The organism is Euzebyella saccharophila, assembly GCF_014855495.1.
Lineage (GTDB): Bacteria > Bacteroidota > Bacteroidia > Flavobacteriales > Flavobacteriaceae > Euzebyella > Euzebyella saccharophila.
Window position 1 is genome coordinate 1 of the sequence record NZ_JACYFJ010000004.1, and the last position, 57671, is coordinate 57671.

Genomic DNA, 57671 nt, shown 5'->3' on the forward strand with positions numbered 1-57671 from the left:
CCGAAGGAAAAAAACGAAAAAAAACAACTTTCAATGAGCGTCCAAAACAACAACCTTCGTTGTTTTTCGGGCTGCAAATGTAACACCATTTCCCATCCCCGCAACTATTTTTTCAAGGTTTTTTTTAATTATTTTTAGATTATAAAAAAACATCGGCCTAAACACCTAAAAACAAATACTTTAAGAGTGCTACATTAGAAAAGGGCATCTAATATAATTCTAAAAATTTATCTACGCAAGTACCTTTTAAACTAAATCGTAAAATTTCTCCTACACACGAACTGTGTCCTATCAATTTTGATGAAACAATAATTTGAATACATCAATATTGTATGCCTAATCAGGGAATAGTATCTTTGCACGCATTTATTAAACTAAACATGATTAAAATAACCCTTCCGGACGGAAACGTAAAAGAGTATGAAAGCGGTAGCTCTCCTTATGATGTGGCACAAAGTATAAGCTCTGGGCTGGCACGCAATGTAATTTCTGCAAAATTTAATGATACCGTGGTTGAGACAACCACTCCATTAACGGAAGACGGCTCCCTTACCTTATATACATGGAACGATACCGAGGGAAAAAAAGCCTTTTGGCATTCTTCCTCACACATTCTTGCCCAAGCTTTGGAAGAGCTGTACCCTGGAATTAAGTTGACAATTGGTCCTGCTATTGAAAATGGTTTTTATTATGATGTGGATTTTGGAGAACACAGCGTTTCCGAAAAAGACTTCCCAACCATTGAAAAGAAAGCCTTAGAGATAGCCCGCGGAAAACACGACTTTAAAATGCGTTCCGTTACCAAGAACGAAGCTCTTACCTATTATAAGGAAGAAGGAAATGAGTTTAAGGTAGAGCTGATAGAGAATCTGGAAGATGGGACAATTACTTTTTGCGACCACGACACTTTTACAGATTTATGTAGAGGTGGCCATATACCCAACACCGGAATCGTAAAAGCCTTTAAAATCTTAAATGTTGCCGGAGCCTATTGGAGAGGTGACGAGAACAAACCGCAGCTTACTCGTGTTTATGGTATATCCTTTCCTAAACAAAAAGAGCTTACGGAATACTTGGCTATGATTGAAGAGGCCAAGAAGAGAGATCACCGAAAGTTGGGAAAGGAACTGGAACTTTTCACCTTTTCCCAAAAAGTTGGTCAAGGTCTACCCCTATGGCTACCAAAAGGTGCCGCACTAAGGGAACGGTTGGAGCAATTTTTAAAGAAAGCCCAGAAGAAAGCCGGTTATGAAATGGTAGTATCACCACATATTGGCCAAAAAGAATTATATGTTACAAGTGGTCATTATGAAAAATATGGAGCAGATAGTTTTCAGCCCATACATACACCAAAACAGGACGAAGAGTTTTTATTGAAACCAATGAACTGTCCGCACCATTGTGAGATTTATAACGTAAAGCCTTATAGCTACAGGGAACTACCTAAAAGATATGCCGAATTCGGCACGGTATACAGATACGAACAGAGCGGTGAGTTACACGGCCTTACCAGGGTAAGAGGTTTTACCCAAGATGACGCTCATATTTTTTGTACCCCAGACCAGCTAGACGAAGAGTTTAAAAATGTTATTGACCTTTCTTTATATGTATTGACTTCCTTAGGTTTTGAGAACTTTACAGCCCAGGTTTCCGTAAGGGATATGGATAATTTGGATAAGTACATAGGCACGGCCGAAAATTGGGAGAAAGCTGAAAATGCCATCATCAATGCCGCAAAAGAAAAAGGTCTCAACTTTATTGTTGAACAGGGTGAAGCCGCCTTTTACGGCCCAAAACTGGACTTTATGGTAAAGGATGCCTTAGGCAGGCAATGGCAGTTGGGTACCATACAGGTAGATTACAACCTTCCGGAACGTTTTGACCTTACCTATAAGGGTAGCGATAACGAACTACATAGACCGGTCATGATTCACCGCGCACCCTTTGGCAGTATGGAAAGATTTATTGCTTTACTTCTAGAGCATACTGGAGGGAACTTCCCTCTTTGGCTGATTCCTGAACAGGCTATTGTACTGCCCGTGAGCGAGAAACATGAAAAATATGCGGAAAAAGTTTTAAATTCCTTAGAAAATAACGAAATTCGCGCGCTCATTGATGACAGGAACGAAACTGTTGGAAAGAAAATACGGGAAGCAGAAATGAACAAATTACCGTTCATGCTTATCGTAGGGGAAAATGAAGAACAAGCAAATACCATTTCCGTAAGAAAGCACGGAGGTGAAGATTTAGGTTCCATTTCCGTTGAAAGTTTCGTAGACTTGGTATCTAAAGAAATAAATAGTACCTTAAAGTCGTTTTAGAAAATTTAAGTTTAATTAAAATTATTAAGTCATAGCAATAAGAAAAAGATTTAGGCCTCAACCAAGACGGGAGAATAAAAATCCCCATAATATCAATGAAAAAATCAAGGCTCCTGAAGTCCGGTTGGTTGGCGACAATGTAGAAGTAGGTATTTACCCCATAAGAAAAGCCCGTGAAATTGCGGAAGATATGGGATTGGATTTGGTAGAGATTTCACCAAAGGCAGAACCGCCGGTGTGTAAAATCATGGAGTATAAAAAGTTTCTTTACGAACAAAAGAAACGCGAAAAGGCCATGAAAGCCAAAGCTTCAAAGGTTGTAGTTAAAGAAATTAGATTTGGTCCCAACACGGATGATCACGATTACGAGTTTAAAAAGAAGCATGCTGAGAAGTTTTTAAAGGACGGTGCCAAATTAAAGGCATATGTATTCTTTAAAGGAAGATCTATTGTTTACAAAGACCAAGGTGAAATTTTACTTCTAAGGTTGGCCCAAGAGTTGGAAGAATTGGGTAAAGTGGAACAAATGCCAAAACTTGAAGGGAAGCGAATGACCATGTTCATTGCCCCTAAGACAAAAAAATGAGACCGGTTTCAATTACCGGTATTTAAAATAAACTGAACGCTGCCCATACTGTTTGGGCAGCGTTTAGCATGAAAAGTGAGATAATAATTAAATAGGAAAAAATGCCTAAGCAAAAAACAAAATCCAGTGCTAAAAAGCGGTTTAAGCTTACCGGTACTGGTAAAATCAAAAGAAAGCACGCTTTTAAGAGCCACATTCTTACGAAGAAGTCTAAAAAGCGTAAGCTTAAATTAACTCACAGCACTCTTGTCCATAAATCTGACGAGGGTAGTGTGAAGGAACAATTGTGTTTAAAATAATTGTTCTAAAAAGGTAATTTATTAACCATGGAGTTGGGCTATTGAAGAGTTAAGAGTTAATCGTTTTAAATCATACTCAGACTATTTTTTAAGACCATTAACAGATTAACCGCCTGCTACAAAAAAAATTAAAATTATGCCAAGATCAGTAAATGCAGTTGCTTCTAGAGCCAGAAGAAAAAAGGTAATGAAGCAAGCCAAAGGTTACTTTGGAAGACGTAAAAACGTTTGGACAGTAGCCAAAAATGCGGTAGAAAAAGCAATGCTTTATGCTTACCGCGATAGAAGAAACAAGAAAAGAACCTTCCGTGCTCTTTGGATTACCAGAATTAATGCTGGTGCCAGATTACACGGTATGTCTTACTCACAATTTATGGGTAAGGTTAAAGCTAATGGAATTGAATTGAACCGTAAGGTATTGGCAGATTTGGCCATGAACCATCCGGAGGCATTCAAAGCTATAGTTGAAAAGGTAAAATAATTGTAGAAAATTTATCTCACTTTTAAAATCCGGTTCTAACGAGCCGGATTTTTTTATATCCCAAAAGCACTTAATACCAAGTTTCTGGACCAAGCTCCATTACGGTGCTCACAAAGATAGATACCTTGCCACACACCTAAATTTAACCTACCCTTATAAATAGGAATCTGAACTGAAGCTCCCATTAAAGAACTTTTGATATGTGCGGGCATGTCATCTGGCCCTTCATAGGTATGGATATAATAAGGCGCATCTTCCGGTACCATCTGGTTCATGTGACTTTCAAAATCCGTTCTAACAGTTGGATCCGCATTTTCATTTATGGTAAGACTGGCAGAAGTATGCTTTATAAAAACCTGAAGCATGCCTTTTTCAATCTCCCTAATTTCAGGAAAGCCCTCAAGAACTTCCTTGGTTACCAAGTGAAAACCTCTTTCGCGCGCCTTTAAGGCTATTTGTTTTTGATAAAATTTCATGAGCGTTTGCTTCCGTATGTCAAATAAATGTAAAACTTGCTAAAACTAAGCTATTATCCAATCATAACAAATACCTTTGCCGTTTTCAAAATTGAAACTTATGGATTTGTCTGCAATAAAGATGGTGGTAACCGATATGGACGGTACCCTACTCAACTCCAATCATGAGGTAAGCAATGAATTTTTTGAGCTTTTTGAACAACTTAAAGAAAGAGGAATCATCTTTGTTGCCGCAAGCGGAAGACAATATCATAGTATTATAGACAAGCTAGAGCCCATAAAAAATGACATCATAGTCATTGCAGAAAATGGTGGGTTCGCCAAACAAAAGGACGAAGTTCTGGTCTCCACTCCCCTTTCCCAAGAATCCAAAAAAGAAGTTTTAAAAATTCTTGAATCCGTAGAAAATATACATCCCGTCCTATGTGGAAGCCAAAAGGCCTATATTAGAAACGATTCTACCGAGTTTGAGGATAAATTAAAAGAATATTATACGGAATATGAACTACTTGAAAATTTATCTGATTTTAATGGTGAAATACTTAAAATAGCCATTTACCACCATGTTAATTCTGAAAAATATATCTATCCCTCAGTATCCCATTTAGAAGGCAAGTTAAAAGTAAAAGTTTCCGGCGAAAACTGGGTGGATGTTTCCAGCCCCAACGCGCACAAAGGTTTCGCTTTAAAAAAGGTTCAAGAGATGAACAATGTAAAACCACATGAGACCATGGTTTTTGGTGATTATAATAATGACCTGGAAATGTTGGCCTTGGCCGATTTTAGTTTCGCTATGGAAAATGCGCATCCCAATGTGCTCCAAGCTGCCAATTACAAAACTGCCAACAACGATAACTTAGGCGTAGAACGTATTCTACAGAAACTTTTGTCACAATAATACCAGCTCCATACTTTTGAACTAAGTTCCATTGAAGTCAATTAGTTGATTTCCCTTGGTAAGAAACCGTAGTATTTTTTGAATGCTGCGGTAAAATGTTGAGGATTTTTATATCCTACTTTTTGAGAAATATGAGCAATGGTCGTGTCCTTTTGTGAAAGCATTTGATAGGCCCTTTCCATCCTTAAAGAAGTTAGGTGCTTAAAGAGTGTAGTTCCATAAGCCTGCTTAAAATCATGTTTCAACTTAGACGTATTAACCCCTGCAAATTGTGCGAGCTGTGGGATGGTTATGGATTTGGACATGTTTCTCTGCAAAAATATATGCACTTTCTCCATTAATGCATCTTCAATTTTAGGGGGTCTGGCAGGAACTATACCCAAAGAAATACATTTTGGCTTTTTCACAAAAAGAGCTTCAACTAGCTCAATAACCTTTGCCTCTAAATAGGATTTTCTAAGGGCTCCTTGCAATGAACAGGTTTTTATGTTATTTATTAATTCACAAAGATAGTTTGTCAATGGTTGGTTATGTTGCCAAAAAGGTAGACAATCGTCGTCTTTATCATCCTTTAAAAAACCAATTAGTTTACTGTTTAAATTACCGATTACAGACAGAAGAAACTCCTTTTTAAAGTGAAGTTCAAAAGAATGAATGATGGTACTACGCAATCTATAAGACCTTTTACCTTTCTCTACTTTCAAAAAATTAAAATAGCCTTCCCCTAAAAATTGTTTGCTATTACCATCTTTTCCCAAGCTTACCTGAGTACCAACCAACTGAAAATGCAACTTAACCATTTCGCTACTAATATTTAGGCCAAGTTTTGAATTCTTTTCCTGTTTCAGTTGAGTCTCAAATATGCTACATCCATTAAGCTCTTGAAGGCGCCACTCACCTTTTATGCCCCACATATTCAACTCTTCTTCTTGAACAAGAAAATCTTCCTCAGAGTATGCAGAAGTCATAAGATTTATCCATGGTGCTTCAATTTTAGCGGTCATATATTGGTTTAATGAACAATACTTCCGATTGCGTTATACAAACTTCCTTTCTCGTTACTGTTCGCAAATATGTCGCATATATTTTTGCAATCCAAATTATATTTAATCATTCTAAATAAAAACAGTAGTGAGGTTTTGGATTTTCGCCTTTATTTTATTTTCGGTATCTAATATTGGTTTGGCCCAAAATACCTCATCGATAACCGGTACTGTCCTGTCAGAAAATGGTGAACTATTGTTTGGCGCTACAATTGTACTGAAAGAAAACCGGAAAGGAGCTCAATCAGATACTGCTGGAAAATATACGCTCCGCAACATTCCAAATGGCAGTTACACCCTTACTGCATCTTATATAGGTTTTAAGACCCTGTCCAAGTCCATAGAAGTTGGTGAAGGCCAAAAAATAGAAATCAACTTTGTCCTTACCGAAAACACTGAGGAACTAGAGGAGGTAACGGTACAAGGTAAATCTGAAAAAACAGCACTAGAAACCAAGGGGTTTTCCGTAAGCTCCATTGAGACCGAGGAAGCCGGTCTAAGAAGTATACAGACCAATGAGCTACTTAATGCTACCGTAGGAGTTAAAATAAGGCAAAATGGTGGACTAGGTTCGAATGTTCAATACAGTTTAAACGGACTTTCCGGTAGGGCTGTAAGCATATTTATAGACGGTATTCCCATTTCCGTCTATGGTTCTTCCTTTAGCTTAAATAGTATACCTCCTTCCATGATCAAGAACATTGAGGTGTACAAGGGAGTAGTACCAGGACATTTATCTACTGATGCCGTAGGTGGGGCCATTAACGTGGTACTGCGCCAAGAAGCCCGCAATAACTTAAACGCCTCTGTTTCCTATGGATCCTTCAACACCTTGCAAACCTTTTTAAATGGAGCATACCGATTGAATAATTCCGGATTTACGGTAAAGGCATCGGCCTTTCATAATTACTCTGATAATAATTATAAAATTTCCGGAGGCAAAATCGTGGATATTGCCCCAAATGGGGTTGAAACACCTATAACAGCCAGAAGATTTAACGACGCCTACCGATCAACCGGGGGCATGGTACAACTAGGATATACCAATGTAAGCTGGGCCGATCAATTTATGTTGGGCGTAACCGCCTCGGATGAATATAACGAAGTGCAACACGGTACCTTTGTAACCGTTATGCCCTACAAGGGCCGCTTTTTAGAGTCGGACGCTATTCTGGGCAACCTGTCCTATCGAAAAAAAGATTTGTTTACCAGGGGCCTTGAATTAAATATTAACGGAGTATACGGTAAACGCAGCCGTGTGGTAAACGATACCGTAGCCGATGCCTATACCTGGACCGGTAACAGATTGATTAGGTTTGATGGCGAGTACCATAGCTATCCGTGGGGCTCACAAAATGAGGGCGGCCCAACCCTATTGCATATAGACCGCAAAGTATCTTCCATACGATCAGGCCTCTCATACGCCGTCAATCCAAACCACAAGTTGTTGTTCAACCACGTATATAGTGGAGTGGATAGAGATGATAGGGACGAGATGGTATCCCTATTGGAAAACACCTTCCAATCTACAAGTGATCTTTACAAGAACATATTTTCGTTGAGCTATGAACTAAATGCTTTTAAGAATAAGTTTAAATTAAACGCTTTTGGCAAACATTACCTTCAAAAAGTATTAAACAATCAACCTGTATTTAACGACGACAATGAGGTTGTAGAGGAAGTGTACGAAAGCAATATCGACTTTACAGGTTTTGGTTTTGCCTCTTCTTACATCCTTATCCCTGAAGTCACCTTATTGTTATCGGCCGAAAGAGCCATTCGTCTACCCAGTGAAAACGAGGTTTTTGGGGATGCGGGAGAAAATTTGCTGCCCAACCTCACCATAGAACCAGAAACCAGTGACAATATTAATGTGGGTGTGCGTTTAGGAAAATTCAATTTTAAAAAACATGGGCTTACACTTAGTACCAATCTATTTGCACGCAATATTGAGAATAGAATAGGGTTACCGGCCAATGCCGAAGCCTTAAGGGAAAGTGACGAATTTGTACAGTTTGCCAATTTAGAGAATACCGCAGAATCCAAAGGAATTGAGTTTGAATTGTTCTATTCCTATAACAATAACCTTGGCTTTAATTTTAACATGACTAAAATGTCCTTGACCACGGTCAACCAAGGTTTTGAGACCGATGTGCCCAATGTTCCTTTGTTTTTTATGAATGGTGGATTGCGCTATGGCCTTGATAACGTTATCCAAACAAAATCCCTTCTCAACCTTTTTTACAATGTGTACTATACGGATGAGTTTGCCTATAAATTTTCTCAAGGCACAAATACAGTTGGAGGTAGGTCAATCCCAGAACAACTATCACATGATTTTGGACTTAGTTACACTTTTCCAAAGAAAGATTTTATTGTAAGTCTGGATGTGAAAAACATTTTTGACCAAGCAATTTATGATAATCTGTCCGTACCAAAACCGGGCAGGGCCTTTTACGTAAAACTGAATTATATAATCAATAATCTTTAAATATCTAAATAGAACATAATATGAAACGACCCAATTTAAATCTGAAATCATTTGCCATGGCCCTACTGGCTGCTGGCTTTATGACTGCTTGTAGTAGTGATGACAGCGCCCCTACTCCAGAGCCTGAACAGGAAGAGCAGGAGCAAGAAGAAGAACAAGAGGAAGAAGAGCAGGAAACGAGATGGATTACCATAGCTGGCGCCAAAATGGATGAAACACCAGGTAATGGTAATGGTGGTACTTTAATCTATTCCGTAACCAGTACAGAAGCAAAAGATCCTACTGTGCAGATTGACCCCTTTAACAATGGTTTCGAAGCTCCTTCCAATAGAACTGCCAGATTACAGGCATCAGAAGACGGAAGCACCATTTTCAACATCAGCTATGCCGGAGATACGGGTGGCAACTACACCAAGTACACTGTAAACGGAGGCAATGATTTTGAACCCACGGGTTCGGAAATCAGTATCGCTCCTTACGTAGGGTCTGCTCCACGTTGGATAAAATTATTTGACGGGGACCAAACTGGTTGCGCCGTAAGAATGGATACGGAACATATTGTTGATGATAATGGTACTCCAGATGAAGTTACGGACGATACCTATGTTCGCACACAACAAACGGTTGGTGTAGTGACATTAGATTTGGTTAATTCTGCCATTAAATCATTTGAAAGTTTTGAACTATCAATAGGTGAAGAGCTAGAATCTCAAGGGTATTACATTGGGAGAATTGACATGCCAACTTTAAACGCTGCTGGAGACAAATTATACATTGGTGCTCGTTTGAATAAAGTGGACCCTGCAACTTTGGAAAGGGACGAAGAAAACAACCCAGATTTTGAGAGCGATAGCGATTATGAAATTTTAGGTTCTAAAACCATCGTATTGGATTACCCATCACTTTCAAATCCTACAGTCATAAGTTCTAGTGTAGGTCATGGTAACACCAATGGGTACCGTAGCATTAATTCTTTTGAGTATGATGGTGCCGTATACCAAGCCAACCAGGGAGATCCAGAGGGGTCACATATTCTTAAAATAGGTGCGGACAACCAATATGACGATTCCTATGATTTTAATCTAGACGATGCTTTAGGAGTAACCGGAGCCTATGTTTTGGCATGGAGACCAGCAGCCAACGGAAAAGCTGTATTAGCTTATCGTCACGATGGTTCTGCTGAAGGAATTTCTGGAAGAGGGGAAAGTTTCTTTGCCCTAGTAGACCTAAATACTCAAACCGCTACCAGAATTGATGATATTCCATATGAGGTAGACATGGAAATGTTCCAATACCAAGGATATGCGGTTGATGGTAACGAAATTTACCTTACCGCTTCCGCCACTGGAAAAGACGGTCATATTTATATTGTAGACACAGAAACTGGCGAAGTAACCCAAGGTGCCCAATTGATCAATGCTGAAGGCAGTCACTTTATTGGAGCTTGGTAGAAATCAGTTCTTTTAATATTTAGGATTTCCATGGGCACTTCCCATGGAAATTCTTTTTTAATTAATCTAAATAAGCGATATTTACGCTTTGATTTTTGATATTCTTGGATGACATCTATTAACCTTTTTCAAAACCTATAGAAATGAAAACGAACCTAATCAAATACTCACTATTTGTATTGGTAATTGCCTTAGTACCTCTACAACTTTTGGCTCAAAGACATTCGGAACGCTCCAAAAACACTTTTCTAAATAGGGACTATTGGGAAGGGCAACCCACTATTTCCGATATTGAAGCGAATATAAAAGCAGGCCATTCTATTACTGAAGCGAATGGAGGTGGTTTTGATGCTACTACCTTTGCTATTTTTGGGAATAATCCGGTAAGCACCATTAAATATTTGGTAGAAAACGGAAATGACGTGAACAAAACCACCCACGATTCTAGAACCTACATTTTTTGGGCAGCCTCTAGAGGAAACCTAGAAGTGGTCGAATATCTAATAGAAAACGGGGCTAAAATGGATGTGAAGGATAGCCATGGATATGGGCCGTTATCCTTTACTGCTGCTACAGGACAGCAGGACACGAAAGTCTATGATTTATTGATGGAAGGTGGCGCCGATCTTACAAAAGAAAAGGATCACCATAGCAAAAATGCCCTATTAGTAGCTATCGGAAGGGCCAAAGATTTAAAATTGGTAGACTATTTTGTTTCCAAAGGTCTTGATATTAACAGTACGGACGACCATGGAAATGGGGTATTTCACTATGCTTCACAGGGAGGAAATATTGCAATTTTAAAGGAACTTAAAGACCGAGGTGTTTCAATCACCATGAATCCCGAAACCAGTGAAAATGCCATATTTTTTGCTAGTAAAAGCAGGGAAGCAAATATAGCCCTCTTTGAATATCTGGAAAGTCTTGGGCTTAAAGTCAACACCACTACCAAAGATGGGGAAACACCTTTACATAATTTGGCTAGTTCTTCGGATGATACCTCATTATTGGATTACTTCATCAAAAAAGGTGTAGACCCAAATACCGTAAGCAAAGAAGGTAATACCGCATTGACCAAAGCGGCTCAACGAAACAAACTTGCCGTCGTAAAATATTTTGCGGAGAAATCGAACAACATTAATCACTCTAATAAGGAAGGTAAAACGGCTCTTACCATTGCCGTACAGAACAATACCATAGATGTTGTTTCCTATCTGATCGAAAAGGGAGCAGATGTTAATGTGCTTGATGAAAAAGGCAATACTTTGGCATTTTATTTATTTGAAACAAGAGGTATGCCGCGTGATTTTGCCAAAAAAGTGGACGCTCTAAGCAAGGCTGGTTTTGACTTTAAAAAACTACAAGGTGATGATAGTTCTATCTGGCATTTGGCCGTAGCCAAAAACAATTTAGAGCTTCTAAAAAAAATAAAGGATTTTGGTGCGGATATCAACGCAAAGGACAAGGATGGTAATGCGCCCATCCACTACGCAGCAATGAAGACTACCAATGCTGATATTTTAAAATTCTTATTGGATAACGGGGCGGATGCAGCATCTACCACTGAATTTGGTGAAACCGCATACGATTTGGCCAGTGAAAATGAACTACTTGCCAAAAACAAGGTGAATATCGATTTTTTGAATTAGAATAATGAAGAACTTTATTTTTAAATCAACCACGGGATTATTTTTGATAGGGCTTTTATTAAGTATATCAGCCTTTATGACACCTCCCAATATTAGTTATAAGTGTATGATTCAAATGACCAACTACAGCGGTGAAAAGGCCTACGTAGTGGTTTCTTTAATCAACCCAGAAGGCAATTACGAAAAAACCTTATATGTACAGGGTGATGATGCAGAATGGTTTCCAGACTTAAAACAATGGTGGGATTTTAGCAACGGATCTAATGAGAATATAGATGGTTTGACCGGAGCCACCATTGGTAACGGCGAAAGAAATATTATCTCCCTTACTTTTGATGAATCCCAACTGGATGCGGGCTACAAAGTACGTTTTGAATCTGCCGTAGAAGACCAAGATTACCATGAGGTAGATGCTGAAATCAAACTCAACTCCGCCACTATTAAGAACAAAGTGGATGGTACGGGATACATCAGGTACATTAGAATGGTGCCCAACAGATAAGTAAATTATGATGGTGTCGGTATGGAGATATAGTCATTTACTTTTTGCCATTATTTCTTCCGCTTTTCTTTTAATGGCCTCCATTACAGGAGTCATTCTAGCGGTTGAACCTATTTCCAATAAAGTACAGCCCTATCGTATTTCCGGGGCAGACGAACTTTCTTTGGCAGAAGTGTTGACTACCTTAGACGATACCTATGAAGAAATTTTGGCCGTTACTCGAGACCGCAATGGTTTTATCAAGGTATCGGCCATTATTGACGGTGCCAACGCCGAATTCTACGTCAATCCCTTTAACGGGGAAAAATTGGCCGACCCCATAGAAAAACAAGCAATTTATCAGTTTGCTACCAATCTACACCGGTCCCTTTTTCTAAAGTCTACCGGTAGAATTCTAATTGGTCTTAGTTCCTTTTTCCTCATTTTAATTGCCATATCAGGAATTGTACTAATTGCGAAAAGACAAGGGGGATACCGCCATTTTTTTTCACCAATAGTCCGTGAAAATTTTTCGCAATACCACCATGTTGTCTATTCAAGATTTGCACTTGTTCCTATTTTTATTTTGGCCTTGACAGGTGTCTATCTTTCCCTGTTAAGATTTAACATCATCCCGGAAACTCCAATTTCCATGGAGGTGGATTATGACAATATTAAAGAGGAACCTGCCCTACCCCACGCGGAATTTGAATTGTTTAAAAATACCCAGTTAGGAGATATTCGTGATTTGGAATATCCTTTTTCTGAATTTGTGGAGGATTACTACATTATTAGATATAGGGACAAGGAAGTATTTCTCAATCAGGTTACCGGCGATATTTTGGCGGAAGAAAAATTTCCTATGGTGCAGATTATATCTTCTTGGGCCACGGTGCTCCATACGGCAGAAGGAAGCATTCTTTGGGCCATCTTTGTAGGCTTAGGTAGTCTGGCCATTCCTTTTTTGATTATTACCGGCTTTGTCATTTATTTTAAGCGACCTAAAACCAAAATAAGAAACGAGTTTTCTAAAAACCAAGCGGAAATTGTAATCTTAGTTGGTACCGAAGGAGGTACTACACTTCAATTTGCTGAACAATTTCAGAAAAAATTACTGGAAAGAAAAGTTCCTTGTTTTCTAGGGATGATGAACGAATACAATCGATTCAAAAGTATGCAGCAGCTGATTCTTATCACCGCCACCTATGGTCAAGGGGAAGCTCCAGCATCTGCCGAAAAATTCTTGTCCCTACTGCAAAAGAAACCGCAAAATCAAAATTTTAAATTTACTACGGTCGGTTTTGGGTCAACGGCTTATCCTCATTTTTGCCAATTTGCACATGAGGCGCATCAACACCTATCACAATTAGACAACGGCACAGCTTTCATGGAGGTCTTTACGGTGAATGACCAATCCTTCGAGGCTTTTCAAAATTGGTGTACGGAATGGAGCCAATTGCAGGGAATGGACTTGCGATTGGAGAAACCAAAAACTATGGGCAATACCTTGCCGTCTTCCACCTTCAAAGTATTGAATAAAAGTGAGCTGCCAACGGACGAAACCTTTTTGCTCAACTTAAAAAACTTGAACGGAGCAAAGCCCATTTCCGGAGATTTACTATCCGTTGTTCCTAAGGAAGGTGAAAGGGAGCGGTTGTACTCCCTTGGAAAACTATCGGATAATTCTTTGGTGGTCAGTATTCGCCGGCATCCGAATGGATTGTGCTCCAATTACTTGCATCAATTAGAAGATGGTGAAAAGTTGACCGCTACGGTTATTCCCAACAGAAATTTCCACTTTCCCAAGAATTCCAAAAAGACCATTCTTATTGCCACGGGAACGGGCATAGGACCTTTTTTAGGTATGATCGAAGAAAATACCAACAAGAAAGAATTGCATTTATACTGGGGCGCCAGAACGCCTCAATCTTTAAACTTGTACAAAGAATTTATTCAAAAATCTATGCAAGGAGGAAAATTGAGTCATTTTAAAACAGCCTATTCCCGAGAAAAGGAGGAAAAAGTATATGTGCAGCACCTCATTAAAAAGGACCGGGATTTGTTCGCACAGGTTCTTAAAAAACGTGGAGCCATAATGATCTGTGGTTCCATTGCCATGCAAAAGGAAGTCCTCTATGAACTTCAAGACATCTGCAGCCAAGAATTAGGAAGGGATTTAAGTTACTTTCAAAATAAAAAGCAGATAAAAATGGATTGTTATTAATCAGGTCTTCTGCTTTTTCTTTCTTGCTGCCGGAAACAATACATTATTTAAAATAAGCCTGTAACCCGGAGAGTTGGGGTGCAGTTCCAATTCTGTTTTTGGGTCGCCTACCCTATGTTGGTAATCTTCGGGATCGTGCCCACCATAAAAAGTAAAAAAGCCTTTACCCTTAATACCATGTACGTACCTTGCCTCGCCATTAATTTTATTTTCCCCAAGAACCAAAACCGTGGGTTTTACTTCTTCACGGGTAAAGGCCGTAGTCTGCCCCATAAACCCCTTGACCAAGGCCGTATGGTTTTGACATAGCATGGTAGGTACCGGGTCCCATTTCGCAGAAAAATCCATAAGCGAAAAATAATCCGATTCCTTAGGAACATTTCCCCTTTTACTGGTCATATCAATGGAAGAGAACTCGTATTTTAATGGGCTTCTTTCCAACGTAAAATTGCTAAAGGCAAAGGTTTTCTTATAATCCAATTGACTTTGATAATTTGGTGTAGAAGGGTCTCCATCGAACATAGGCTCGCAAATATCGACCCCTTCTGATGCGAGGGCTATATCAAAACTATCGGTGGCCGAACACATGGCAAACATAAATCCACCTCCAATAACATAATTTCTAATTTTTTGCGCCACGGCATTCTTTTGGTCAGAAACCTTGGAATATCCCAACTTGGCGGCCAAAGCCTCCGCCTCCTTTTTTTGTTCAATATACCAAGGCGCTGTGCGGTAAGCTCCATAAAATTTCCCATACTGGCCCGTAAAGTCCTCATGATGTAAATGCAACCAGTCATAGATGGCCAATTTATCATCCAAGACTTCTTCATCATATACGGTTACGTAGGGAATTTCAGCAAAGGTCAACACCATGGTAACGGCATCATCCCAAGGTTGGTTTCCTTTTGGGGAATACACCGCAATTTTAGGAGCCTTTTCCAATATTACCGCTTCCTGATTTTGTGAAGGACTGCTTATACCCTCTAAAATACCTTGCGCCTGACCATCAGAAAGAATTTCAAAAGATACTCCCCTGATCTGGCATTCCTTTCTAATGGTTTCTCCATCCGGAAGCAAAAAAGAGCCTCCCCTATAATTTAATAACCACTGTACTTTTTGTTGTTTTTGAAGCACCCAATAAGTGATGCCATAGGCCTTTAGATGATTTTCCTGCCCATCTGCATCCATTGGAATTAAAATGGAAGAAGCACCCGACTCAAGAGTGTAAAAAAAGAAAAAGATAAAGATGAATATGGGCCTTATCATGCACTAAACGCTCATTATGATTTACCCAAATATACCACAAAAGGGGCAGCTGCCCCTTTTGTTATCTGTTAAAGACTACTAATGAACCGTAGGATTTCTAAAAAGGAACATCATCATCACTTGGCATGGAACCTCCATCGTTCATGGAACTACCAAAGGCCTGATCGGCGCTTGGATAATTTTTAGTTGCAAATGGATTTTCTTCCTCGTCGTTCATTTTTGACTGGAATTCAAAAGGAGAATCAAAATCATCTAGATTATCGAACTTACCTAATTGACCGATGAATTTCAACCGAATATTCTCCAAACCACCATTACGGTGCTTGGCTACAATAAATTCGCCTTGACCTTGGGTAGGGCTTCTTTCCTCATCATCCCATTCATCAATTTTATAGTATTCCGGTCTATAGATAAAGGATACAATATCCGCATCTTGCTCAATTGCCCCGGATTCCCTCAAATCTGAAAGCACGGGTCTCTTACTACCGCCACGGGTTTCAACCGCCCTGGACAACTGTGAAAGTGCAATTACCGGTACGTTCAATTCCTTGGCCAAGGCCTTCAGGTTACGGGAAATGGTGGAAATTTCTTGTTCACGGTTACCTCCCTTTTGGCTACCTCCCGCGGTCATTAACTGCAAATAATCAATGATAATCATTCGAATACCATGCTGGGAAGCCAATCGCCTTGCCTTGGCACGTAAGTCAAAAATGGAAAGGGAAGGCGTGTCATCTATAAATAAAGGCGCCTTCTCCAACGCTTTTACCTTAACGTTCAATTGCTCCCATTCATGCTTTTCCAATTTTCCGGTACGCAGTTTTTCCGAAGATAATCCGGTTTCCGATGAAATTAAACGGGTAATCAACTGTACAGAGGACATCTCCAAAGAGAAAAAGGCCACCGGCGTATCAAAACTAACAGCAATATTTCTTGCCATAGAAAGGGTAAGCGCAGTTTTACCCATACCCGGTCTAGCGGCCACAATAATCAAATCACTGGGCTGCCATCCAGAAGTTAATTTATCTAACTTATCAAATCCGGAAGGAATACCACTTAAGCCTTCCTTATTGGAAATTTCCTCAATCTTTTTCTTGGCTTGGATTACCAAGTTTTGCGCCGTTTCTGCAGAACGCTTTAAATTTCCTTGGGTAACATCATAGAGTTTGGCCTCCGCATTGTCCAAAAGGTCAAAAACATCGGTACCTTCATCGTAAGCCTCCTCAATAATCTCGTTAGAAATTTTAATAAGACTTCGTTGTATGTACTTCTGAAGAATAATTCTTGCATGAAACTCAATATGTGCCGACGAGGCCACTTTTTGGGTCAATTTAATGAGGTAAAAATCCCCTCCTATAGACTCAAGCTTGCCATCTCGCTTCAATTGGGACGAAACGGTTAATAAATCTATAGGTTCTGAGCTTTCAAAGAGCTTAAAGATAGCTTCGTAAATAAATCTATGTGCATCTTTATAAAAAACATCTGGATGTAGAATATCAATAACTTCGTCCACACCTTTTTTGTCAATCATCATAGCACCAAGCACAACCTCCTCTAAATCAACTGATTGAGGTGGTATTTTCCCTCTTTCCAAACTAATGAGGGTTGATTTGTCTACCTTTCGGCCCACTACCGGGTTAATTTTTTCCATGACTACGAAAATATACAATTATGTGTACCAACCCTGGAACTATAATTCACAGGTAATCCACAATTAGGTGTTAATAAGTTACGATTTTGTGTTGATAACAAAAAAAATCTGGAGTTATGATTCTCCAGATTTTTCTGAGCTTGATAAAATGGTATTTTATCCATTAAAAACTCCCATATCTGCATATTTATCCATACGGGTTTGCACCAATTCCTTTGGGGATAACTTTTCCAGTGCCTTGTAATGTGAAAGAATTTTGTTTTTTACGGTCGTAAAGGTTTTGCCCCTATTGGAATGTGCGCCTCCCGCCGGTTCACGTACTATTTCATCGATCAGCTTAAGCTTTTTCATATCCGTAGCGGTAAGTTTCAAAGCTTCTGCAGCCTGCTCCTTGTATTCCCAACTTCTCCAAAGTATGGAAGAACAGGATTCTGGAGAAATAACGGAATACCAAGTATTTTCCAACATTAATACCTTATCTCCTACTCCAATGCCCAATGCACCACCTGATGCACCTTCACCAATAATAAAAACGATGATAGGTACTTGTAAACGGGTCATTTCCAAGATATTTCTAGCAATGGCTTCTCCTTGGCCCCTTTCCTCTGCCTCTATACCGGCATAGGCCCCTGGAGTATCTACGAATGTAACAACAGGAATACCAAATTTTTCGGCAGATTTCATCAACCTCAACGCTTTTCTGTATCCTTCGGGGTTGGCCATACCAAAATTTCGATATTGTCTGGTTTTGGTATTGTATCCTTTTTGTTGACCGATGAACATAAAGGTCTGGTCACCAATTTTACCCAAACCTCCGATCATGGCCTTATCGTCCTTGACATTTCTATCTCCATGAAGTTCAAGAAAAGTATCGCCACAGATGGCTTTAATGTAATCAAGAGTGTAGGGTCTATTAGGGTGTCTTGACAATTGTACTCGCTGCCAAGCCGTTAGGTTTTTATAAATATCCTTTCTGGTGTCTGCCAGTTTCTTTTCTATCTGCTTACAGGTTTCACTAACATCTACGTCGCTCTCCTCACCAATGACCATGCATTTATCTAGCTGTTCTTCCAGTTCCTTGATCGGGAGTTCAAAATCGAGATATTCCATATAGGTAGTTATAGGTTTAATTTGATGGGCAAATATATAACATATATCGCTTATTCTACTGCCGGTTTTCCAATCCTTCTCCTGTTTTTAAGGATTCCATTGGCTACAACGGTACTAATTATAATCAAACCGCCTACGTAGAACATAGGTTGCATTTTTTCGCTTTCCCCAAAAATAGCAAATGCCAACAATATGCCATAAATCGGTTCCATGTTAACGGTAAGCATTACGGTATAAGGGCTAATGAATTTTAACAATTTCACCGATGCGATAAAGGCATAGGCCGTACAAACAGAAGCCAAGAGAAATAAAAAGAAAAGATCATTTATGGAAATTTGAAAGTAATTGGCATCGAACTTTCCGGTAAACGCTAAATAGGGGGTCAATACTAAAGTTCCGCTGGTCAATTCATAAAATGATATGACCGATGGCCTCTCTTTTTGTATCAGCTTGCCGTTCAGCATAGAAAAAATGGTAGAAAGCAGAGCGGAAATTAGTGCCAAACCAATTCCTAACAAATTAGTGGTGTCCACCTGAAATATAAGATAGAGCCCCAACATTACAATAACACCAAAAACAATTTCATACCCAATAACCTTTCTCCCATACCAGAACGGCTCTATTATAGCAGCAAAAAAAGCTCCGGTAGACATTGTTGCCAGAGCCACGGAAACATTGGAAGCTTTGATCGCACCAAAGAAGGTTACCCAGTGCAAGGCTATAACTATACCGGTAAAAACCAAGGAAACCAACATTTTTGCGGTTACCCTAAGTCTATATTTCTTAAAGACGATAAACGCCAATACCAATATGGAAGCCAATAGCATCCGGTACCAGACCAGGTCCAAAGCATCTAAGCTTATCAACTTTCCCAAAACAGCTGTAAACCCCCAAATGAATACAATGAGGTGTAAATGAAGATAGTTTTTTAGCTTGGGCTCCATATTATCCCAATAAAATGAGGTTGAATACTATCGTTTTGCCTTTTGAAGTAATATTATGGCCAATACTCCAAAAAGAATATTGGGCAATAGGACGGCCAAAAGAGGCGAAAAACCGGACTGTTCCGCTAATGTACCAAAAACCTTATCAAAGAATACAAAAATGAAAGCTACAATAATTCCAAATGCCAAGTTTACCCCCATCCCGCCTCTACGCTTTACGGAAGATACCGCTACGGCAATAATGGTGAGAATAAATGCGGTAATAGGTAGCGCCCATCTTTTGTATTTGACCAGCACATAAGCATTAATGTTTGAAGCTCCTTTTGCCCTTTGATCCTCTATAAACTTATTAAGTTCAAAAATATCCTTTGTTTCAGCTACGTAGGATACAGGCGTTAAGTCCCCTATCTGAAAGGTGAATAACGTATCTAAACGGCGCTTGGTTTCTACTATAGACGTGTCCTTTAGTAGTTTTCTTTTTTTGTAGGTTGTTAAACGGTAGAGGCTATCCTTTTCTATCCACCGGATGTTGGCAGCAGAAATTTTAAATTCCAGTTGGTTTTCCTCATCAAACCTTTCAAAGGTAAAATTGTAGCCAATCTGTCTAGCAGGGTCAAAACTACTCACGTAAATAAAATCGCTCTTATTAAGTTGGGTGAAAATATTGTTGGTAACCCTATCCTGCTTGCCCTTTTTAAGGTACTTGTATTTAAACTCATTGAACCCTTTACTGGCCGAGGGTACCACGAACATCCCCATTATAAACATAATGACCGCAATAATGGAAGCACCTATGATATAGGGCCTTAAGAAACGGGTATAGGAAACCCCTGAGCTTAATATGGCAACTATCTCCGTATTTCCGGCCAATTTGGAGGTGAAAAATATAATGGAAAGAAATAAAAATATGGGAAATAATAAACTACCAATATAAATGGTGAAATTTCCAAAATAGATAATAATTTCATCCAAAGGCGCTTCATTGGCCTGCATTTTACCTATTTGCTCGGCCAAGTGTGCCATAATTCCAATAGGAATAAATAGCAAAATCATCACCGCAAAAGTGACTAAATAACGCTTTAGAATGTATTTATCTAATATGGTTAGCACTACAATCTTTTATCCATTTGTTTGACCATACGATTTTTCCAATCCGCAAAATCTCCGGCTAGAATATGCTTTCTTGCCTCACGTACCAACCAAAGATAGAAACCTAAATTATGAATGGTAGCAATCTGTTTTCCTAAATATTCCTTAGCTACAAAGAGATGCCTTAAGTACGCTTTGGAATACTCTAAATCCACGAAAGTAATTCCCATATCATCGATAGGGGAGAAATCATCTTCCCACTTTTTATTTTTGATATTTATGGTTCCGTGGGCCGTAAACAGCATTCCGTTTCTGGCGTTTCTTGTGGGCATCACACAATCGAACATATCCACCCCTAACGCAATATTTTCAAGGATATTAATGGGTGTTCCTACCCCCATAAGGTATCTGGGCTTATCTTCCGGCAAGATGTTGCAGACCACTTCAGACATAGCGTACATTTCCTCAGCTGGTTCCCCAACACTCAATCCACCAATAGCATTTCCTTCTGCCCCTACGCCCGCAATGTATTCCGCAGATTGTTTTCTTAAATCCAGATAGGTAGATCCTTGAACAATGGGAAAAAAGCTTTGAGAGTAATCATACTCAAATGGAGTTTTCTCCAAATGGGCTATACAGCGTTCCAACCACCGGTGCGTCATATGCATGGAACGTTGTGCATATTTATAATCACAAGGATAGGGCGTACACTCATCAAATGCCATAATGATATCTGCTCCAATAACCCGTTGTATTTCCATTACATTCTCGGGGGTGAACAAATGGGTTGATCCATCTATATGCGATTTAAACTTAACACCTTCCTCCTTGATCTTTCGATTTCCAGAAAGGGAATACACCTGGTAACCCCCACTATCGGTTAAGATATTACGGTCCCAGCCCATGAACTTATGGAGCCCACCGGCCTTTTTTAAAATATCGGTTTTAGGCCGTAGAAAAAGATGGTAGGTGTTACCTAGAATAATATCCGGGTTAATATCCTCCTTTAATTCTCTTTGATGCACACTTTTTACGGAGGCTACCGTTCCTACCGGCATAAAAATAGGGGTCTCTATCTTTCCATGGTCCGTTTTCATGGTTCCTGCCCTAGCCTTACTCTGTGGGTCTGTATGGTGTAATGTAAACTTCAAACTACAAATTATGGGCGCAAAGATAAACATCTAGGCTGCATAAAAGACTTAAGGAAAAAATAAAGTTGGGGTATCATTCAAGGGGTTACCGCAAATCCTGTAGTTATTTAAAAAATTACTGATGCTTAATGGGTTGGATGATACAATTTAAAAAACAAAAGTTGAAAAACTAACAAAAATAATATTGGCCCAATTTGTAATAGCAAAAGATTGCATTTACCTTTGGAAACTACTATAAATGAACATTTACAAATGGCAAAACTAGAAGAATTACAGGATATTGTGATACAGACCAGAAGGGACATCCTGCGAATGGTACATAATGTAAATTCCGGACACCCAGGAGGTTCTTTGGGATGTACAGAATTTTTGGTAGCTCTTTACAATGAAGTTATGGAGCTTAAGGATGGATTTGATATGGATGGAAAGGGCGAAGACCTTTTCTTTTTGTCCAACGGACATATCTCCCCAGTCTTTTACAGCGTATTGGCGAGAAAGGGATACTTTCCGGTAGAGGAATTGGGAACCTTTAGATTGATCGATTCCAGGTTACAGGGCCACCCAACAACCCACGAAGGATTGCCCGGTGTACGCGTGGCATCTGGATCTTTGGGTCAGGGAATGTCCGTAGCTATAGGCGCGGCATTGGCCAAAAAACTTAACGGGGACCAACATTTGGTATTCAGTCTTCATGGGGACGGAGAATTGCAGGAAGGTCAAAATTGGGAAGCCATTATGTACGCTGCCGGTAAAAAGGTAGATAACCTAATCGCTACCGTAGACAGGAATGGTCAACAAATTGACGGGCCTACCAATGAGGTACTGCCTTTAGGGGATTTAAAGCAAAAGTTTGAAGCTTTTGGTTGGGATGTTGTTGAAGTTGCCAAAGGAAATGATCTTGAAGCGGTAATTGCCGGTCTAAACGAAGCGAAAAGCAGAACTGGAAAAGGAAAGCCGGTTTGTATCATGTTAGATACCGTAATGGGCCATGGCGTAGATTTTATGATGTATACCCATGCATGGCACGGTAAAGCTCCCAATGACGAACAATTGGAGACCGCTTTATCCCAGAACCCGGTAACCCTAGGGGATTACTAATTATTTTCCGCAAGCGGAAGAATGCCAGTAAATTTAGAAATCAAGAGTTAAAAAATTAGTTTCCCGGTGATGGGAAATTTTCCGAAACAATATGAAAAAATATATAGATCAAGGAAAGAACGATACAAGAAGTGGGTATGGTGCTGCCATGACCGAATTGGGTAGAACCAACCCGAATGTAGTGGCCCTTTGTGCCGATTTGGTGGGCTCCCTTAAAATCCAGCCGTTTATTGATGAAAATCCAGAGCGATTTTTTCAAGTAGGTATAGCCGAAGCCAACATGATGGGTATTGCAGCGGGGTTGACCATTGGAGGTAAAATACCTTTTGCCAGTTCTTTTGCCAATTTTGCCACTGGGCGTGTGTACGATCAAATTCGTCAATCCATTGCCTATTCCGATAAGAACGTAAAAATATGTGCTTCCCACGCCGGTATTACTTTGGGTGAAGATGGTGCAACGCACCAAATTTTGGAAGACATCGGTCTTATGAAAATGCTACCGGGCATGACGGTTATCAATCCATGTGATTACAACCAGACGAAGGCCGCTACATTGGCAATTGCCGATTATGAAGGACCTGTTTACCTTCGTTTTGGGAGACCAAAAGTGGCTAATTTTACCCCGGAAGACCAGAAATTTGAAATCGGTAAAGCATTAATGCTCAACGAAGGTACAGATGTAACCATTGTGGCCACAGGACATTTGGTTTGGGAAGCCCTAATCGCTGCAGAGAAACTGGAGGAACAAGGTATTTCCGCAGAGGTTATTAACATACACACAATCAAGCCCTTGGACGAAGAGGCGGTGTTAAAGTCCGTTAAAAAAACCGGATGTATCGTCACTTGTGAAGAGCATAATTATTTGGGCGGATTGGGTGAAAGTATCTCCGGACTACTTGCTAATCAGCATCCTACACCTCAAGAATTCATCGCCACCAAAGATACTTTTGGCGAAAGCGGTACTCCAGAACAACTTATGGAGAAATACGGACTTAACAATAAAGCCATTGTAGAGGCCGTTTTAAAGGTGATGAAAAAAAGTAGCCTAATGGTATCGTTTTTGATACGGGGTTACTGTATTTAAAACGAGAACTATGAAAAAAACACTGCTTACTGCGGTCATGGTCCTAATGGGCCTGACCGCTTTTTCACAAAATGATTCCGGAATTGGTATCAAGGCCGGACTGAACTACAGTGCCAATGGAGACTACTTTGAGTCTATTGGAGATGCCGCTAGAGAGCCGGACCGTAATGTAGGCTACCACGTTGGTCTTTATGGAAAAGTTGGAGTGGCCAGAATTTATGTTCGCCCAGAACTTATTTACACCAAGACAAAATCTGACTACCAAGGAGACAAATTTGATGTCAGCAAATTGGACGCTCCCATTCTACTGGGCGTAAAAGTCATTGGGCCGCTACATGTTTTTGCAGGACCTGCCTTTCAATATATCTTGGATACCGAGTTTGATGGTATTGCCATTAACGATATTGAAAATGACTTTAGTGTTGGTGCCAATTTGGGCGCCGGACTCAATTTTGGAAAATTGGGTATTGATATTAGATATGAAAGAGGCTTTAATGACAATGAAGCCACTTTTATCAATGACAACATTACCACTGTAGGCCCTAGTAGAATTGACGCTAGGCCTGATCAACTGATTGTAAGCTTATCATTGAAGCTTTAAAGAGTATTGCTATAAAAAATAAAAGCCCCAAAATATTAAATTTTGGGGCTTTTTTCTTTTCTAGTATTATTAAAAATCAACTATCACTGTCCAGATAATCTGGGGTGCCATCCCCATCTGAATCAGGATAGGTAATGTTTCCGTCCGCATCAATTTCTATTTCCTCACGAGTGGGTATTCCATCATTATCATCATCGGAATCTGCATGATTACATATACAACTTCCGGTAGATGTTATATCGCCATCGGTGTTATCATTGTTTAAATTTCTATCTCCATTTAAATCTTCCAAAAGCGAAGGAATGCCATCTCCATCATAATCCGTATCCTCCACATAGGAGCCTAATTCCAATCTAAAAATTAAAGGAGAATAAGAAGGTATGGATCCAGCGGCACCATTATAAAAACCCAAAGCTGAGGGCATAATGACCATTCCAATACCCGTGTTCTTTATTTCAAATGTTCCATCCTCTTCCTCGACAATCTCACCACCAACTTTCAATTCTGAAACGCCCAAACCATAGCCTCGAACCGTGCTTGGCATGTATTGCCATAAAAAACTACTAGAACTGTCAAATTCAGTTCCATCCAGCAAGGACCCTTGATATTTAATAAAAACCGAATCCGCCACGGTTGGCATTCCACCAACTCCTTCCCTAGCCTCCAAATAATAATACGTATGAGAAAGACTAGCTTCGTCCTCGGCAATTCCATCCACTTGAACAGTCTTAGAAGACACCTGATCCTTTAACGGAATTATGCCTGTGGTATCCCCTTCAGGAATTTCCTTTAAAACAATCTTATAATCAAAATCAGCGGGCGGGTTCTCAAACTCGGCATAGTTGTAATAATGGGTATTCAAATATTCCTGAATTTCATCCTCATCTTCGCCAAGCACTTCATCCAATGGCCTGGGAGGTTCTACCGTAATAGTATTGTCATCATCATTGTTACAAGACCAAAAAACGGCCACAGCGGATACAAGAATAATAAATCGGTTCTTAATCATCAATCTGTCTTTAAGGGCGGCAAGATACAATTTTCCCCTATTTTTGTGCTGGCACTTAACAAAGATTTTTGCTTATGCGTATTGACAAGTACCTTTGGTGTATTCGTTATTTTAAAACTAGGAACATAGCTTCTACAGCCGTTAAAAAAGGACAAGTAAAAGTAAACGGACAAGCAGTGAAACCTTCAAGAGAAGTGTATCCGATGGATAAATTGATTGTCCGAAAAAACCAAATCGATTACCAATTAACGGTATTGGACATTCCACCAAATCGCGTTGGTGCCAAATTAGTGGATATCTACCGAAAAGATACCACCCCGCAGGAAGCCTTTGCCCACAGTGAACTTTTAAAACAGAGTAAGGATTATTATAGGAAAAAGGGCACTGGAAGACCTACTAAAAAAGACCGCAGGGATATTGATGAATATTTAGACGATTCCGATGATTTCTTTACGGATTCCAACAATGATGAAGCTTTTAATAAATAGCGTTCTTTGAAGCTTCTTGCTTATATTTGAACCGTAAAGCTTGGCAAATGGATAATAAGATTCTCACCCATCAACAAATACAGCATACCATTCAACGTATTGCCTATCAAATTTATGAAACCAACGTTTCTGAAGAGGAAATTATCATAGCCGGTATTGATGGAGGAGGACTCAATTTTGCCAAGAAGATTCAAAAGATACTACTAAAGATAACGGATGCTAAAATTACCCTTTGTACCGTTTTTATGGATAAATCGGACCCATTAAAAAGTGGGGTGACCACTTCGTTACCGGAGGCGGATTATAGCAACAAGGCGGTTGTCTTGGTCGATGATGTTTTAAATTCCGGTACCACTTTAATTTACGGCGTTCACCATTTCTTAAAAACACCGCTTAAACGACTTAAAACGGCCGTTCTGGTGAACAGAAACCATAAAAAATACCCTGTAAAAGCGGATTTTAAGGGTATTTCACTTTCTACCTCCCTACAGGAGCACGTACATGTCAAATTTGAGTCAAAGAACTATGTGGTCTATTTAGACTAACTTGTCTTCAATTTCCCGGGCTAACTCTAAAGGTGATTTACCATCGCAAGCTATAATGTGATGGGCTTGGTTGTAATAGTTGTTGCGCTCAAAAAGATGTTTCCCTATAAATTCAGGCAACTCCTCATCTTCAATGTTCTTGATCAAGGGTCTGTGCGCCTTTTCCTTTAATAATCGTTCTACCAATCCGGGAATGGAGACTTTGAGATAAAAAACGTTTTTGGAATGTTCCAGCGCCAATTTCATGTTGTTGCCATAGCAAGGGGTACCGCCACCTAGGGATAAAATGGTCTTCTCGTCACTTTCCAACTGCTCTAAAAGTACTTCTGTTTCTTTTTTTCTAAAGTAGATTTCCCCCTTTTGAGAAAAAATTTCTGAAATTTTTAAATTTTCTTTTGCTTCAATTTTATCATCTAAATCTACCGAAGGTATGTTCATTTTTTTTGCAAGTTCTTTACCCACAGTAGATTTGCCGCTTCCCATATATCCTAAAAGGAGTACTTTCATAATTTGGAATAAATTTAAAATTCAATAAAAAGCAAAAATATCATAATTATCCCTTGATTAATTAAGAATAGGTCTTATATTTGCACCCGCTTTAAGGCACTAAGCCAACAAAAAAAGCAATGACTTGGTAGCTCAGTTGGTAGAGCATCTCCCTTTTAAGGAGAGGGTCCTGGGTTCGAGCCCCAGCCAAGTCACCACCACAAAACCCTTTCTTTTTAGAAAGGGTTTTTTCTTTTCCAGTAGTTTCTTTTTGAACTTATAAAACAACCTTCCGGAGTTAACAGATGTTTTCTATAGAACAGCTGAACGACTAAAACCCTTTTATGAACATAACACAGATAGAAGGTCCCATAAAGTAAAGGAATCAGGCCTACATCTATCCGTATGTTGGCGTTTGGGTATTTGCTGTGGCCTTAGCAGACATTGAGAATTCTTTTGAGAGGCCGATAGAACCACTTTATACCGTACGCTGAAAACTTTTGAAGAGAATTCAATCGTATACCAAATTGACGATGGCACGGGTTTTAATACATATGGATTGTGCATGGAGGACTGTAATTACAACTTATGCACTAAACATTTTGCCTAACTCGAAGTTGCTATGATAAGGCTTACCAAAATTCGACCAAAATAGCGATGCAAAATCGAAACCGCGGATGATAGTGTTAAAACTCAGTATGTCAATTGTAATTTAGTAAAAGTGGTTCGACTACAACGTATGAAATGGAGTTAACGCATTTACCTCAATCCATTTTCTTTCAGAAGTTGCAACACTATTTCAGGCTCATCGGTTTGTATGATATTGGCCCCAAATTCAATTGCCTGTTCCAACGCTTTTTGGCCATTTCCTGAGGCAATGTCCTTATCTAAATCACCCAAAGAATTGATCCAAATTCTAGCTCGGTTTCTTTTGATGACATCTACCACTTCTTGGGAATAAAATTTATGATCGATATGGACCACGGGAGGTGCAAATCGTGTAAGCGCCGAATCTACCATCTGTAAATCATATGCTCGAGGCATTAGTTGGGCCGCTGGGTGTAACTCTTTCACCCTATCCAACTGAACATAATCATTATCAAAATAAAAGACTTCCCCCAATGTACGAGTCGCTTTTAAATCTTTGACAATACCTTCTACATTGTCGGTTTTCATATCAATATCGACCATAATATTGCCCTTTATTACTTTTAAAAATTCTCTGAAAGTGGGTACCGTCTCCTGACTTAGGTTTCCATCAGGGTCTTTTAAACGTAGGCTTCGGATTTCAGCAAGAGTTAAATCCGCCACTTTTCCCGAACCATTGGTCGTTCTGTCAACACTGGAATCATGCATTAAAACTAAATGCCCGTCCTTCGTGGAACGTACATCTACTTCTACGATATCGACTCCTAGTTCAATACATTTTATTGTAGATACAATAGAATTTTCAAAATTACCTTTGTGAGCCCCTCTATGAGCCGCAACCAATACCGTTTTAGAAGATGCATCATGAAACTCCGTTTGTATGCTCCATAATGAATTTACATCATAGGTACTCTTGCAAGCCAAGAAAAAAATCATGGCCAAGAAAACGAAGTACCGGGTCAAGGTTTGGGACATGCTTTTTTTGGTTTAGGATGGATTTTTAGTTTTTTACCTTAGGCGCGCTAATGGCTTCCACATAGCGACCTGCCCAATACGGTAATAAGTAAATATACGGTGCATACTCTCTATTTCCGCCTCCTTTTCCATTGTTACGATAGGCTCCATTGTGAAAATGAAGAGGTCTTTCATCAGGGGGAAGCACTTCGGAATAGGTCTGGCCTCGAAAATTAGGTTCGATAGTGGTCAAATCTTTTCTGTGACTGTTATCAACGGACCAATCAATCAAATCCATTGGAAACTCACGAAGCCACCAAGCGGACTCTTCAAAATCAATATTCGTACCACCGGAAAGTGCGAATAAATAATTCCACAACGGGTTTTTCTCCGAACGCTCAATTTCCCAATGGCTTTTTACCGTTTCAAAGTGCTTTGCTTTCTGTTCCTCATCAAAAGAATAATTTACAAACGCCGGAATGGTCAAAAAGTACATCTCATCGTCAGAATGGTTCCAGCCACTACTTAAATCTTCCCCTTCTACATAACCTATAATCGTGGCCGGGCGATTGGCATTTTCATCGTAACCGTGCTTTTTGATCAGTTTGCGAGCCGCTTTTTTATATTTTTCATCTTTTGTAAAATGATAGGACGTTTGTAAAAAGGCGAGTATCAGTGTTGAGTTTAAGCGTCTATCACCTACGTTTATCGGAAATTTATTCACGTACTTGGGGTTCCATCTTCCCCAAGCTGTAGGCTCTCCGTTCCAATCTACCAAATACCAATCATTCTCCATAATATGGTCCGTTTGAATTTTTATCTGGTGAATAGCCCGATCTCTCCACTCTTTATCAGGGGCCAATTCTGCAAATAAGGCATACACAAAGAAATGACCGCAAGACTCATCACTACTGGTAGTAGATTTCCAACGCCATTTTTCATCCTCCGTCAAACGCCAAATGCGTCCGTTTTCCTCTACATGCTTTTGATACCAATCTTTAGAAAATCCGTTGGCGTGCAATCCTACCTCATATCCATCACGCTCGTACGATCTCGCTGGAAAACCATGCATCGGGGTGATGTCGGTCAGCCTTTCCATAGCGGCAAAAGCATCATAAGCATTCAACTTCGCGTCTTCACTTTTGGTAACCGCATAACGAAAAAGTTCACCCGCTAAATACATCGAAGTCCATAAACCATCATTATCACTATCCTTATAATAACCCGTAGCTAAATTACCAGGCTTTCTCAATGATAAGTTGGCCGTTAGGCCATATCGTAAATGTCTCTCTCTCTGAATTTTCTGAAAATAGGCCGCCTTTTCCGCGAGTGTCATCGGTTTGAACTCTATTTGAGAAAGTCCCTTCCGGGTTAAAACTAAAACGCTATTGTCTGGTCCTTCCGCAATATCGACCACCTCATCATCTACCAACCATCTTTTAGAGGCATAATAATCAAATTTACCGTCTGACCTAAGCTTAAAGGCCCCTTTTGAAGAACCGCACCATAATTCTCCCTTGACATTTTTAAGCACTGTAATTTGATGATGGGGTAAGTTGGTTAAAACTTCTTCTTGTTTTAGTGGGTTTCCCGAAAGTTTCAAAACACCATTGCTAGTTCCGACCACCAATTGTGTTCCGTCAAACACCATTGCCTGCATAGCTGCACCACTAAAAATCTTATCGATACCTGGGTTTGCTAAAGAGACCTGATAAATAGCCGTTTCCGTCAATAAAAGAAAACGATTGTGCTCGGCGTCAAAAAGCAATTGCTTGACTGCCGGGTCATTTAAAGGATGTTCCCAAAACAATTGTTTATTCTTAAAAATTTTTAACTGAGTCTGGGAAGCAACTAAAACTGTTAGGTCATCAGATATCGAAACTTGAAGCGGAGATGCCATTCCGTGATTAAAGTAAAAAGTACCACCAGCGAAATTGCTAAAAACCTCTTTATCCGTTACATAAAAGTGTTGCCCATTGGAGACATCTACATCTAAAATCTTCATATCCATTAAGGGTCGGTACCGTTGGTCTAGCACCAATTCTTTTTCAAGTGGCAAAAACAACCTTGAACTACCAAGTACCTGAATCAAGCCATTTCTATCACATTGCACCTCTCGCAGGGTTTCATTTTTTAAAGAATCGACCAGTAAATATTTTACTGCATAATCTTGTAGAAATGGCTGGTCTTTATAGGTTTGGGAAGTTGCAAAATGTGCCATTAACAGCGTTGAAAGCAAAAAGAGTTTTTTCATGGTTTTGAATCTAGTTTGATGGAGGTTAAAAATACTGGTATACCCTATTATTTGCTTCTCTATTTTTGATTAAAACAAATGGAATATTGCCCTACAAAAAAACTCCTCGTTATAACATCTTGTCACCCATGAATTAAAGATTATAACCTCATTCGAATGCCAAAACCCAAACTGCGAGAGCGGTAATTTTTTACCATTTTTTGAATGGCGGAATTCATGTGTTAAGTTTCCATGTAAGAGTGTTAAAAATCTATAGGATGTAACCTTCTTATTTACTTATATTTAGCCTTCATAATCATTTTAAACAATGCAACTAACCCGTTCTCTTGTGCTACTGGGGGCCATTCTGTTATTACTCTATATCGCCAAAACAAGGTCCGCCCATACCATTATAGAAAACTCACCCAAGTTTGAGCGTTTACCGTACAAGCACCTTGGCTTGAAGGTAGATTTAGGGGTAGGACTTTGGGCGAGTCCGTTACCGATGGATTATGACAATGACGGTGATATGGATTTGTTGGTTTCCTGCAACGATGTCCCTTTCAATGGCCTCTTCTTTTTTGAGAACAGCAGCGGAGATGCATTTCCTATTTTTGAACCTCCAGTAAAGGTGAGCGAACCGATAAGACATATTCAGGTTTCCTACGTAGATGGTGAACCTCGGTTTTTAGAGCCGGGTAAAGAATTCACGAATTTTAAAAAGGAATTTACCCAGCAACCGGACTCCCTTTTTCCCAGTGATATTTTTTCCAAATTCCACAATAAAATACGATTCAACCAATGGAAATATGTCGATTATGAAAATGACGGAGACCTCGATATAGTCGTTGGAATACAAGACGGAGAGGATTATGGTTGGGACAATGCCTTTAACGATCAAGGCGAATGGACCAATGGCCCCCTGCACGGTTATGTTTATCTAATAGAAAATACAAACGGCACCTACGAGCTAAAAGATAAAATTTTGGCCGGAGGCCAGCCTATTGACGTTTATGGCGCCCCATCGCCCAATTTTGACGATTATGACAACGATGGAGACCTCGATATTATTTGCGGCGAATTTTTAGACCGTTTTACGTGGTTCGAGAATGTAGGTACCCGTAAGAAACCCAAGTATGCAGCAGGTAGATTTTTAAAGAATAAGAAAGGAACCCTCAAAATGGATTTGGAAATGATTCTTCCGGTATCCATTGATTGGGATAAAGATGGTGACATCGATCTTATAGTGGGCGATGAAGATGGCAGGGTTGCTTGGGTAGAAAATACGGGCGCAGTCAAAAATAACATGCCCGTTTTTGAGAGTCCCAGATACTTTCAGCAAAAGGCGGAGCATGTGAAATTCGGAGCGCTAGTCTCGCCTTTTAGCATCGATTGGGACAATGATGGCGATGAAGACCTTATTTGCGGTAACTCCGCCGGTTATATAGCTTTCATCGAAAACCTAGATGGTGGAAACACCCCTCAATGGGCCGCCCCAAAACTGTTGAAATCAGACAATAGAATAATTCGAATTCAAGCTGGAGAAAATGGTTCTATTCAAGGGCCTTGTGAAGCCAAATGGGGCTATACTACCTTATCGGTAGAAGATTGGGATAATGACGGATTAAAAGACCTCATCGTCAATTCTATTTGGGGCAAGGTCATTTGGTATAAAAATATAGGCAGCAAAACACAGCCCAAGCTTGCCGAAGAGCAACCGGTAACTGTAAATTGGGAAACTACAATTCCAAAACCTGATTGGTACTGGTGGGATCCAGAACCCAAATCTATGGCAACCCAATGGCGTACCACGCCCACCGCAATTGATTGGAACCAAGATGGATTGACCGACCTGATAATGCTAGACCATGAAGGTTATTTGAGCTTTTACGAGCGTCACAGAAAAGATGGAGCGTTAATTTTAAAACCGGGAAAAAGAATATTCCACTCCGTAAATGGAACGTATGACAGAAAAAATAAGTTGATTGACCAAAAAAATGGCCCAATTCAATTAAACGAAAAGAAGTATGGTAGTAGCGGCAGACGTAAATTGGCTTTTGGTGATTGGGACAATGACGGAGATATTGATATGCTTGTCAATGGTATCAACGCCGCACTTTGGGAAAATGTTGGCCAAGAAAAAGACAGGGTGAACCTTAAATTCCGTGGAGATTTATCTGATTTGAAATTAGCGGGCCACTCCACCGACCCCACCCTTGTTAATTGGGATAATGATGGTAAGCCCGATTTACTCTTGGGCGCTGAAGATGGTTATTTGTATTACTGGCAGAATGATTAGACAAGGCTACTTCGATAAGTAAATCTTCTTTTCCGCTGGGTCACTCTCTTTTAGAGCATCGACAACTTTCATATTAGCTAAAGACTCGCTTAACGAAATAGGAAGTGCAAATTCATTACTAATTGCCTTGGCAAAAGAATCTACTTGTAAAACATATTGATTGCATCGCTCTATCGTAAAGTCCGTCACTCCCTCCTGATTTTTTAATACTAGGTTGCTTTCCCTATCCGCTTCCGGATTAAATGGGACAGCTACTTCAATGCTCCCTTTTTCCCCACTAATTTTTAAAGTTTGATTTTCAAATTGACGGATAGAAGAATGAATAAGGGCCCTTCCGGTTTTGAACTCTAAAATGCCACTGGTACTAGCATCAATCTGTAATTTCGGATCTACCTCCATTTGTGCCATAACACTGATGGGTTCCGTTCCAAAAATTAGGCGTGCAACAGAAATGGGATAACAACCCACATCCATCAAACTTCCCCCACCATACTCTTTACTGTTGACTATACTTTCAGGATTATCTTCAAAAAAAGTAAAGGAAGATTCTACCAATGTGACTTTTCCAATCGATCCTTTTGTGATGAGCTGGCGTACCTTTTTCCATTGTGGGTGAAAGCGGTACATAAAGGCTTCCATAATTTTCAATTGAGGAAATTGTACCGATGCTTCCATCAGAACTTTTGCTTCTTGAGCATTCATTCCCACCGGTTTTTCCAGCAAAACATGCTTTCCTTTTTGCAGAGCTTTTATAGCCCATTCTACATGTAAGTGATTCGGCAAGGGAATATAAACTGCTTCAATTTCATCCATATTCAGCAGCTGCTCGTATGCACCAAAATAAGTTGGAATTCCAAAACGTTCCGCTACAAGTTTCGCTTTCGATTTGACACGGGAAGCAATGGCAATCACGGAATTGAACTCACTCGTTAAAAGTGCAGGAATTACCTGTTCCACAGCAATGGTGGCAGTACCCAAAATGCCCCATTTGAGTTTTTTCATATTAAGCACTTTTAATATCAGGAGTATGATTGCCCCACTTATTCAGACCTACAAAAACCAAGGCTAGTGCAATGAGTCCCGCGGTAGCAATGGCCCCAATAATAATGGGATCGATGGTACATTGCAGCCATTGGTATGAATCTGGCATCTCCCTAAAAAAAGTTCCCCAAATGATAATTAGAACGCTAAATAAAACAGAGGTAACTCCTTGCCAAAACTTGGGTCTCACATTGAAAATGGCCAATAGAAAAAGTCCAAGAATTCCACCGCCAAAAATACCGGAAATCTGCCACCAAATATCCAAGGCACTTTCGGCGTTGATCAATAATAGACTAAAACCAACTCCAAGAACACCCCAAATTACGGTTGTCCACCTTAAGAAGCCAATACTGGTCTTTTCGGAAGCATTGGGTTTGAAATAGCGTTTAAAATAATCTAAATACAAGACTGTTGCCGACGAGTTCAGGGCCGAATCGACCGTACTCATGGATGCCGCCAAAATTGCGGCGATAATTAAACCTTTTAGACCTACCGGTAATTCGGTAGCGATAAAAAACGGAAATACCTCATCTCCTTTGGTAATAGCGGCATCCAATACATTTCCTGCTCCGGAATAAAAAGCGAACATGGTGGTGCCTATATAGAGAAAAATGGCGGTAAGTGGCAAATAAATTAACATGGCTATCCACACAGAGCGTTTAGCTTTTGCCTCTGTGGCGACTGCACTGTATTTCTGCGTGTAATTCTGGTCAGCCATCAGGTTTCTTATATTTTCGGTAACCCCATAAATGATCATCACCCAAATAGTTCTGCTTTCAAAGGAAAAAGAACTATCCCCCAAACTGAACTTGTTCGCATCAAAAGCTTTTTGAATCAAATAATCGGGTCGAGAGAAGACCTCAGTGGTCAAAACGTAGGCACTGAACAAAAGACCTCCGATCATGATTACGGATTGTAGAACGTCTGTCCAAATAACGGCCTCCATACCCCCCATCAAGGTGTAGGCAATGGTAAGCACACCAATAATCACAATGAGGGTTCGTATATCCAAATCAATAAAGGAAGTAAGTAATAACGACGATAAGTAAAGTATGACCGCTGTTCTACCTATCATAAAAAGTACAAATGAAAAAGAGGCATAGATCCGGCCCCAATTCCCAATTTTTTCTTCCAAGTATTTATATACCGATATAATTTTGTGTTTTCTGTAATGGGGAATAACATATTTAGTAACGAACCAGGCGACCGGCAAGGCGGTAAGCGCGAATATTAAGGGGTGCCAATTATCGTCAAATGCCTTTCCCGGAACGGCTATATACGAAATACTGCTGGTATATGCACTCATCACAGCAATACCCGCTGCCCATGAAGGTATGCCCATACCAGCCACCATAAACTCCTCAGAAGTCTTGGTTTTTCTTAAAAAATAGACCCCCATGGCCACCATAATCAATCCATAGACCACAAGAATAATGGTGTCTACCGTTCCTAGCTGATAATTCATTTGTTTTGGATTTTAAAGGGCCAAAGTCTGTTGAAAACTTTGAACATACGTGGCTATTTTCTGGCATTCAATATCGCTAAACTTTTTTAAAGGAAGGGCCATGTGGTCTTCACAAATATTCAAAACTGCCAAAGCGCATTTGGTTCCCTTGGTTATTTTTGAACTATAAGATCCTACATTATAAATAGTATGATATAATTTATTGACCTCTTCATTCAATTGCTCGATTTTCAGCAATTCGCCGTTGAGGGAAGCATTGTATAGCTCAACGAAGAGTTTGGGGAAGAAATTAGCCCCTCCGGCCACTGCCCCATGCCCCCCATGTAAAATGGTGGTAGACAGAAAAGATTCCGTACCCGCAATGATGGCAAAGTCTGGACTCGATTTAAATTCGCTTATCAATTTTAAAAGATAATCTAAATCTCCAGAGCTGTCTTTTATACCGATAGCGCCTAAATTCTTAATTTTCCTAATCGTTGGTACAGATAAATGTAATTTGGTACAGCTGGGCATGTTGTAAAGTACAAATGGCAAAGATAATTGAGGAACCAAGGCCTGCATAAAATCTAAAAACTCGTCTTCAGAGATCGGTAAATAATAAGGTGGAGCTATCACCACGGCATCGGCTCCACAAGATTTGGCATGATTGCACATCGCCACACAATCTTCTAAAACCGTATCGGAAATACCTACTAAAACCGGTACCCTATTATCAATATTTTTGCAGGCTTTCGAAACCAGTATCTTTCGGGCATCGTGAGTCAAGCTAGTTGCCTCACCGTTCGTTCCCAACAGAAATATACCGTGAACGCCGCCCGATATCAGATGTTCGACCAAATTCTTCAGTCCTTCTTCATCTAGGTATCCATCAGCCTTTAAAGGGGTCACCATTGGAGGTATAATACCCCTCAAATTTAATTTCATATTTTCAATTTACATCCTACAAAGTAAACCGATAACGACGCTATTCACCACAATTATTTTACACAAAACACATGTAATTTTAACCTTCAATTAGAAATTAATTACGTAATATTGAAATAAGAGTTAAATATGTTTATATATGGAATTCGTTTTCGAAAAAATATACGTTCCTAATAATCATTCTTTCATATCGAGAGAACTCCCCCTTTCTTCCAATGCCAGAATTCACTCGCACAAAAATTTTGAGTTGAACTATATTACCTCTGGTGAAGGGAGAAGAATCGTAGGCGACAACATATCTAACTTTGAAAAGGGAGATCTTGTGCTACTAGGTCCAGAATTACCTCACTGTTGGGAATTGCTCGACACGGAGAAAGACCAAGAAGCTACGTGTATTGTCACCCATTTTTCGGAAAATGTGGCCGATTCCAATTTCTTCAAGATTCCCGAACTTGAGAAGGTGGTCAATTTGCTCAAAGAGGCCAATAGAGGAGTTCGGTTTAAAACAGAAAACGACCGTGAAATCTGTGAAGCCCTAAGAGAACTTTCCCATAGCGACGGTTTGGACTATTTTATAGGACTTTTAAAGGTATTCAGTTACCTCTTGAAAGTGGAAGAAAGAGAAATTTTGGCCAACCCGGTGAACAAATCTTCGGTCTTTTCAAAGAACATTGAAAAAGTAAATAAAGTATACGAGTATGTTTTTCAAAATATACAGGAGGGAATAAAACTTGAAGATGCCGCCGATGTTCTGAACATGGCCCCAAGTTCTTTTTGTCGCTTTTTCAAGAAAAAGACCGGACTCACCTTTATGGAATATGTAAAAAATGTTCGTGTAGGAATTGCTGCCAAGCTATTGGCGGAAACCGACAAACAGATTACCCAAATATGTTTTGAAAGTGGCTATAACAACCTAGCTAATTTCAACCATTACTTTAAATCTAGTATGGGCAAGACGCCTTCCGATTATCGTAAAAACTTCCGCTAAGTATTAAAAACGTTCATTGGCACCCGGAAGTTCTCCATGGATACCAATGGCGATTAGAGCTAAAAAAGCAACTATAACCAACACTACAGGAATGGCCCAAATCCAATTTTCAGGTAAGGTTTTTATCTGCTGCCATTTTACTTGCATTTGTATTTTTCCTAAAATATAGGCCACAGCCAAAATATTGAGTACATATAAGTGGTGATTAATGGGTGAATTGCCTAACAAAAGCCCAGAGACCAAATAACTTACAGCGGTATACGTACCTAATAAACCAAAAAGGAACCATACACATTGGCTTCTACCTAACTTTTGGGCAGTCAGCTTGACCCATAATAAAAGTGCCATTGCCAACAGCAATAATGCCGCCATGGCTGTACTGGCAGTTGCTATTTTTTCAACGTCAAATGATGCCCCCAATCGACGGAGCATATGACTGTACGCCAATGACTCCCTAAACACAATCAAGGGAATAAAAACAATTAAAAAGACCAGTGCCGCTTTGTTACACCACGGTTTTGTCGGTGTGGGCTTATGGGGCCATTTAGAAGAAAAGACTCCGTAAGCCATTCCCGTACCTCCCATAAAACCGATGCAGTACTCCATTACGTTCCACATATTAAAAGGTATTTCCAGCACATTTCCGACTATCTGAAGAAAATTGCCAAAGGCGAAGCCCAATCCTCCTCCAAGGGTAGCGAACATAGCAACCCTTAGCGGGGCTATTCTATTTTCTCGAGCCATATGCCAGATCATGGCCATACCCGCACCAAGTATTACGGCCCAAGCCTCGGACCTGGGTGGGGTCATTTTAAAACCAATCTGTTGGATGAGAAAATAGTAACACAAAATGCCTCCAGCGGTCATTTCGGCCATTAAACTTCCCCATTTCACCTTCTTTTCCTCCGTGGAGTCCAAGACCAAACCGACCAGCCCCCCTCCCAACAATCCGAACAAACCTCCTATGACAAAGAGCATCCCCAGTCCGTAATAAGCGTTCAGAAAGTCGTCAGAACGACCATAACCTACGACCTGACCATAGCTAATCATTCCGCCGGCACCCAAACCTATGGCCGAAGCCAATGCCACCAAAAGCATTTTTGGATACCAATCTTCCCGACCAGAAGCAATCACCAATGCAGTACCGCCTATTGCACCTGCCCATGCGGCTCCCTGCTCATGACCGAACTGCCCTCGAATGGCCCAAGCAGTAGCGAGGCAAAGAGCTACGAACAGTATTGGTAGCAAATTATTGATTTTCATAACCGGCATTCTCTTTTATACCTAACTGAAATAAACGTTGTGCAAGAATTTTTTTCTTCGTCTCTGGGAAGCTCTCTAAGGGAGGTACCATCTGGTCGGAGCAAATTCCCATAACAGAAAGCGAGCTTTTAATGGCTCGAATACTATTTGTAGGTGAATCATCAAGCATGTAAATGCTATTCTGTAACTGAAGTACTTTATGACGTAGTCTCGCAACAGTTTCCAAATCTTTATTTATAGATGCTTCATACAGTTGTACAAACAAATTGGGAAAAATATTGGCTCCACCAGCAACAACTCCATGACCACCATTCATTAAAACATCGGACATGAACAGTTCCGCTCCGGCTATAATTGAGAATTCAGGATCCTCTTTAAAGGCATCCATAATCGTATACAAAGCACCAAGGTCTCCTGAACTATCTTTGAGCGCTTGGATGCCTAATTTTCTGGCGGATTGAATGGTTTTTAGGTTCAGGTGTAATTTTGTACAACCGGGAATATCATAGATGACGACAGGTAACGGTAATTCTGGAATTAACTTTTCAAGATACCCTATCATTTCATCTTGGGTGATAGGAAAGTAATAAGGCGGCGCCAGTACTAGATAATCGGCTCCGGCTTGCTCAGCGAAATGAGCCATTTCAATTACCGTAGACCACGAACTGTCGGTAATACCGACCATAACAGGTACCTGACCATCAATAATTCTACAAGACTCAACAATCAACCGCCTGCGTACTTCGTACCCCAAACTAGGACCCTCTCCATTGGTACCCAAAATAAAGATACCGTGTACCCCGCCCTGTAATAAATGGGATATTAAATTTTCTAGTCCGTTTACATCAAGTTGAAGGTTTTGCAATAAGGGAGTAACCATGGGCGGAATGACCCCTTTCAAAGGCGAATTCATAGTTCGGTTAATTAGTGTTAGACCAAAGTAAACCCTTAGTTAGTTGACATACTACCATAATTTTACGGGAAACACATTAAATTTTAACCATAAAGGGCAATTCTACACTAAACGCCTAAAAAGCCTCTAAACAACTAATTATCAATAAGGTTGACTGGTGCCCTGTAATAACCAAAACTTTGACCATGCACTATTGTAACTGGCATCGTCACCTTTAAATTGAGTAGGCTCCAATCGGTCGATTGCTTCCGAAGAATTTTGATTATTGTCTATCTCATCAATATGGTAATAGAACCGTAAGGGCAAGGCCGCTCTTTTCGATGCCGGACCCGTTTCCAATTCTGGAAGCCCCGTTCTTCTATAATCGAACCAGGCCTCGGTAGCTGCAGACCAGCTGGCAATCCATTTTTGAACAATGATATCTTCTTCCGCTGAGTATGCCCCTCCGTTAGCAATGTAGTCATCGTAGTCACCACTAACACCCCAAGCGGCAAAGGATTGTTTGATAGCTTCATTGTAATAATTCTCGGCACTACCGCTTATCCAGCCCTTGGCCGCCGCTTCGGCCAATATAAAATTAACCTCCGATGCGGATATTAGTCTGGACTGTAATAATGGTCCACTCGCTTCTTTATAGATATCGTTCAATTGAGAAACATGTAAGTTGCGGGTACCTTGATTGACGTCTTCACTCAAGTTATAGGAAGCCCCAAAAGTCAGAGCCGTCGGAAGTCCCACGTAAAGACTGTCAAAATCGACCGGTAAGCCTACCGTGTTTTCATAGGCATCGACAATATCTTGTGATATATGTCTTTTTCCTTCTTCATCTACAAAATCAGTTCCTTCAGGTGCCCCTTCTTCCAAAACCAAGGGAACATCTATTTTATTCGCCCACACGCCTAAACGAGGATCGTTCAATTCTTGCAGCTTGTCTACGAAAGTTTTGGCCAGTTTTATTCTGAAATAAGCTCCTTGAGGGTCTGCATCAAATTTAGTATTCGTTGGCCAAGAATCACTGGTAGTATTGCCGATATAGGGCATATTGGCATCGTCCTCGGCTTGTAAGATCAGAGGGTAGGTCTGAGGCTGTGAGGTAATCGCCTGTATTCCTTGACGGGCAATACCTGGTTCTTTTTCAGATAAACGCATGTAGTAGCGTAGTAGTAGTGAGTTACCGAATTTTCGCCATTTGGCAACATCCCCAGCAAAAAGAATGTCTTGATTGGCCTGAATGCTGAAATAACTGTCTTGACTATTGCTCAATAATAAATTCGCCTTTTTTAAATCGGTATGAATACCCTCGTAAATGCTCTGTTGGGTATCAAACTCGGCATCAAAGAATTCTGAACCTTCATCTCCTCTTAAGGCGTTTGAATAAGGTGCATCTCCCCACAAGTCCGCAATCATGCCAAAGAGATATGATTTCAAAATCAAACCTACCCCATGGTGAAAATCCAAGCTTTCTTCTTCTGCCTTTTCGATCATGGTCTTATTATTGGTCAATAAGCTGTAATAGCCGTTCCAACTATGAGAATCATTGCTCCAATCATAAGCATTGTGACCGCTAGACCAACCATCTTTCTGGGTATGTTGCATAACTCCGGCCATATTACCAAAACCAAGATTGACCACATTTTTACCAACCCCATTAATAATCGTTGGCAACAACAAATTTGGGTCCACATTTTCGGATCCTATTTGATTGGGGTTTTCGTTCAACTCTTCAAGACCGTGGCATGAAACGAGAACAAATATGCCTACTATTCCTATGACAATCTTATTCGCTATTCTGTACATCATCGTGAAGTTTTATCAATTAAAAAGTTAGGCCAATTTTAATTCCGATAGGAACCAACCAAGGCTCCACATTATATCTTTCAATACCCTGTTTGAATTGGGTTCCTCTATTTCCTGAACTAGTTTCCGCTTGAAATGCCCGTTCAGGGTCAATTCCGAAATCAGAGTCTTTTGTCCAAAGCATGATATTCCTACTATAAATGGAAAAGTTCAAATCACTGATCCCGATTTTATCCAAGTGTTTTGAGGGAATGTTATACCCAAGTGCAACTTCTCTCAATTTTACATAGTCGGCATCGAACATGTGCGGGGTACCAAAATCCCATGGGTTGGCGACCGAAAACGGAATTAAGTTCGTTCCGACATCTCCCAGATTTTCATAATCTAAGATGAAATTACCGTCTGCATCATGGGTACCCACCACACCGGCATTGAAGATACCGTCATACACCACTCTGCCTCCTAAACTTTCCGGAAATCCGCCATCACCCGGTGGACCACCGATGGAAAGAAAATTCTCGCCGTAAATAAATCTATCGGCATTGTCTAACACCCATTGCTTCATCTCAGGACCAAGTTCTGAAATTCCTGGATCGACCAAGTTATCGATAATAGTTTGCCCATAACCATCTTCGACCAAATAGCGAGAGGTCTGCGACATATATTGCCCGCCAGAACGCCAGTCGAATGTTAGGTTTAAAGTGAAATTTTTATAGGATAGGCTCGATTGGAGTCCCATAACAAAATCAGGATTGTAGTTACCCACTTTTACCCTTTCCTCGGTAGCTAGCCATTCAGCATCTTCCCCTTGACCTAGCAGTGGGTAGTTATAGTAGGGAGAGCTCTCATCAGTTACCCTTCTAATCTTGGGCGAATAAATATTACCGACCAAGCCATCTTCGCCGGTGGCCGGTTTGGCCACATAGCCACGGGAAACACTTTTGTTGTCGCTCCAAAATTCAATATAATCAACACCGTCGGCCAGTTCCAATATTATTGATTCGTTGGTGGTATAGTTCAGGTTCAGGTCCCAATTCCAATCTTCTGACTGTACGGGGGTAAAGCCCAAGGCCAATTCAAAACCTTTACTCTCCAAAACCCCGGCATTAATGCTTACACTATTGTAACCCGATGAACCTGGGATAGGAATATTGGGTACAATCTGATTTCTATTTTCAACGGTGTAGTAGGTTCCTTCAAATCGCAACCTGTTACCGAACATGGTCAAATCGATACCGAATTCTTGTGAGGTAGCTTCCTCAGGTTCCAAATCAGGTGTATTTAAACTTCCCTGAGCACTATAGAGGACCGCATTTTCCCACTGTCCTGAATTATTAAAATAAGCACCCAATTGGTAAGGGCTGGTATCGTTACCTACACGGGCCCATCCCCCTCTTAATTTTAATAAATCCACTTTTGGAATATCAACCAATTCGCTGACCAGAAAACTAAGCGAGGCCGAAGGGTAGAAATAAGACCTGTTATCTACGGGTAAGGTGCTGGACCAATCGTTACGAGCCGTGACATCTAGATAAAGCATATCATATGCCCCAAAATTCGCCAAGGCATATACACTGTTAATGGCCCTTTCAGAGGTAAAACTGGAGTAGTTCAAAGAAGTTGGCGCAATATTATCGACCGTAAAGAGGTTCGGAACGATTAAACCTGCCCTAGAAAAGGCCGAATTGCTCAAACCACGGTTTCGTTGATACATCAAGTTGCCTCCCCCCGAGACGGTAACATCAAACTTTTCCCAATCTTTGGTGTAGCTCGCTAAGAAATCTACGTTGGTTTCAATACCTTCCGTTTCTGCGATACCATAGGTACCATTATTGGGTTCACGGGTGTAACCAGGTGCCATTTTGGTTTCTTGTGTTTGACTAAAGCTGTTTAAGTTATAGCTGGTTCTCAGATTTAGACCAGGCAGGGGATTCCAATCCAAGGCCATATTACCGTACACCCGAAACCTTGAATAGCTGTTGTTGACCTCATTGGCCAAAAACCATGGATTTTCATAATTATCGGAGAAATTATAAATATCCGTTCCGGGAAGTTTATAATCCTTGATATCCAGAATATTTACGTTGGCGGGAATACTATAGGCCGCTTGTAATGGATTTGTACCACGGTTAGAAGCCGGTCGATTATCGGCATAACTATGAACCACGTTCACATTGGTACTCACCGTCAATTTCTGGCTCATATTGGAGGAGGCTGAAAGCGAAAAACTATTGCGTTGCAAATCGGAATTAGGCACCACTCCTGTATTATCCATAGCCGTAACCCCCAAGCGGTAATTCAATACCTCATTGCTACTGCTCACCGTCAAACTATTGGTCGTGGTAATACCGTTACGTACAAATTCTTTAATGTTGTTCGGGTACGATTTTAATTCGGTAGGAATAGGCACGCCATTGGCATCAAGGGGCGAATTCCATTGTACCGCGAAATAACCTCGGTCTAATTCAGGACCACCATTTCCCCCTGAATTCAGTACATCAGGCATAATGTAACCGCCTTCCGATTCTGGTGAATAAGAGAAATATCCGGAAGCAAAACGCGATTGGGTATCGATATAGCGATAGGGAATATCAAAAACAGTATTTGACGTAAAATTCACCTTCATACGTTGGCCTTTGCCCGCTTTTTTAGTCGTAATCAAAACCACGCCGTTACCCGCCCTAGATCCGTAAAGTGCCGCCGCACTGGGACCTTTTAGAATAGAAACATCTTCAATACTCTGTGGGTCTAGATCCGATATGGCGTTACCATAATCAACAGGGTTTCTATCGCCAAAGCCCCCAATATTGTTCAGTGTATTGGCAACAGGAACCCCATCGATTACAAATAAAGGTTGGTTATCAGAACTTAAAGAAATGGCTCCCCTGATGACCATACTTACTGAAGACCCGGTACCTCCTGTATTATTCAAGGTAACCCCGGCCACTTTACCGGATAGGGAGTTTAAAACATTTTCTTGGGCAACACGTGTAAGCTCTTCCCCGGCGACGTTTTCTACGGAATACCCTAACGATTTATCCTCTCTTTTGATTCCCAGAGCAGTAACAACCACCTCGTCCAAAGCTTGGGTATTCGTTTCTAAAGCTACATTGATGTTGGCCCTGCCGGAAACCGCAATTTCTTGTGAAATAAATCCTAAATAGGAATATTCCAATACTGGATTTTCAGATTGTAGATTAATATTGTAGAGACCGTCAAAATCTGTGGTTACCCCATTGTTCGTTCCTTTTTCCATAATGGTCACGCCCGGTAAGGGCATACCATCTTCCTCAGAAGAAACCGTACCTGAAACCGTCTGAGCCACCAACGGACTACCCCATAAAAAAACCGCTATCGAACATACCCGAAATAAACCTAGCAGGCTTTTCGTATATGGTGACCTATTCTTTTGATTAATTTCTTTCATAATAGTGCTTTGGAAATTGGTTGTATATCTCTGCTGGATTGGAAATTTTTATGGGACGGCTTCAAATGTTAGAATAACCACATTGGTGCCCACACCAATAAAGTCTGGCGAGGCTGCTAAAAACATCACCATACGCATGCTGGTGTCATTAATTTCTTGAATCATTACCCGGCGCTCGAAATCTAAAAGTCCGAGATAGGCCATCCCTTCAAAATCTAAATAGCTCACATCTTCAAACGTTAAGCTTCCGCCTGCGCCATAGACCGAAGAAACGGTCAAAGCAGCATTTTCGGCATAACTGAAGGTAGCATCCGAATCTGGGGTAAAACTGGCCGTACACAAGCCAAAGTCCGCACCACCATTATTAACGATACTGGCACCACCGTCATTTACAATTTGGTAGACCAAGCCACTAAAAGCGGCATTGTCGGCCTTCAAATCCATTTCATACCTTCCATCAAAATAAAAAGTGAACTCATCTTCATAAACCTCTGCCATACCGAGCCCAGCACCAAAAATACCCGCGGGTAAAGGATTGGGAGCCCCATCAAACGGACTTAAAGCCGCATCGGTATTTCCGAAATAGTCACTATCAGAATGGGCACTAGAAAGTCTCCAGGTTTTTCCATCGTCATCGGTAGCACCTCCCGTCAATAATACATAGGGAGTGATATCAAGGGCCAATTGTACTTCTTTACTTAAGGTGGCGCCAGTAGCATCGGTAGCCGTCAATGTGGCGGTATAGTAGCCTGAATCTGCATACGTATGCACCGGATTTTGTTGGTTGCTAGTGCTGCCATCACCAAAATCCCAATTCCAGCTTACCGCATTATTTGTCAAACCCTGAAAAGCGACTTTTTTTCCATTTACGGAATTAAAAACATCGGCTGTAAAGGGAATAGGCCCTTCACTTGTATTATCATCCGTTTGACATGCAGTTAAAAACAGGGCAATTACCGCGAAGAGTGTAGATTTAATGGAGAGATTTTTCATCATCAATAGTTTTCGATCAAGACAAGTAGGAATTAGGTCGGGCTATTCGGGAGGGGTCTAAAAACGTTGTTACATATGTTAATTATATCTAAATCAATACCTCAAAACTATATTTTTACCACTGAAACAATTTCAATTATTTTGTTGATTTTTGATAATATATTAACTATCCATTTATTTCGTTACATATATTTTTACAAAATGGGATTTACACACCCTATAATGAATTTTAACTAATTCCAAATCATGTTAACATTTAAATGAAGGTTAAGCGATATTTAAGGTTAAGTGAATTAAGGCTTTTGGTCCTATTCATTCTTCTTTCACCCCTTATTTCTTTGTCTCAGGATTTAATGGCAGGTGTCGCCAAGCGTAAGATTACCCCTGAGCCTTTAATTGCCGTTTCAGGAGGCGTTGGTCTACCCCAAGCGGCCAAAGAAAAAGAAGATGACCTTTATGTAAGAGCCATGGTATTTGCAAAGGGAAATATCAAAACCGCTATTGTTTCCATAGATAATTTAGGTTGGCCTGCGGTTTGGGGCGACAAAACAAGGGCTTTGGTAAATAGAATTGCCCCTGAAAACATTCTTATTGGAGCAACCCATACCCATAGTGCCCCTGATGCTTATGCCTTTGCCGATGAAAGCGGTAATCACGCAGCCGACATAGATTACCTCAATTGGTGTACTGTTCAAATGGCTGAGGCCATCAATGAAGCCCTTGACCGGCTAGAACCGGTTCATTTAAAAATTGCCCATGAAAAAGTAGAAGGCAAAATAGCTTATAATTATTATGCCCCCCAACTATATGACCCTAGGTGCGGAGTGCTACAAACTATCATTGCCAGCGGCAAAAGGAAAGGGACTATTCAAGCCACCCTTACAAATTATGCTGTTCACCCTGAGGTTATAGGAAACAAAAGAGGTATTTTAAGTCCTGATTTGGTAGGACCACTTCACGAACGAATCGAAAAAGAAACTGGGGGCCTATCCATTTTTATGAATGGAGCACTCGGAGGTATGGTTACTGCAGACAATCGCCTAGATAACGGAAAAGAAGCCAACGATTGGGAAGAGTGCCAGCGTATCGGATTTTTATTGGCAGATGAAGCTTTGCGAATAATCGATAAGTCGGCCATACAGACCAACCCCAATTTAAGGGTGGCCTCCAAGAAGGTTACATTTCCGGTGGCTTCGGTCATGATGCAGCATATACTAAAAAATTCTCCGTTAGGCATGGGATCAAAGGATGGAACATCAATTTCCACCACTTTGAACTATATTCAGCTAGGCACCGCCCAAATGATTACAATTCCTGGAGAGGCCTTGCCCAATATCGGTTATTACCTTAAAAGGAAAATGCCCGGGGAGCATCCGTTTTTATTAGGCCTTACCAACGATGCTTTTGGCTATATTTTGACCAAGGAAGACTTCAACAGCTTTGATCGCTATCAGTACATCAGCCGTACGAGCCTAGGTGAAAAGACGGGTGAAATTCTTGTGAAAGAGGCTCTTTATCTAATAAATAAAAATCATCAACCTAAGAAACAACAAAAGCAATGAAAATGAATTTAAAATCTCATTACTGGATATTTTGTCTTACTCTTTTAAGCCTGACCTTTTCTTGCAAAGAGAAGAAAAAAGAAACTGCTCAAGGCCCAGAACCGAAAATTGCGGAGGTTACTCCAGAAAACGCACTAAAAAGTTATCTTGATAATGGGGACCAAACCTTTTCTTGGGTTATAAAAGATAGTTTTGAGCTGCAAGGTGTAAAAGCCTATGACCTATTGCTCACCTCTCAAAAATGGCGCGAACATACTTGGAAACATCAATTGACCATTTTTGTACCTCAAGAGATAGCTTTTGATGGTTCGCTACTTTTTATTACGGGTGGACATCTTGAAAATGGTGAACCCAAATGGAAATCCGTAAAAAAAGGCGGGGATGAAATAGAACCTATGGCATTGATGGCCCTAAAAAACAAGGCCATCACCTCCATCATTCGTCAAGTGCCTATGCAACCCTTGTACGACGGCGACTTGGTGGAAGACCAACTTATTTCGTATACCCTTCACAATTTTAAAAACGACAAAGATTACACATGGCCCCTGCTCTTCCCCATGGTAAAAAGTGCGGTGCGCGCCATGGATGCCGTTCAGGAATTCAGTAAAGAAAACCTTGACAAAGATGTATCGAGGTTCACCGTTTCAGGAGCTTCAAAACGAGGTTGGACAACCTGGTTAACCGGCGCCTCCGATAAACGCGTAGAGGCGATTGCGCCTATGGTCATTGATGTCTTGAATATGCCGGTCAGTCTCGATTATCACCTCGAGGCTTGGAACGAGTACAGTGTACAAATCAACGATTACATCAAATTAGAAATTCCACAAACCGTAAATACGGGGGATGGGCAGGCGCTTACGCAAATGATCGACCCCTATTCGTACCGCGCTGACTTAACGATGCCTAAATTAATTTTTATAGGTACCAACGACGAATACTGGCCCGTGGACGCCATTAAACACTACATTAATGATATTCCAGGTGAAAATTACATTCACTACACACCCAATGCAGGTCATAATTTAGGAGGTGGTGAAGAAGCCTTAAAATCTTTAAGTGGATTTTGGGCTCAAACTTTGGCAAAGGAAAAATATGACAATCTCGATTATAATATCAACATTACTGATAAGGAAGCTACCCTTACCGTCTCATCCACTACCGAGAATTTGACCAATGCATTTTTGTGGACAGCCAGTTCTACCGATCGAGATTTAAGGGATGACCAATGGAGTTCTAACCCTATTAAACTGGATGAAAATGGTGAAGTTTCCCAAAAAGTGGAATATCCGAACTCAGGATACAAGGCATTCTATATCGATTTTGAATACAAGGATATCAACGGAGGTACCTATACCAAAAGCACACGAATGTATTTAGCCGATAATGACGAAGTACTTTAAAATTCCTACCATGAATAATAAATTTATACCATTTGTAAGTGCAGCCATCTTTTCCATTCTGCTCTTAGGAGGCTGTAAAGACCTAGAAAAAAAGGACGTTGTTATGAACAACGGTGCTCAAGCTTCCTCGGAAAATAAAACATGGGCAGAAAAGTTGGGATGGCCCAAAGGTAAAAAGGTACTCATTCTACATGCCGATGATATTGGAATGTGTCCCGAAGCAAATACAGCCGCAAAGAATCAATTAACCGACGGAGACATTCAATCCGCTGCGGTCATGATACCTTGTCCGAATGCCAAAGAGTTCATCGATTGGGCCATAGAAAACCCCAAAACCGATATCGGACTCCACTTGACCCTCACGAGTGAATGGAAAACCTATCGCTGGGGAACCGTAACCCCACATGAAGAAGTACCGGGTTTGCTAGATGAAACTGACCATATGTGGCACAAGGTCATTCAAGTGGTTCAAAATGCTTCTGCAGAAGAGGTTGAAAAAGAGATTCGTGCCCAGATAGAACAATCTCTAGCTTGGGGTTTTCGACCCAACCATATCGATACCCACATGGGTACGCTTTATGCTGATCCAGGTTACGTAGAAGCTTTTTTAAGAGTGGCTCAGGAATATAAAATACCCGCAAATGTTATAGATATCTCAAACCCAGAAGTACTGGAAGGATTTAGAAAAGAAGGATATCCTCTTGACGATTCTGTTGTTAAGATGATAGCAAACTATCAGCTTCCAAAATTGGACTTTTTTAGTAGTGCGCCCAAGGGAGGCACTTATGAGGAAAAGGTAGAAAACTTTAAAACCTTGGTCAATTCTTTACATCCAGGGCTTACCGAAATCATTTTTCATCCTTCCGTGCAAACAGAAAACTTAAAAGGGATTACCAATTCTTGGCAACAACGCGTTTGGGAAGCCGAAATGTTTGCCGACCCAAATCTTTTGGATTTCTTTAAGAAAGAGGATATCATTTTCACCAATTGGATGGAAATCATGGAACGTTTTGAGAAAATGAAGAAATAATAGTCATCACCGCTCGCAAAGACTTTGTATCAAATTAATGTCAAATTCTTCGTAAGATTCAATAACGCCGTCTGCAAGTAGAAGCTTGTCCGGTATTTCTGTATTGGAAATCGCTATACACTTAATTCCGGCGGCTTTGGCGGACTTCACCCCGTTCTCAGAATCTTCGATTACTAAACATTGCGATGCAGGTAGGCCCAGTTTTTTCAAGGTGACCAAGTACGGATCTGGGTCTGGCTTTCCTCGGCTCACATCTTCTGATGTCACTACTACTTTGAACAAATCGCTGAGACCTGTAATTTTCATGGTAGCTTGAACCTCCAATTTGGTCGAACTGGTCGTCAGGGCCAAGATGTAATTTTGAGCAAGTTTTTGAATACAATTCACCACTCCGGGATATATTTTCAATTCATCGCTTACTAAATCAAGATATATTTTGGTTTTGTCAGCAATCAAATTAGAACACGTCACATATTGTAGTCCAAAATCCGCCAATAAATCGGCAAATGCGGCTTTATCGGTTCTCCCAAGGCAATAGGTTCTGTAGATTTCAGGGGTAATATCAACACCAAAAGATTCAAAAACTAGTTTGGTCGCCATTTCATGACAGTGCTCATCATCAGTGATTACCCCGTTCATGTCAAAAATGATAGTTGTAATCATGTCTTTAAGTTCCATTTTCAAATTTATACCTCAATTTATACAGCTGGAAATTAAATTTTACCTAAAATCGATGTAATCTTAGCATTTACCTCTTTAAGAAGCCATTATATTTGTAAGTAGTCACTACCTGACCTTCAATTATGAGTGCGAAATATCTCTCCTTTTCTATTTTTATCATTTTAATTGTCTGCTCTTGCAAAGAAATGGTTCCAAAGGTTGAATCAAAACCTATTCCTCATACAACCGAGCTAACTGGAGAAGCCTTGGCCCATATCCACTGTGCTTCATGCCATCAGTTCGTACCCCCTGATAAACTAAGCAAGACCATTTGGAAAGAAGATGTCTTACCCGCCATGGCACAACGTTTGGGCATCTATTCGAATGGAATTTTAAACGACAGCCTATTCGGTAGTCCAGAAAACGCCCAGATTGTCAAAGCCGCTCAAATTTATCCTGAAAGCCCTGTTATATCTCACGAAGATTGGCTAAAACTCGAGAATTTCTATTTGAAAAACGCTCCAGATGAACTTCAAAAAACCACCTACAATGAAAACATTGTACTTGGGCTAAAACAATTCAATTATAAAGAAGTAAAGGTTGCCCACCGTCCACCGATGACCACCATGGTAAAAATTAGAAAAGAAGGGATAGGCCTCATTTTCTCCGATGGAAAACCCAATAGCAATGTGTTGACTTTTCTTGATAAAAATCTGGAGCTGGAAAAAAACATGCTTACGTTTCAAACACCCATCCATCTGGAAGAAAAAGAGGATATGAGCTATCTTTTAAGTGTGGGGAAGAATATTTTTCCCAATGATTTTAAAAATGGACGTTTACAAGCCTATACCAACCCTTCAGCCGCCCATGAAAAAATAAAACTGACCTCTGAACTCGACAATCTGCAGCGCCCTGTTCATATTGCTTTTGGTGATATGAATGGAAACCGTGAAGAGGACCTGGTCGTTTGTGAATATGGCGATCACACGGGTCAGTTGACCCTTTACGAAAAAGGAGACGACGCATATAATAGAACAGTTCTAAAACAAGAATCGGGAGCTATAAAATCGGTCGTAGCCGACGTCAACCAAGACGGACGATTGGATATTATCTGCCTAATGGCGCAGGGCGATGAAGGTATTTTTTATTTGGAGAATCTGGGACTCGGAAATTTTAAAGAAAAACGGTGGATGCAATTCTCACCATTAAACGGCAGTCAAAACTTTGAATTTATAGATTTTAATGGCGACGGATTTAAAGATATTCTGTATACCTGCGGCGATAATGCCGATAAAACTCCTATTTTAAAAGACTATCACGGGGTGTACCTTTTTTTAAACGATGGGCAAATGAATTTTGAACAAGCCTATTTCTTTAGAATGAACGGTGCCTACAAAACCATATCTTTAGATTTTGACAATGACGGGGATTTGGATATGGCCGCTATTTCCTTTTTTCCTGATTACGCGGAACGACCCGAAGAAAGTTTTGTATATTTTGAAAATCAGGGAGACCTCAACTTCAAGGCTCAATCCTTTAAAAATGCAAGTAACGGTAGATGGCTGGTCATGGATGCCGGTGATATTGACGGGGATGGAGATATAGACCTCGCATTGGGCTCTTTTGTGTACTTTTTGGCAAAAGATGATGCTACAGGCCTCAGCAAACGCTGGTTAAAGAGAAGTCCTTCGGTCGCTATTCTTGAAAACACCTTAGTTCCATAAAACTAATTCTATGAGAAAATTTAAATGGCTTTTCATAACCTTAGGCACACTCTTAGCCCTGTATCTGTTAGCGGTACTCATTGTTCCTAAAATTTTAGACGCCAAGCACAACCAGACAAAAGTACTTCCGCCTTACACCGTCTCCAACGAGGCGTTGAAACTATATAACTCCCTTGAGTTTATCTCTGATCTGCACTGCGATGCCCTTTTATGGCGCCGCGATTTGACTAAAAAGAATGAAGTGGGTCATGTAGATTTACCTCGGATGCAAGAAGCTAATATGGCTTTACAAGCCTTCACTATTGTGACGAAGTCGCCCGTTGGCCAAAACTTTTCCAAAAATTCAAGCGATGCGATGGACAATATTACCCTACTAAATATTGTACAAGGAAAACCCATCAGTAACTGGCGTAGTTTGTTTAAACGAGCTGAATATCAATGCCAACAGTTGCATGAATATGCCGAAGATTTTGATGATGATTTTATCATTGTAAAAGACAAAACCGACTTTGAAGAGTTAATCGAAAAAAGAAAAGTAGATAGAAAAGTAATCGGTGGTTTTCTTGGTGTGGAAGGCGGGCATTGTCTTGAGGGAAATTTAGAAAATTTAGACAAGCTTTATAACGAAGGATTACGCATGTTGGGGCCAACCCATTTTTTCGATAATGAATTAGGCGGTTCCGCACACGGTATTACCGGCGAGGGATTAACGGATTTTGGGAAACAGGTCGTACAGCGAATGAACGAATTGGGTATGTTCATAGACCTGGCACACTCCTCCCCTGCCATTATTGACGACATTCTTAAGATGACAGATAAGCCCTTAATTGTATCCCATACGGGAGTGAAAGGCACGATGGACAATTCGAGAAACCTCTCGGATAAACACGTGAAGCAGATAGCAAAAAATGGCGGTTTGATTGGGATTGCTTTTTTTAAGGGAGCCATTAGCTCACCTGAAATTCAAGGGATTGTAGACGCCATGAAACATGTAAAGAATATTGCCGGTATCGATTGTATTGCTCTGGGTTCAGATTATGACGGAAGTGTAACCACACCGTTTGATATCACCGGCCTGCCCTTGCTGGTCGAAGAATTGTTGGCACAAAAATTTACAGAAGATGAAATTAAGGCTATTATGGGCGAAAACATCAAGCGTTTTATGCTTAAAAACCTGCGGTAACCTCATTTACTCCTTACCGATTCCCATTTTAAGACGTTGGGCTTCCCATCCATGGTCAATATATTCCCAAGAAAAATCATTTCCACTGACCTTTATTTTCATAAAGCCCTCTTTGGTATGATGCCTGCGGCCCTTCCAGCCGTTACCGGCGATGGAACCCCCTGTCAAAAAATGGACACGATCGTTGACGAAGCCGTATTCCTTCCAATGAATATGTCCCTGCAAAACCAACTTAAGATTGTGGTCTTTAAAAATATCAAAGACCTCATAGGCGTTACTTACCGTTCTGGTGCCTTCTTTTCCATTTAATTGGGAAAAAGTGCAAAGCATGGGAATATGGGTAGTGACCACAATAGGCTTTTCAGTGTCAATGGTTTGAAGGTGTTTCTGCAACCAAGAGAGCTGTTCTGCATGAAACGAACCTTTATATCGCTTGTTGTCGGTAACGTCCAATGAATTGAGTGTGATAAAATGCCAACCTTTATGATCAAAAGCGTAGTAGGTATCACCAAAGTAACGCTGCCACATGCCATATTTATAGTCGGGGTGAGAGGCGTCTTCGGGGCTTTCTTCATAAATCGCAAAAAGATCATGATTACCTATGCAATTGTAAACCGGCATTTGAAAACCCTTGGCCATATCTGCATATAGTTTAAAAAGTCCGTCACTTTTCTCAAAATTGCCCCGCATCACATCGTAGACCAAATCACCACCGGTAATTACAAAATCAGGTTTAAGTGCATTGGTTTTGTCTATGGCCATTTGAAACCCCAGTGGGGCATTCATTTCAGGTTTTATATGAATATCGGTCATAAAAACGAACTCAAAAGAGGTATCCTCCTTAGAAGACAAAGAATCATTTGCAACCATTGAAAGGGGTAACAGCGGTGCTGCCGCCGTTGCCAGGCCAGACTTCGCCAAAAACCTCCTTCTACTTAAAGACTTTTCATTAGCCGCCATATTAAAGGTTTTAATCGTTCACCACATTTTGAGGCTTCCCTGCCAAAAAAGCTTCGAAATTCGTAACGGCTGTATTCATCAAGCGTTGACGCGCCGCCTTTGAGGCCCAGGCGATGTGAGGGGTTATTATACAATTTTCTAGGCCGAGCAAAGGATTGTCGGCATTGATCGGCTCACTTGACGCTACGTCTACGGCGGCATAACTTACTTTTTTATTTAAAAGTGCCTTTCTTAAATCTTCTTCCACCACCAAAGGTCCGCGAGAAGTATTGATGAACATGACCCCATCTTTCATTTTGCCAAGGGAGTTTTTATTGATTAGACCTTTCGTTTCTTCCGTAAGCGGGCAATGCAAACTAATTACATCCGACTCTTGTAAAAGCTGGTCTAATTCTACATACTCGATACCTTCAGGTGCCGGAAACTTTCGACTTCCGGTAGTAATCACTTTCATTCCGAATGCGGTAGCCAATTTAGCGGTGGCCTGACCGATACTTCCGAAACCGATTAGACCCATGGTTTTTCCTTCCAATTCCACTAGAGGATAATTCCAAAAACAAAAATCATCGTTCGCACTCCAATCTCCATTTTGAACTGCTCGGTTATGTTCCCCTACATGATGACACATTTCAAGTAAAAGGGCCATGGTCATCTGGGCGACTCCCTGGGTACCATAGGTAGGTACATTGGTCACGGTTATACCTTTTTCTTTGGCGTAGTTGACATCTACAACATTAAAACCAGTGGCCAAGACGCCAATATATTGCAAGTGAGGTGTCTTTTCCAACACCTCTTTGGGCAAAGGCGTCTTATTGGTGAATACATAGGTCGCATCATCAATCGCTTTTACAATTTCAGAATGTACTGATGGCAATCGGTCATAGACTTTCACATTTCCCATCTGCTCAAGACCTTTCCAGCTCAAATCTCCTGGGTTTAAAGTAAACCCATCCAAAACAACTATTTTCATTATAAAGTAACTACCGGTTTTTACAAATATAAGGTTTAAGAAGCTGCAATTATTTCTACTTTTTTGTCCTTTACCCCTAGTATATTAACCTTTCTGATTGAAAGGGAATATTATATTTGCCAGTAGCTACACCACAATAAAACCAACATGTTCAGAACCTCCCAATTTTACCAATTGTATCTAGCTTTCTTTTGCATCATCGGTTACGCCCAAGAAAATCCGATTGACTACGTCGACCCTTTTATCGGAACCGACTTTTTCGGGCATACCTACCCCGGTGCGGCCTTACCCAATGCTTTGGTACATTTGAGTCCGGATATACATACGGAAGGATGGACCTATTGCGCGGGCTATGTATATTCCGAAAGTTCGATTATGGGTTTTAGCCATACGCATTGGAGCGGTGTAGGCATGGTAAATGGGGGCGAGATTCTTTTAATGCCCACAACCCATCAAAAATTACAAGTGGTTCCAGGAAGCTTGGAGAATCCGGATGCAGGTTATCGCTCACGTTTTGACCATAAGGAGGAATCCGCCTCTCCCGGTTACTATTCCGTAATGCTGAAGGATTATAATATTAAGGCCGAATTGACCTCTACCGAAAGAGCAGGTTTTCACCGCTACACCTTCCCAGAATCAAAAACTTCACGCATTATTTTAGATGTGGGACATCAAATTGGTGATATGACCCAAGGGAAACTATCTGAATTACGGATTGTCAACAACCAGCAAATTGAAGGTGCCAAAGCTGCCGGTTTGGGAAAGGTTTATTTTGTAGCAGAATTCAGCAAGCCTTTTCTTTACTACGGTACGTTTGATACCGCCTACAAAACACCGGAATCCGATGGAAGTATTTTCCCTTATAAAAATGCCGAAGTGGGCGATAAAATCGGTGCTTTCGTACAATACCATACGGAAGAAAATGAAGCTATTCTGGTCAAGGTAGGAATTTCATATACCAGTATTGAAGGCGCCCGAAAGAATCTAAAGGCTGAAATTCCACATTGGAATTTTGACCAAACCAAGGAACGCGCGGAGAAAATATGGAACAAAGAGCTTTCCAAGGTTACTATTAAAGGAGGTACTGAAGAGCAAAAACAAATTTTTACAACCGCCTTATATAGGTCCTTATTGGCCCAATATATTTCACAAGATGTTGATGGTAGCTACTTTGGTTCCGACGGTAAAATTCATCAAGCTGATGGATTCGATTTTTACGGTTCTTTTTCATGTTGGGATACCTATAGAACCCAACACCCGCTAATGACTTTGGTGGAACCGGAGCATGTGAATGATTATATCAAGTCCATTGAAAAAAAAGTAAAGAACTACGGATGGTTGCCTGCCCAACATTTTTTAAATGTTTACGGCGAATCTATGGTAGGCGACCATTTAATACCTGTTATTGTAGATGCGTATTTAAAAGGCTACCGAGATTTTGATGTAGAACTTATATACAAGGCCATGAAAAAGAAAGCCTTGGAAACGCCAAAACCACCTATTCCGGAAGAGGCGGGCCGTTCTGGACTCGAATTTTATCTTGATTTAGGATATGCACCTATAGATAAAGTTACCGAGGCCGTACCCAACACCTTAGAATTGGCCTATGACGACTGGTGTATTGCCCAATTGGCAAAAGAGCTCGGCAAGGAAAAAGATTATGAACTTTTTACCCAGCGTGCTTACAATTATCAAAATGTCTGGGATAAAAAAACACAGTTTATGCGACCAAGAAAAGCAGATGGTTCTTGGTTACCGGCCTTGGAAAACCAAACCCAACAAATCGTAACCGAAGGTGACCATAGCTATTATCAATATTTCGATCCTTTATTAGTGGGCCGTAGGCCGAACCGCCATTATACAGAATCGAATGCGTGGCAATACGTTTGGTCTGTTCAACATGATGTTCAGGGACTAATTGAACTATTTGGCGGACCGAAAGCCTTTACAAATAAACTCGACACCTTTTTTGAAATGTCGCCCGTTATTACGCCTCCCAAATACGTGGGTGTGGTGGGTACCATAGGACAATACGTGCATGGAAACCAGCCCTCACACCATGTGGCCTATCTCTACAATTATGCAGGACAACCCTGGAAAACACAACAAAAAGCACGACAGGTAATGAACGAATTTTACCGTACAGGGCCGGGAGGACTTTGCGGAAATGAAGATATGGGTTCGTTATCTTCCTGGTATGTCCTCAGTGCCATTGGAATTTATCCCATGACCCCCGGAAGCACCGTCTACACCATCGGAAGTCCTATTTTTGAAGAAGTAGAACTAAACCTGCCAGAGGGGAAGTCTTTCAACATTAA

At 40.5% G+C, this 57671-nt stretch carries 46 protein-coding genes and 1 tRNA gene (1 of these 47 running past the window's edge); 24 read left to right on the plus strand and 23 right to left on the minus strand.

Annotated elements, in window-relative coordinates; all coding sequences use genetic code 11:
* Positions 1–380 precede the first annotated feature (380 nt).
* From thrS to rplT, 4 genes are all read left to right on the plus strand, one after another.
* Positions 381–2321 carry a threonine--tRNA ligase gene (thrS, locus tag IL355_RS12610; protein ID WP_192462491.1) on the plus strand — a complete coding sequence of 647 codons (1941 nt, stop codon included), beginning with the start codon at positions 381–383 and terminating at the stop codon, positions 2319–2321.
* A gap of 37 nt (positions 2322–2358) precedes the next feature.
* Positions 2359–2907, plus strand: coding sequence for a translation initiation factor IF-3 (gene infC / locus IL355_RS12615; protein WP_317175498.1), 549 nt, complete (start codon positions 2359–2361; stop codon positions 2905–2907).
* Between the two features lie 101 nt (positions 2908–3008).
* On the plus strand, positions 3009–3206 hold the full coding sequence (gene rpmI / locus IL355_RS12620; protein WP_121849575.1) for a 50S ribosomal protein L35: 198 nt from the start codon (positions 3009–3011) through the stop codon (positions 3204–3206).
* Between the two features lie 136 nt (positions 3207–3342).
* A complete protein-coding gene (rplT, locus tag IL355_RS12625) occupies positions 3343–3687 on the plus strand; it encodes a 50S ribosomal protein L20 (RefSeq protein ID WP_121849576.1) in 345 nt (114 codons plus the stop codon).
* A 53-nt stretch (positions 3688–3740) separates the two neighbouring features.
* Here rplT and IL355_RS12630 read toward each other — a convergent pair whose 3' ends face one another.
* Positions 3741–4163, minus strand: coding sequence for a secondary thiamine-phosphate synthase enzyme YjbQ (locus IL355_RS12630; protein WP_192462492.1), 423 nt, complete (start codon positions 4161–4163; stop codon positions 3741–3743).
* Positions 4164–4263: 100 nt separating this feature from the next.
* Between IL355_RS12630 and IL355_RS12635 the strand changes: the two genes are divergently transcribed.
* The gene (locus IL355_RS12635; RefSeq protein WP_192462493.1) at positions 4264–5061 is read left to right on the plus strand and encodes an HAD family hydrolase; all 798 of its coding nucleotides are present in this window, start codon (positions 4264–4266) and stop codon (positions 5059–5061) included.
* Between the two features lie 41 nt (positions 5062–5102).
* Here IL355_RS12635 and IL355_RS12640 read toward each other — a convergent pair whose 3' ends face one another.
* Positions 5103–6065, minus strand: a complete 963-nt coding sequence (locus tag IL355_RS12640) for a helix-turn-helix transcriptional regulator (RefSeq protein ID WP_192462494.1) — start codon at positions 6063–6065, stop codon at positions 5103–5105.
* A 127-nt stretch (positions 6066–6192) separates the two neighbouring features.
* Here IL355_RS12640 and IL355_RS12645 point away from each other — a divergent pair, with 127 nt between their 5' ends.
* From IL355_RS12645 to IL355_RS12665, 5 genes are all read left to right on the plus strand, one after another.
* Positions 6193–8595 (plus strand): TonB-dependent receptor, encoded by a 2403-nt coding sequence (locus IL355_RS12645; RefSeq protein WP_317175497.1) that lies wholly within the window; start codon positions 6193–6195, stop codon positions 8593–8595.
* Positions 8596–8615: 20 nt separating this feature from the next.
* Positions 8616–10046: a hypothetical protein gene (locus tag IL355_RS12650; protein WP_192462495.1), complete on the plus strand. Its 1431-nt coding sequence runs from the start codon at positions 8616–8618 to the stop codon at positions 10044–10046.
* A gap of 143 nt (positions 10047–10189) precedes the next feature.
* Positions 10190–11695: an ankyrin repeat domain-containing protein gene (locus IL355_RS12655; protein ID WP_192462496.1), complete on the plus strand. Its 1506-nt coding sequence runs from the start codon at positions 10190–10192 to the stop codon at positions 11693–11695.
* A 4-nt stretch (positions 11696–11699) separates the two neighbouring features.
* Positions 11700–12197, plus strand: coding sequence for a DUF2271 domain-containing protein (locus IL355_RS12660; RefSeq protein ID WP_192462497.1), 498 nt, complete (start codon positions 11700–11702; stop codon positions 12195–12197).
* 7 nt (positions 12198–12204) lie between these two features.
* On the plus strand, positions 12205–14400 hold the full coding sequence (locus IL355_RS12665; RefSeq protein ID WP_225621230.1) for a PepSY domain-containing protein: 2196 nt from the start codon (positions 12205–12207) through the stop codon (positions 14398–14400).
* Here the strand turns inward: IL355_RS12665 and IL355_RS12670 are convergent, their stop codons facing one another.
* The 6 genes from IL355_RS12670 to tgt form a co-directional block, all read right to left on the minus strand.
* Positions 14401–15666 carry an asparagine synthetase B gene (locus tag IL355_RS12670; protein ID WP_192462498.1) on the minus strand — a complete coding sequence of 422 codons (1266 nt, stop codon included), beginning with the start codon at positions 15664–15666 and terminating at the stop codon, positions 14401–14403.
* Positions 15667–15763: 97 nt separating this feature from the next.
* Entirely contained in the window at positions 15764–17314 is a 1551-nt protein-coding gene (gene dnaB, locus IL355_RS12675) for a replicative DNA helicase (RefSeq protein ID WP_192462499.1), read from the minus strand.
* Between the two features lie 156 nt (positions 17315–17470).
* A complete protein-coding gene (locus tag IL355_RS12680; RefSeq protein WP_192462500.1) occupies positions 17471–18424 on the minus strand; it encodes an acetyl-CoA carboxylase carboxyltransferase subunit alpha in 954 nt (317 codons plus the stop codon).
* 50 nt (positions 18425–18474) lie between these two features.
* On the minus strand, positions 18475–19368 hold the full coding sequence (locus tag IL355_RS12685; RefSeq protein ID WP_192462501.1) for a DMT family transporter: 894 nt from the start codon (positions 19366–19368) through the stop codon (positions 18475–18477).
* A gap of 27 nt (positions 19369–19395) precedes the next feature.
* The gene (locus IL355_RS12690; protein WP_192462502.1) at positions 19396–20478 is read right to left on the minus strand and encodes an LptF/LptG family permease; all 1083 of its coding nucleotides are present in this window, start codon (positions 20476–20478) and stop codon (positions 19396–19398) included.
* Positions 20478–21608, minus strand: a complete 1131-nt coding sequence (gene tgt / locus IL355_RS12695; RefSeq protein ID WP_192462503.1) for a tRNA guanosine(34) transglycosylase Tgt — start codon at positions 21606–21608, stop codon at positions 20478–20480. The genes IL355_RS12690 and tgt overlap by 1 nt, the downstream gene beginning before the upstream one ends.
* 252 nt (positions 21609–21860) lie before the next feature.
* Here tgt and IL355_RS12700 point away from each other — a divergent pair, with 252 nt between their 5' ends.
* The 3 genes from IL355_RS12700 (at position 21861) to IL355_RS12710 (ending at position 24391) form a co-directional block, all read left to right on the plus strand.
* The gene (locus tag IL355_RS12700; RefSeq protein WP_192462504.1) at positions 21861–22706 is read left to right on the plus strand and encodes a transketolase; all 846 of its coding nucleotides are present in this window, start codon (positions 21861–21863) and stop codon (positions 22704–22706) included.
* 91 nt (positions 22707–22797) lie between these two features.
* Positions 22798–23790, plus strand: coding sequence for a transketolase family protein (locus tag IL355_RS12705; RefSeq protein WP_192462505.1), 993 nt, complete (start codon positions 22798–22800; stop codon positions 23788–23790).
* A 10-nt stretch (positions 23791–23800) separates the two neighbouring features.
* A complete protein-coding gene (locus tag IL355_RS12710; protein WP_192462506.1) occupies positions 23801–24391 on the plus strand; it encodes an outer membrane beta-barrel protein in 591 nt (196 codons plus the stop codon).
* Positions 24392–24467: 76 nt separating this feature from the next.
* On the opposite strand, the gene IL355_RS12715 is transcribed toward IL355_RS12710, so the two are convergent.
* The gene (locus IL355_RS12715) at positions 24468–25400 is read right to left on the minus strand and encodes an FKBP-type peptidyl-prolyl cis-trans isomerase (RefSeq protein ID WP_192462507.1); all 933 of its coding nucleotides are present in this window, start codon (positions 25398–25400) and stop codon (positions 24468–24470) included.
* Between the two features lie 74 nt (positions 25401–25474).
* Here IL355_RS12715 and IL355_RS12720 point away from each other — a divergent pair, with 74 nt between their 5' ends.
* Positions 25475–25888, plus strand: coding sequence for an RNA-binding S4 domain-containing protein (locus IL355_RS12720; RefSeq protein ID WP_192462508.1), 414 nt, complete (start codon positions 25475–25477; stop codon positions 25886–25888).
* Between the two features lie 47 nt (positions 25889–25935).
* The gene (locus IL355_RS12725; RefSeq protein WP_192462509.1) at positions 25936–26433 is read left to right on the plus strand and encodes a phosphoribosyltransferase family protein; all 498 of its coding nucleotides are present in this window, start codon (positions 25936–25938) and stop codon (positions 26431–26433) included.
* On the opposite strand, the gene IL355_RS12730 is transcribed toward IL355_RS12725, so the two are convergent.
* The gene (locus IL355_RS12730; protein ID WP_192462510.1) at positions 26425–26940 is read right to left on the minus strand and encodes a shikimate kinase; all 516 of its coding nucleotides are present in this window, start codon (positions 26938–26940) and stop codon (positions 26425–26427) included. The two genes, IL355_RS12725 and IL355_RS12730, sit on opposite strands and share 9 nt — an antisense overlap.
* Positions 26941–27061: 121 nt before the next feature.
* Here IL355_RS12730 and IL355_RS12735 point away from each other — a divergent pair.
* Positions 27062–27137, plus strand: a tRNA-Lys gene (locus tag IL355_RS12735).
* A 541-nt stretch (positions 27138–27678) separates the two neighbouring features.
* Here the strand turns inward: IL355_RS12735 and IL355_RS12740 are convergent.
* Positions 27679–28542: a glycerophosphodiester phosphodiesterase family protein gene (locus IL355_RS12740; protein WP_192462511.1), complete on the minus strand. Its 864-nt coding sequence runs from the start codon at positions 28540–28542 to the stop codon at positions 27679–27681.
* Positions 28543–28567: 25 nt separating this feature from the next.
* Entirely contained in the window at positions 28568–30775 is a 2208-nt protein-coding gene (locus tag IL355_RS12745) for a hypothetical protein (RefSeq protein ID WP_192462512.1), read from the minus strand.
* A 307-nt stretch (positions 30776–31082) separates the two neighbouring features.
* Between IL355_RS12745 and IL355_RS12750 the strand changes: the two genes are divergently transcribed.
* Entirely contained in the window at positions 31083–33053 is a 1971-nt protein-coding gene (locus tag IL355_RS12750; protein WP_192462513.1) for an FG-GAP repeat domain-containing protein, read from the plus strand.
* Between the two features lie 6 nt (positions 33054–33059).
* On the opposite strand, the gene IL355_RS12755 is transcribed toward IL355_RS12750, so the two are convergent.
* The 3 genes from IL355_RS12755 to IL355_RS12765 are packed head-to-tail and all read right to left on the minus strand — an operon-like array spanning position 33060 to position 36483.
* Positions 33060–34055, minus strand: coding sequence for a Gfo/Idh/MocA family protein (locus tag IL355_RS12755; protein WP_192462514.1), 996 nt, complete (start codon positions 34053–34055; stop codon positions 33060–33062).
* Position 34056: 1 nt separating this feature from the next.
* Entirely contained in the window at positions 34057–35559 is a 1503-nt protein-coding gene (locus tag IL355_RS12760) for a sodium:solute symporter family transporter (RefSeq protein ID WP_192462515.1), read from the minus strand.
* Between the two features lie 12 nt (positions 35560–35571).
* A complete protein-coding gene (locus IL355_RS12765) occupies positions 35572–36483 on the minus strand; it encodes a dihydrodipicolinate synthase family protein (protein WP_192462516.1) in 912 nt (303 codons plus the stop codon).
* 139 nt (positions 36484–36622) lie between these two features.
* On the opposite strand from IL355_RS12765, the gene IL355_RS12770 reads away from it, so the two are divergent.
* On the plus strand, positions 36623–37471 hold the full coding sequence (locus IL355_RS12770; RefSeq protein ID WP_192462517.1) for an AraC family transcriptional regulator: 849 nt from the start codon (positions 36623–36625) through the stop codon (positions 37469–37471).
* 3 nt (positions 37472–37474) lie between these two features.
* Here the strand turns inward: IL355_RS12770 and IL355_RS12775 are convergent, their stop codons facing one another.
* From IL355_RS12775 to IL355_RS12795, 5 genes are all read right to left on the minus strand, one after another.
* The gene (locus IL355_RS12775) at positions 37475–38734 is read right to left on the minus strand and encodes a hypothetical protein (RefSeq protein ID WP_192462518.1); all 1260 of its coding nucleotides are present in this window, start codon (positions 38732–38734) and stop codon (positions 37475–37477) included.
* Positions 38721–39647 carry a dihydrodipicolinate synthase family protein gene (locus tag IL355_RS12780; RefSeq protein ID WP_192462519.1) on the minus strand — a complete coding sequence of 309 codons (927 nt, stop codon included), beginning with the start codon at positions 39645–39647 and terminating at the stop codon, positions 38721–38723. The genes IL355_RS12775 and IL355_RS12780 overlap by 14 nt, the downstream gene beginning before the upstream one ends.
* Before the next feature lie 141 nt (positions 39648–39788).
* Complete coding sequence (locus IL355_RS12785; protein ID WP_225621231.1) at positions 39789–41447, minus strand: SusD/RagB family nutrient-binding outer membrane lipoprotein; 1659 nt, start codon at positions 41445–41447, stop codon at positions 39789–39791.
* Between the two features lie 16 nt (positions 41448–41463).
* Positions 41464–44871, minus strand: coding sequence for a SusC/RagA family TonB-linked outer membrane protein (locus tag IL355_RS12790; protein ID WP_192462520.1), 3408 nt, complete (start codon positions 44869–44871; stop codon positions 41464–41466).
* Positions 44872–44919: 48 nt separating this feature from the next.
* Positions 44920–45867 (minus strand): PKD domain-containing protein, encoded by a 948-nt coding sequence (locus tag IL355_RS12795; RefSeq protein WP_192462521.1) that lies wholly within the window; start codon positions 45865–45867, stop codon positions 44920–44922.
* Positions 45868–46124: 257 nt separating this feature from the next.
* Between IL355_RS12795 and IL355_RS12800 the strand changes: the two genes are divergently transcribed.
* Genes IL355_RS12800 through IL355_RS12810 form a run of 3 tightly spaced genes read left to right on the plus strand, consistent with a single transcriptional unit; the run spans position 46125 to position 49856 of the window.
* A complete protein-coding gene (locus IL355_RS12800; RefSeq protein ID WP_225621232.1) occupies positions 46125–47426 on the plus strand; it encodes a hypothetical protein in 1302 nt (433 codons plus the stop codon).
* Positions 47423–48826, plus strand: a complete 1404-nt coding sequence (locus IL355_RS12805; RefSeq protein WP_225621233.1) for a PhoPQ-activated pathogenicity-related family protein — start codon at positions 47423–47425, stop codon at positions 48824–48826. The genes IL355_RS12800 and IL355_RS12805 overlap by 4 nt, the downstream gene beginning before the upstream one ends.
* 10 nt (positions 48827–48836) lie before the next feature.
* Complete coding sequence (locus IL355_RS12810) at positions 48837–49856, plus strand: polysaccharide deacetylase family protein (RefSeq protein ID WP_192462522.1); 1020 nt, start codon at positions 48837–48839, stop codon at positions 49854–49856.
* 6 nt (positions 49857–49862) lie between these two features.
* On the opposite strand, the gene IL355_RS12815 is transcribed toward IL355_RS12810, so the two are convergent.
* Positions 49863–50534, minus strand: a complete 672-nt coding sequence (locus IL355_RS12815; RefSeq protein ID WP_192462523.1) for an HAD family hydrolase — start codon at positions 50532–50534, stop codon at positions 49863–49865.
* A gap of 125 nt (positions 50535–50659) precedes the next feature.
* Here IL355_RS12815 and IL355_RS12820 point away from each other — a divergent pair, with 125 nt between their 5' ends.
* Together IL355_RS12820 and IL355_RS12825 are read left to right on the plus strand one after the other, a co-directional pair.
* Complete coding sequence (locus IL355_RS12820) at positions 50660–52240, plus strand: FG-GAP repeat domain-containing protein (RefSeq protein ID WP_192462524.1); 1581 nt, start codon at positions 50660–50662, stop codon at positions 52238–52240.
* A 10-nt stretch (positions 52241–52250) separates the two neighbouring features.
* On the plus strand, positions 52251–53423 hold the full coding sequence (locus IL355_RS12825; RefSeq protein WP_192462525.1) for a dipeptidase: 1173 nt from the start codon (positions 52251–52253) through the stop codon (positions 53421–53423).
* A 6-nt stretch (positions 53424–53429) separates the two neighbouring features.
* Here IL355_RS12825 and IL355_RS12830 read toward each other — a convergent pair whose 3' ends face one another.
* Together IL355_RS12830 and IL355_RS12835 are read right to left on the minus strand one after the other, a co-directional pair.
* Positions 53430–54383 (minus strand): metallophosphoesterase family protein, encoded by a 954-nt coding sequence (locus IL355_RS12830; protein ID WP_192462814.1) that lies wholly within the window; start codon positions 54381–54383, stop codon positions 53430–53432.
* 10 nt (positions 54384–54393) lie between these two features.
* Complete coding sequence (locus IL355_RS12835) at positions 54394–55353, minus strand: D-2-hydroxyacid dehydrogenase (RefSeq protein WP_192462526.1); 960 nt, start codon at positions 55351–55353, stop codon at positions 54394–54396.
* A 147-nt stretch (positions 55354–55500) separates the two neighbouring features.
* Between IL355_RS12835 and IL355_RS12840 the strand changes: the two genes are divergently transcribed.
* Positions 55501–57671, plus strand: partial view of a GH92 family glycosyl hydrolase gene (locus IL355_RS12840; RefSeq protein WP_192462527.1) — the 5' portion only. It continues 184 nt past the right edge of the window; the window shows 2171 of its 2355 coding nt (coding positions 1–2171); the start codon lies at positions 55501–55503; its stop codon lies off the right edge, out of view.

What these genes read in the sequence shown, in the direction of transcription:
- thrS (WP_192462491.1), top strand. Translation starts at nt 381, where the DNA reads ATGATTAAAATAACCCTTCCGGACGGAAACGTAAAAGAGTATGAAAGC.
- rpmI (WP_121849575.1), top strand. Translation starts at nt 3,009, where the DNA reads ATGCCTAAGCAAAAAACAAAATCCAGTGCTAAAAAGCGGTTTAAGCTT.
- rplT (WP_121849576.1), top strand. Translation starts at nt 3,343, where the DNA reads ATGCCAAGATCAGTAAATGCAGTTGCTTCTAGAGCCAGAAGAAAAAAG.
- IL355_RS12630 (WP_192462492.1), bottom strand. Translation starts at nt 4,163, where the DNA reads ATGAAATTTTATCAAAAACAAATAGCCTTAAAGGCGCGCGAAAGAGGT.
- IL355_RS12635 (WP_192462493.1), top strand. Translation starts at nt 4,264, where the DNA reads ATGGATTTGTCTGCAATAAAGATGGTGGTAACCGATATGGACGGTACC.
- IL355_RS12640 (WP_192462494.1), bottom strand. Translation starts at nt 6,065, where the DNA reads ATGACCGCTAAAATTGAAGCACCATGGATAAATCTTATGACTTCTGCA.
- IL355_RS12650 (WP_192462495.1), top strand. Translation starts at nt 8,616, where the DNA reads ATGAAACGACCCAATTTAAATCTGAAATCATTTGCCATGGCCCTACTG.
- IL355_RS12655 (WP_192462496.1), top strand. Translation starts at nt 10,190, where the DNA reads ATGAAAACGAACCTAATCAAATACTCACTATTTGTATTGGTAATTGCC.
- IL355_RS12660 (WP_192462497.1), top strand. Translation starts at nt 11,700, where the DNA reads ATGAAGAACTTTATTTTTAAATCAACCACGGGATTATTTTTGATAGGG.
- IL355_RS12665 (WP_225621230.1), top strand. Translation starts at nt 12,205, where the DNA reads ATGATGGTGTCGGTATGGAGATATAGTCATTTACTTTTTGCCATTATT.
- IL355_RS12670 (WP_192462498.1), bottom strand. Translation starts at nt 15,666, where the DNA reads ATGATAAGGCCCATATTCATCTTTATCTTTTTCTTTTTTTACACTCTT.
- dnaB (WP_192462499.1), bottom strand. Translation starts at nt 17,314, where the DNA reads ATGGAAAAAATTAACCCGGTAGTGGGCCGAAAGGTAGACAAATCAACC.
- IL355_RS12680 (WP_192462500.1), bottom strand. Translation starts at nt 18,424, where the DNA reads ATGGAATATCTCGATTTTGAACTCCCGATCAAGGAACTGGAAGAACAG.
- IL355_RS12685 (WP_192462501.1), bottom strand. Translation starts at nt 19,368, where the DNA reads ATGGAGCCCAAGCTAAAAAACTATCTTCATTTACACCTCATTGTATTC.
- IL355_RS12700 (WP_192462504.1), top strand. Translation starts at nt 21,861, where the DNA reads ATGGCAAAACTAGAAGAATTACAGGATATTGTGATACAGACCAGAAGG.
- IL355_RS12705 (WP_192462505.1), top strand. Translation starts at nt 22,798, where the DNA reads ATGAAAAAATATATAGATCAAGGAAAGAACGATACAAGAAGTGGGTAT.
- IL355_RS12710 (WP_192462506.1), top strand. Translation starts at nt 23,801, where the DNA reads ATGAAAAAAACACTGCTTACTGCGGTCATGGTCCTAATGGGCCTGACC.
- IL355_RS12715 (WP_192462507.1), bottom strand. Translation starts at nt 25,400, where the DNA reads ATGATTAAGAACCGATTTATTATTCTTGTATCCGCTGTGGCCGTTTTT.
- IL355_RS12720 (WP_192462508.1), top strand. Translation starts at nt 25,475, where the DNA reads ATGCGTATTGACAAGTACCTTTGGTGTATTCGTTATTTTAAAACTAGG.
- IL355_RS12725 (WP_192462509.1), top strand. Translation starts at nt 25,936, where the DNA reads ATGGATAATAAGATTCTCACCCATCAACAAATACAGCATACCATTCAA.
- IL355_RS12730 (WP_192462510.1), bottom strand. Translation starts at nt 26,940, where the DNA reads ATGAAAGTACTCCTTTTAGGATATATGGGAAGCGGCAAATCTACTGTG.
- IL355_RS12740 (WP_192462511.1), bottom strand. Translation starts at nt 28,542, where the DNA reads ATGTCCCAAACCTTGACCCGGTACTTCGTTTTCTTGGCCATGATTTTT.
- IL355_RS12745 (WP_192462512.1), bottom strand. Translation starts at nt 30,775, where the DNA reads ATGAAAAAACTCTTTTTGCTTTCAACGCTGTTAATGGCACATTTTGCA.
- IL355_RS12750 (WP_192462513.1), top strand. Translation starts at nt 31,083, where the DNA reads ATGCAACTAACCCGTTCTCTTGTGCTACTGGGGGCCATTCTGTTATTA.
- IL355_RS12755 (WP_192462514.1), bottom strand. Translation starts at nt 34,055, where the DNA reads ATGAAAAAACTCAAATGGGGCATTTTGGGTACTGCCACCATTGCTGTG.
- IL355_RS12760 (WP_192462515.1), bottom strand. Translation starts at nt 35,559, where the DNA reads ATGAATTATCAGCTAGGAACGGTAGACACCATTATTCTTGTGGTCTAT.
- IL355_RS12765 (WP_192462516.1), bottom strand. Translation starts at nt 36,483, where the DNA reads ATGAAATTAAATTTGAGGGGTATTATACCTCCAATGGTGACCCCTTTA.
- IL355_RS12770 (WP_192462517.1), top strand. Translation starts at nt 36,623, where the DNA reads ATGGAATTCGTTTTCGAAAAAATATACGTTCCTAATAATCATTCTTTC.
- IL355_RS12775 (WP_192462518.1), bottom strand. Translation starts at nt 38,734, where the DNA reads ATGAAAATCAATAATTTGCTACCAATACTGTTCGTAGCTCTTTGCCTC.
- IL355_RS12780 (WP_192462519.1), bottom strand. Translation starts at nt 39,647, where the DNA reads ATGAATTCGCCTTTGAAAGGGGTCATTCCGCCCATGGTTACTCCCTTA.
- IL355_RS12785 (WP_225621231.1), bottom strand. Translation starts at nt 41,447, where the DNA reads ATGATGTACAGAATAGCGAATAAGATTGTCATAGGAATAGTAGGCATA.
- IL355_RS12790 (WP_192462520.1), bottom strand. Translation starts at nt 44,871, where the DNA reads ATGAAAGAAATTAATCAAAAGAATAGGTCACCATATACGAAAAGCCTG.
- IL355_RS12795 (WP_192462521.1), bottom strand. Translation starts at nt 45,867, where the DNA reads ATGATGAAAAATCTCTCCATTAAATCTACACTCTTCGCGGTAATTGCC.
- IL355_RS12800 (WP_225621232.1), top strand. Translation starts at nt 46,125, where the DNA reads ATGAAGGTTAAGCGATATTTAAGGTTAAGTGAATTAAGGCTTTTGGTC.
- IL355_RS12805 (WP_225621233.1), top strand. Translation starts at nt 47,423, where the DNA reads ATGAAAATGAATTTAAAATCTCATTACTGGATATTTTGTCTTACTCTT.
- IL355_RS12810 (WP_192462522.1), top strand. Translation starts at nt 48,837, where the DNA reads ATGAATAATAAATTTATACCATTTGTAAGTGCAGCCATCTTTTCCATT.
- IL355_RS12815 (WP_192462523.1), bottom strand. Translation starts at nt 50,534, where the DNA reads ATGGAACTTAAAGACATGATTACAACTATCATTTTTGACATGAACGGG.
- IL355_RS12820 (WP_192462524.1), top strand. Translation starts at nt 50,660, where the DNA reads ATGAGTGCGAAATATCTCTCCTTTTCTATTTTTATCATTTTAATTGTC.
- IL355_RS12825 (WP_192462525.1), top strand. Translation starts at nt 52,251, where the DNA reads ATGAGAAAATTTAAATGGCTTTTCATAACCTTAGGCACACTCTTAGCC.
- IL355_RS12830 (WP_192462814.1), bottom strand. Translation starts at nt 54,383, where the DNA reads ATGGCGGCTAATGAAAAGTCTTTAAGTAGAAGGAGGTTTTTGGCGAAG.
- IL355_RS12835 (WP_192462526.1), bottom strand. Translation starts at nt 55,353, where the DNA reads ATGAAAATAGTTGTTTTGGATGGGTTTACTTTAAACCCAGGAGATTTG.